Genomic DNA, 55,408 nt, shown 5'->3' with positions numbered 1-55,408 from the left:
TCACGGGCCGCACCATGCACTTGCGGGATCGAACGGATGCTCAGTGCATCCTGAGTACGAATGCCTTTACTGCTGGCAATCACTTCACTGCCATCAAGCAGGCCGCGCAGGTTGATGCCGACCTGCTGCATTCCCGGATGTGGCTTGAGGGCGATGATTTCAGCGTCGAACGCGTCGATCTGACCGCGCTGGGCTTCGAAGCTCATGGCGCCGATCACGTCGGCCCACTGGAGCAAGCGGGTTGCATCGGCGAGGGCGAGGCAGCTCAGGCCGGTCATGCACGGCGTACCGTTGACCAGGCACAGCCCGTCTTTCGCGCCCAACTGAACCGGCTTCAAGCCTTCTTCAGCCAACGCTTGCTGCGCAGAGACGATTTGCCCGCGATAACTGACCTGACCGACCCCCAGCAGACTGATGCCGATATGCGCCATGTGAGTCAGGTAACCGACCGAACCCTGGGACGGTACCTGTGGGGTAATCCCGCGATTGAGCAAGTCCAGCAGCGCTTCGACCACTTGCCGATGCAGACCGGATTTACCGTGGCTGTAGTTTATGATCGCCGCGCACATGATCGACCGTGTCTGCTCGTCGGTCAGCGGTGCACCGACGCCGCAAGCGTGACTCAGCAATGTATTGCGCGACAGCTGGCTCAGTTGTTCGTCTTGCAGCGAGACATTGCAGAGCGCACCCAAACCGGTATTGACGCCATAAGCGCGCTCGCCGCTGACGACGATACGCTGGACGATGGCCTGGGCATTGTCGATCCGCGCCCAGGTTTGAGCCGACAATTCAAGCACAGCACCTTGCCGGGCAACTGCGACCACATCCTGCCAACGCAGAGGTGCATCGGCGATAACGATTTTTTTAGCCTGTGGCATGTGAAGCCTCATACAATTGTTGTTGTCGGGTTACACCTGTGACCAAGGGGCTTGACCCCTCGCTGTGACTCTTGTGCACACATATTTACTTGTACATACAAGAATATGCAATCAAGCGGCCAACTTGCTGGATCGCTGTTCAATTAGCCTTGGGATTTGGCTGGAGCGCTTTTGGGACAAGGGTTTGGCGGGAGTCGATATTTTCGAGAGTTTTTTCGAAGGTGTGACGGCGGTTACTTGAACGTGGAATTACGTCACGCCGGGACGTTCGGTAACAATTGGGTGTGCTTGGGAAACGGCTGCCTATCCGCCCGGTATGGATCCAGGCTTGGCCCCAAGGCAACCCTTCAGTCGTCGAGATGCAGCGAAACGCATCCCCTTGACAGCCAAAGGACAGCCTTGGAGTACCACACATTTATTTCAGGTTTTTCAGTACCGTGGCCAGTACCTCACCGCTACGTACCTGTTCGGTGACACTCATCATGTCCGAATAGAATGCACGATCGTTGTCGGCGACGGGTACCCGGCTACGCACCAGATCATATACCGCCTTGGTGACGCTGGAGGCCTTGTGCACATCGTGGAAGTCCAGAGCCTGGCAACCCACCAGCAGCTCAATGGCCAGCACCGATTCCAGCTTTTCGGAAACCTTGTAGGCCTTGATGGCGGCGTTATAAGCCAGGCTCACCAGATCCTCCTGGTTAGCGCAGGTCGAGAAACTGTCGACAGAGGAGGGGAATGACAGCGCCTTCATTTCCGCATACAGGCCAGCCGCGGTGTATTGAAGGATCATGTACCCACTGTTAAGGCCCGGGTTGCGCACCAGGAACGCCGGCATTTCACTGAAGTGTGAATTGACCATACGGTCGATACGGCGCTCGGAAATCTTCGCCAGGTTGGCCAGCGCCACGCACAACGAATCCGCTGACATGCCGATGTAGCTGCCGTCGAAGTTGGCGCCCGAGATGGCAATGCCGTCACCGTCCTCAAGCGGGTAGATGATCGGGTTATCGCCCGAGGAGTGAATTTCGTTCTCGATATTTTCCCGGGCGTGATCGATGAATCTTTTCGAAGCACCATGCACCTGGGGAATGGCGCGCAGGCTGTAGGCGTCCTGAAGCCGGTAGTCGATGTTTTCGGCGATCAGTTGGCTGTCATGCAGCATCGCCTTTATATCCTTGGCGGTTTGCGCCTGCTCCTTGTGTGCCTTGATCGAGTGATAACGCGGGTCGAAGGCCCGAATCGTGCCCTTCAGCGCTTCAAGGGAGAGGGCCGCGGCGACGTCGGCCAGCGAGGCGGTCTGCATGGCGTTATAGAGGGCCAGAATGGCGATGGCGGTCACCGACATGGTGCCATTGAGCATGGCCAGGCCTTCTTTGCACTGCAGGTCCGTCGGTTGCAGGCCGACCTGTTCCAGCGCGGTGGCGCCATCCACCCATTCGCCGCCATTGACCCTGGCTTTACCTTCGCCCAGCAGGACCAAGGCCAGGTGCCCCTCGACGGCCAGATAGCCCACCGAACCCTCGCCAGGCGCAAACGGCACGACTTCGTTGTTGAGCAGAGCGGCAATCAGCTCCAGCAACTCCAGGCGCACCCCCGAAAAACCTTTGCCAAGGCTGATCAGAATCATCAACTGGATCGCACGAACCTGCTCACGCTTGAGCGGCTCGCCCACGGCGACGGCGTGGGAGCGCACGATATTGACCTGGAGCTCCTTGGCATTCTGCGGAGAAATCACATGCCGAACGTTATCGCCGAACCCGGTGGTCACCCCATAGACCAGGCGATTTTCATCGAGGAAACGCTCCACCAGGCCACGGGACTTTTTCACGCGGTTCTTGTAGGTCTCGGAAAACGACACCTTGGCCGAATAACGGGCTACCGCGACAAACTCTTCGATGGAGGGCTCTCTATCGCCGAGGACTACCTGAGTGATCTGTTGAGGATGAGCTTTCATTGCGAACTCCCGAGAAACGAAATGATTGAGGAGGGGCTGGACCGGCCAGGCCGTCGCTCGATTGAGCGTGGGAGAAGGCTAAAGCGGTTTTGATATGAAGAAAATATGGTAATTTCTGTCAGTTTTATTAAAATTTCTAAACTTAAAACGCTTTCGAGGCCTTCGCATCGCCATGAGTCGCTTACCGCCCTTACGAGCCCTCCAGATATTCGAAACCGTTGGTCACTGCGGCGGTATATCTCAAGCCGCAAAGCGTTTGAACATTTCTGTGGGCGCGGTGAGTCAGCAGATGAAGTTGCTTGATGAAGCGCTGGGCATGAGCTTGACGGTCAAGGAGGGACAGCGCTTGCGGCTGAACGCCATTGGCCAGCGTTTTCATGCGCGGTGTTCTATAGCATTTGAAGAGTTGAGAGCCGCCGTTTCCGAAGTAGAGCGTTCGAAAAACCCCAACAATTTGTATGTCAGTGGCCTGCCTTCTCTCATGACCAAGTGGCTGGCGCCTCTCACCTACGAATGGCAGCATGAGGATGGTGATCTCGACATCTATCTGGATAGCACGCTGGCGGATACGTCGGAGGAGGAAAACGCCGATTTTCGTATCGGTTATGGCGAGCCTGTCCACTATGCCGGGCATAGCGTTGTACTGTTCCGCGATTGTGTAGTGCCGGCATGTTCACCGACGCTTTTAGGTCATCCAGGCCATGTGGAGCATGCCGCTGACCTGCTTCAATACCCACTCATCCGTATCGATTCGCGGCCGAAATTCGATTCACCTCCCTCTTGGGCCGAATGGTTTGAGCTGGAAGGCGTCGCCGTCGAGCATACGATTGCCATACGTCGCAGTTTTTCTTCGTCGAGCATGGCTATTCAAGCCGCCATCGATCACCAAGGCATAGTACTGGCGCAGTTTTCGATGATTGCCCGTGACATCGATGAAGGGCGCTTGATCATTCCCTGGCAGCGAGCCATGCCGCTTCCCTCGCCGTATTACCTGAGTTGGCACCCTAATACGTTGCAGAAAGCGCAATGTCGGGCATTTCAACGCTGGCTGATTGGCCGAGGGCGAGCACAAGAGGACATTACGGATTCCTTGATCCGACGCGGTGTTATTCACGCCGGGGTGTCGTCGAGTTAACAGACCTTCCAGCCAGCGAGCTGCTCAAAGACGTAGACCGCGCGATAGATATTAGTTTTGGCAAAATGTTTAGCCATCAGCCCCCATTCGTGAACAGCGCGTTTATGACGCCTTGTGCTCGCTCGGGGGCCTGAAGGCTCTGCATCCAGGCGTCGTGCAATCATAACTTCCTGGTCCCATTTTTTTTCGATAATAGCCTTGAGCCATCACTCCTGCTCTATTATGCTCCCTCACGTTTTCAGGGGCCGCCACCGACAATCCGGTCTTCATGCGCAGCACCCTGATGCGACGTTTACGGTTACCCCCCTCCTGGCTATCAAGGATCGACCATGCTCCGTTTGCTTTCTGTCTCCCTGTTTGCGCTCTTCCTCACCGGCTGTGCTTCATCAGCCAAGATTGAGAATATGCAGGTCAATCCCGCGCAAGCACAGACCTATGACGTTGCGCTTCGCGACAACATGAAGGTCGACAGTGTCGGCGGCGGCAGCACAACCAACCCGCTGTGGACTTCGCAGATCGAAAGCGCGGACTTCCGTTCGGCGCTCGAACAATCGCTGAGCAACGCTGGCCTGCTGGGTCAGAACAGCAAGGCAAACTACACCCTGCGCGCCAATCTGGTAAGTCTCGACCAGCCGCTGTTCGGCCTGAACTTCACCGTCACTTCGATGGTTGAATACAGCCTGGTAGAGAATGCCACTGGCCGGGTGATCTGGACCGACAAGGTCAAGGCACCCTTTACCGCCGGCGTCGGCGACTCCTTCTTCGGCGTGAAACGCCTGCGACTGGCGAACGAAGGCTCGGCGCGGGAGAACATCAATGAACTGCTCAAGCGCCTGGCTGGGCTGAAGCTCGGCGCTGGTCAGGTGTCGCTGGCTCAGTAAGAAAGTGTTTGTCGCCTTTATTTTGGGTTCGAATCCCTATCTCTGCGCCATTACATAGAGAAAGCCCCCGTAGCTGAAAAGTTACGGGGGCTTTTTTGTTTCTGGGTTTGTGGCTTGGTGCTATGCGCGATGTTCTTCGTGCTCAGGGACGAGGCGAACCTCTACGCGTTGACCCAGTGCGCGGGCAGCGCTGGCCAGAGTGGCCAGAGTCATGCCAGCGTCATTTTGATCAAGCGCGCGATCCACAGCCGTACGACTGGTATGCATCCGCTCAGCGAGCGCTTTTTTGCTGACGCGTTGCAGCTTCATCGCTTCGGCAATCTGCCAGGAGATGACGCGTTTGAGCGCTGCTGCGGAGACTTCCTCGGCAAGACCTTGCTCGGCCAGGAAATCGTCAAAGTCAGATCCGATGTGTTTGTTCATGCGCTGTACCTCATAGTCTTGCTTTGCGCTGCTTGGCAGTGGCCATGTCAGACGCTGGTGTTTTTTGGCTCTTCTTGATGAAGCCGTGGAGCAGAACCATGTCGGAGCCCACTACGGTGAAGAGAACGCGGGCGATATTGGTTATGACTGAAATGTACCAAAATAGGTGCTCAGTACAACCGTATATTAGTGATGGTAAATAGGGAAAGCGCCGCTTATCTTGACATGAGAAAGCGGCGTTTGTGCGAGCAGGCTTAGGCCGTTGCGAGATTCGGCCGAATACGCGCCGAACGCACCGCAGTCACCAACGCCAGAATCGGTGCAATGGTAAACAGCGCAAACAGCCAGCGTGCGGCGTTTGCAGTGCCTTCAGCGTTGGACGGGTCGTTGAGCCCGGCCATGTTGGCGATCATCCCGGCCAGTGCTGCGCCGAGTGCGGTGGCAAAGAGTTGCACGGTGGTGATGGACGACGCGGCTGAGTCCTGGTCTTCGGCCGAGGCCACCTGCAAGACCCGGGTCAGCAGGTGTGGCCAACCGAGGCCGATACCGAATCCCACCAGGGTCAGGGCAATGCAGATCGGGGTGAGCAGTGCCCAGTCTCCGCCACTGTTGAACGGTGTGGCGACGGCCAGGATGATCAGCCCGACCAGCACGAACACCGGGCCGCTGATGATTGCACGGCGCACGCCACGCTCGCGCCAGCCGGAGCTCATCACTTCAGACAGCGTCCAGCCCGCTGCCATGAGCGCTGCCAGATAACCAGAAATCAGCGGCGTCTGCCCGTGCAGGGTTTGCAGGAAGTACGGCACGAAGATCTCGCTGGTCATGCCGATCACCAACAGACCCATGGTCGCGTACAGCGCGCAGAGTGGGGTATTGAGGCGCAAGGCGTCCTTGGGCAGCAGACGGGTTAGGGTGCTTGATTCGTGACGAATCAGGAAGAACACCAGCACCAGGCAGAGGCCGATGCCAAGCAGGTTCCAGGTTGGAAGCGATGAGGCGCTGCCGGCGCATACCGATAGCACTGCTGCGGCCAGCAGGACCAGTTGCAGCACGGGCAAGCGGCCAGCGGGTGGTTGAGCTTTATCACGCTTGGGTAGCACGCGGCTGGTCAGCAGGATGTACGCCAGCGTCACGGGTGCCAGCGCCCCAAAGGCTAATCGCCAGGCATCCATTTCAGCGAAGATGCCGCCGATGGCCGGGCCGATCAGCGTCGCGACACCCCACATGCCCGAGACCAGAGCCATGGCTCGAGGCCAGAGACGCTCTTCGAACACCAACTGAATCATCGAGTAGCACAGGGCGAACATCAAACCGCCGCCCAGGCCTTGAACCGAACGACCGACCAACATCACCGGCATACTTGGCGCCAGTGTGCAGATGAGGCTGCCGGCGAGGAAAAATAACGAGGCTATCGCATAGGAAACGCGTGGCCCTGTGCGTTGCAGGACTTTGGCCGTCAGGGCGGAGCCGAGGATCGACGCGACGACGAAGAGTGTGGTGTTCCAGGCATACAGGTCGAGCCCGCCGATTTCCTTGACCACCGATGGCAGGATAGTCGTGGCGATGTAAATATTGATCGCGTGCAGCGCAACGCCTCCTGACAGTGCAATGGATCGCGCGGCGTTTTTTCCGGAGAGTAAATCGCTCCAGCTGCTTCCTTGCGTAGACATACAACCTCCTGCTGTGACTCGCGACCCGATGGATTGCGAGCGTCAATTGCCTGTTTTCAAGGCCTGGGTTAGATTTACCAAGTAAATTCTTTAAATATTGAAGCGGTGAGGGTTGTTGTTTGTCAAGTAAACACTTGGAAAACCAGAGTGACGTGTCAATGTCGGCTGCCGACCGACTGCTTCACATGCTCAAGACCCGTGGTCCGCAGCTGGCGGCCGATGCCGGGCGCGCGCTGGGCACCACGGGGGAGGCGGCGCGCCAGCAGTTCGTCAAACTGGCCGCCAGCGGCCTGGTGCAAGCCCGCTCCGAGGCCCGTGGCGTGGGGCGCCCGTCGCAGGTCTGGCACCTGACGGCGGCCGGCCATGCGCGGTTTCCCGACACCCATTCAGAGCTGACCGTGCAGCTCTTGCAGACCGTGCGCGAGACTTTCGGGCCCGAGGCCATCGACCGTCTGATCGATGTTCGCGAACAGCAGAGTCGCACCTTATACCTGGAAGAACTGGCCGACGCCGCAACCCTTCGGGAGCGGGTCAAACGCCTCGCCGACCTGCGTGTCCGCGAAGGCTATATGGCCGAGTGGAGCGAGCAACCTGACGGAGCCTTTGTACTTGTCGAGAACCATTGTCCGATCTGCGCAGCAGCGGCCGTGTGTCAGGGTTTCTGCCGCGCGGAACTGAATGTGTTCGAGCAGGTTCTGCAAGCCCGGGTCGAGCGCGTGGAGCACATTCTGATGAATGCCCGTCGTTGTGCTTATCGCATTACCCCGGTCTGAAGAGCCCCCGAGACATTCAATCCGCCTTGGCCGCAGACTTGATCTACAGGCCGAACCCGCCGCTGCGGTCAATCAGTTGATGGTCTTGGCTGTCGACGAAACTCTCGTACAGGCCTTCGACGGCCCAGGTCCGACCTGAGTGATTCGTCATGGTGACCATTACCGGTAGCTCAGCGCATTGAAGATGCGACGCTGTTCATTGATGATCGCTTGTCGGCCGTGCATGACTCTACGGTTGTCGATCATCACCAGGTCCAGGTCCTGCCAGCCCACGGTGTGAGTATTGCGTTCGGTGACCTGGGTGATTTCCGCCAGCAGGTCGGCGGGAATCTCCTCGCCGTTCTCGAAGTCGATCACCGGTTTCTCGTAGTTGAAGGACGGCCCGAGAATGCTGTTGGCGAAAGCCGGGTGCTCGCAGAAACTGGAGGTCTGGCACGCCGGGACGCTGTAGGCATAGGCCACGCAGTCGGTGTCCGGATTGTATTCCATCCGGGTGTTGGGGTCCTGGCCGATGATCTCGCTCAGGTGCTCGAAACTGGCGTCTTCCAGCTGCTGGATTTGCGGTTTGTAGTAGCAGACGATCTTGCGCCACTTTTCGCCCGGCACCGTGCGGCGGTAGCGGATACGAGTGCTCTCGAAGCGCTGACGGGCCTCTTCGCTGAGCTCCTGGTAGACCTTCACCCCATCGCATAAAGTGGTTTGCGAACCCTTGGTGGGGGCGATTTCGCAGAAGAACCATGTCAGGTCCGGCCAGATCGGCGCGTTGCCGTTTTCACAGTGCAGGCCTACGGCATCGGTGCCGGCGTCCACCAATTGTGCGACGCCTTTGGCGATCACGCGGCCCGGGTCCAGACTCAGGCGTGAGCTGTGTTTTTTCACGAAGGCACCGAACTCGTCCAGGGACCGGATGCAGTTGCGGAAGATAATCACGCCGGCGCTCGAGAGCTCTTCGAAAACCGCCGCAGTGTTGGCGTTCAAGGCATGCTCGCGGTCGGTGATGACCCGGGCCTGATAAATGGATTGAGTCATGTCGCTAGTCCTTTAGTGAGTACATGTCTGACGATGAAGGTCGGTGGCTTGAACTCTACGGGCCGGGCCGTTGAGGGCATAGAGGCTTTGCAGCTGCGGAGCGTCTGGCGTCAATGGCCAGATGACCTGAGGTAGCTCGATTTCCGAGAAGCGCTGTTGCGCCCAGTCCTGGGTGTGCGGGGGGTTGAACGAAGGCCCGACGCTGAGCACGATCGCCAGTTGACCGTCTGCGGTCATGAACATCAGCGCATCGTTCACGCCGGTTTGCTCTTTGAACTCCAGCTCGATTTGCTCCGGAGAAACATTGCGACCGTTGGGCAGGCAGATGATGTTTTTCTCGCGGCCAGTGATGTAGAGGAAACCCTCGTCATCGAATTCGCCGATATCGCCCGTGCGCAGCCAGCCATCTTCAGTGAAGGAGCAGGCACTGGGATCGACCCAAGAGTAACCCTGGAACATTGAGGTGCTTTTGATTTCTACCCGTTGCTGATCCGTTACCCGGACCTGGACGTGAGGCAAGGGTTTGCCAACGCTGCCCAGCTTGCCGTCGGTGGGGGTGTTGACACTGACCACCGAACCGTTCTCGCTGAGCCCGTAACCCTGATGAACCTGAATACCCTGCGCGCTCAGGCGTTGCAGTTTTTCGCTGCTGATCGGAGCGCCACCGGCGGTGATGTACAACTCGTTGCGCAGCAACGACAGCAGCTGTGGGTCGGTGTTTTGCTCGGCAACTTCAAGGAACACGTCGAGCATCATCGGCGGTACGGTGACCGCGCTCGCCCGGGTTCTGAGCAGTTGCGCAAGAATCGCCGAGGTGCTGTAGCCAGTCTCGCCGATCAGCGGCGTGTGCTCGTCCAGGAAGTACACCGTGCCGCCGGACAGCAGCGGCAGGTAGACCGCCGTGATCTGTTCGATCAACAGGCTCAACGGCACCACCGACAGGTAGCGTTTCTGCAAGTCAGCCGGGACCACGCCGAGTAGCGACTGCAGCACGGCGCTCAGTCCACCGAGACTTTGCTTCACACCTTTGGGCTTGCTGGTGGTGCCGGAGGTGTGGATGACTTTGCAGATCCATTCAGCATCGGCGCTGTCGATGAAGCTTGGGCCTGCCGGTAGCAGAATCGGGGTCTGAAGTGCGCTGGGTACATGCACCAGACGGCTGGCGTTCAGGTCGATTTCCCAGCGCTTTTCCAGAGTCTCCAGGCCTTTGTCATCGACCAGGAAGCCCGAGCATTCGAAGGCCAGGTGTTCGGCCTGGTACTTACTGAAGCCCAAAGGCAGCGGCAAGGAAGTGAAGCCGAAGAGCAGGCAGGCGAAGTCGGCAATAACCCAGTCGCTGCTGTTGCGCATGACGATGCCGATGGTGCGCTTTTCGTCGGTGAACTGACGGTTCATGTGTTGCCCAAGCTGCCGGGCATACTCCAGCACCTGGGCGTAGGTCAGACGGCGCCCGCCCGTGCCGTCCGCCGAAGGAATATCGACGACGCAGACGGCATCCGGTGTGCGTTGTGCCTGGGCCAGCAAGTGTTCGACGAAATGAGTCATGCTGCTTGCTCGCTCTGCACGTCGAGTCGGAAAACGGTCTTGAGGACGGTCTCGTGATAGTGATGCTTCATCTCGCCCAGCTTGATGTAGCCGGTGATGGGCGTCTGCTCGTAGTAGGAGCCCCATTCGACTTCCGCTTGGGAGGTCATGCGTTGCGGGTCGGCATCGCAGATCTTGTTGACCTTGACGTTGCAGTAGCCCATCGATTTGATCAATTGGGGTGTGCAGGTGCACAGCACGTAGCGTGCGCCCATGCACCAGGTCACCATTGAGAGCATGTTGAACAGGGTCTGGCCGGCAACCGAATTGATCGACGCGGTATTGCCGATTTCGACGATGCAGTCGCGTTCGATCCGGGTGTTGGTGATTCTCGACAGCGTCTCCTCGGACGGTGAGTCCAGATAACATTCGGACAATAGAGGGCCTGACTTGGCGAAACTGAAACCGGCACACGACTGAATGGAGTCATTGTTATCGAATACGATTAAAAAGTACTCGGGGGATGGCTCGATGATGGCGTTAAAGGATTTCATGTACCGACTTTTTACAAAGTCAACGGCGGACTTCCAGAGCAGGGTGTCGCGTTTGGCTACTTGAGTACGCATGCAAGTTTTCCTTTCTTTTCTGCGTGGATCGATAGACGGGTTGTTTTGGTACAGAAGTACTAAAGTCTCTTGTTGTTACGGCAACAGGGGGCTTATCCATGCCCTATGTAATGGCGTGGCTTAATCAACTGATTGGCTTGATTTTTATAGTGTTTTTATTGAGTACTGACGATTTTTCAGGCTGCCACACGCGTCCGCAGAAAAAGCCACAAGGTAGGTGCGGGTTATTCTGGGCGGAAGATACGGGCGTAGTTGGGCGTGTCAGTGAGTAGCGAATCCTTCCGATGGATTAATTAGATAGCATCCTGCTTGGCGTGGGTTTTTATCATGAGCGGCTTGATTGTTTTAAATGAATTAATTAGTCGGTATTCATTCAGAATCTTCATGTGAGGCATGAGGCCGATCGAGGTATCGATGGCGTAGGGCGAGAGGACTTTTTGTGGTAAAACGCCGAGCCGCAGTAGCTGTGATTTTTACCCGATACGAACAGGGAGGTTCGAATGTTTTCCAGGATCAGTCTCGACCAATGGCAGGCTTTTGTTTCTACGGTTGAGTGTGGCGGTTTCCAGCAGGCCGGCGAGTATATGTTCAAGTCGCAGTCGGCCGTCAGCCATTCGGTCAACCGCATGGAAACCCTGCTGGGTCAGGAACTGTTCCTGATCGAGGGGCGCAAGGCCGTATTGACACCTCTGGGCCATGCCCTGTTGCCTCAGGCCAAGCACTTGCTGGGCTCGGCGAAAAAACTTGAGCGACTGGCCATTCAATACCAGCCGGGGTTGTTTACCGAACACTCGCTAGCGGTCGACATGTTGTTTCCCGCCGACGTGCTGGAGCAGGCGCTGTTGCGCTTTTCTTCGGTCTTGCAGGGGTACCGTATCCGGCTTTATGAAACGGCCTTGTCCGGCGCATGTGAATTGCTGGAGGACGGCAAGGTCGAGTTGGCCATCGCCAGTAGTCTGCCGGCGGGTTATGTGCAGGAATTCTTGTTCAACGTTTCGTTGCTGTGCGTCGTGGCGTCTGATCACTCACTGGCCCACTTCAATGGCGAGCTGAACCTGACTGACATGAAAGACCACCGGCAAATAGTGGTTTGCGATTCAGGTATGCGCAACTCGCAGAACAGCAGTTGGCCTGATACTTCCCAGTGTTGGACCGTGAGTAACCTGAGCACTGCACTGACGTTTGTCGAACGTGGTCTGGGCTTTGCCTGGCTGCCTGAGCACATGGTCAGCGAAAAGCTGGCGAGCGGTCAGTTGTGCCCGGTGCCACTGTGTCATCGACGCGAATGCAAAGTGCCGATGTATATGGGTTTCCTGGAAGAGTACAAGCTCAACCCGGAAGTCCGCTTGATGACCGACATCATTCGTGAGCTGTGCCAAGGCATCAAGAGCAACCAGTCCGAGCCCCTGGCCTTGGTGCTTTGAAATCGTAAACAGCGCTGAACAGGCGTGCCCACTGACACGGCGAGCTTGTCCGCCTTGCCGCTGGTCAGCAGCGTGGTACCGTCGCTGAGCCAATCAGTCATTTTTTCTAATTGTCCTCGGCGCTCGGCAGGCATTGGCCGGGCGCGATTACGGATCGATCTTGATTACGCGGGGTTTTTGGTGAGCTGAACGGAATGAATGCGGCATAGGCGCTGTATGAAAAGTAAGTACGGTTTCCTGAAAAGTGACCGGGTTCAGTCACTCTTTTTACGTGCCTCAATGCCTGCTGGCTTTCGTCGAGGCTGGGCGTTTTTTGGAAATATTTCCTGACCTTTGAGCGCCGTTAAATCTTGAATCATTCGTCTACTCTGCCTGCACAGACCAGGAGTCTGTGGTTATCAGCAGTCGCAAGGAGCGAACAATGTACTTTGAGATTTACAGGCAATCACGAGGCACCCCGCTTACCGGGAAGGGCCAATGGCGCTGGCGATTAAGGGCAGCCAATCATGAAACGGTTGCCAGCGGCGAGTCGTACGTCAACAAGGCGGATTGTTTGCACGTGATCGGGTTGATCAAAAGTGTCCATAACGAAACGTCGGTGAAGGAAATCTAGGCAGTACCTGCTGCTGCGTTGAAGCGAAGCTGCTCAGGCCGATCGAGCAGCTTCGCGTCACAGCTCTTAAGGCTGTACATACCCCGGCTTCTGGTGAATCCGGTCATCCAGCTGGTAGCGAAAGGGGGGCAAATGAATGGCCAAAACCGCCGCAGTTTCGCCCTTGCATCGGCTTCTGTGCTCCTGCTTAATACGACTCGGCTCATGGCGCTGGACATCAACCGGCGACCTCGGATTGTAGAAAAATCACTATAAAAAAGAGCAATCAATTGACTCATCAGCATGGAACGCATTTTGCCGGGCATGTGGCGCTATCGCTCGTCATTCCGGTTTTCAATGAAGCGGCCACCATCGATTTGTTCATCGCGCGGATTACTGATGTCTTCGAGGATGAGGCGCTGCTCGGTCTGGAGATGGTGTTCGTCAATGACGGCAGTACCGACACGACATTGGACCTGCTTCTGGAGCGCCAGAAGTCTGATCCGCGTATTCGTATCGTCGATCTGAGCCGCAATTTCGGCAAGGAAGCGGCGTTGACCGCAGGCTTGCAGACCGCCACCGGCCAGGTGGTGGTGCCCATCGATGTCGATCTGCAGGATCCGCCGCACGTCATCCTCGAAATGATTGCCCGTTGGCGTGAAGGTTATGAAGTTGTCCTGGGCCATCGTGTGAGTCGTAAAAACGACTCCTGGGCCAAGCAAACTTCGGCCAACTGGTTTTATCACCTGCACAACAAAATCTCTGACCAACCGCTGCCCAAAGATGTCGGTGATTTTCGGCTTATGGACCGCTGCGTGATCGATGCCTTGCAGACCTTGCCGGAATCCCGGCGCTTCATGAAAGGTTTGTTCGCCTGGGTCGGGTTTCGGACCACCCATGTCGATTACGAGCGGCCGGAGCGGGTGGCGGGGGAGTCCAAGTTCAACGGCTGGCGCTTGTGGAATTTCGCGCTGGAAGGCATTACCAGTTTCAGTACCGACCCACTCAAGATCTGGACCTACCTGGGGATGTTCGTTTCTGTGGTTTCGTTCTTGTTCGCCACGTTCATTGTGTTGCGCACGTTGTTTACCGGGGTCGACGTACCGGGCTACGCCTCGTTGATGGTTGCCGTCACTTTTCTGGGTGGCCTGCAACTGATCGGCATCGGGGTGCTGGGTGAATACCTGGGTCGAACCTACATCGAATCAAAACGCCGCCCGGTTTATCTGGTGCGTCGTGTCTATGACACCAGGGACTGAACCATGGATCTCAAGGAAACCGACATCCTCGGTTCAAGCATCGACCAGCACTGGTATTACTGTTCAAAAGCGGCGGCTACGATTCGTCTGCTGGGCAATGCCCCTGTAAAAAAAATTCTCGACGTAGGCGCGGGTTCGGGATTCTTTTCCCATCATCTGTTGTCCCGCACAGCCGCCACCGAAGCCTGGTGCGTGGACATCAGTTACGACGCGGACTCGGACGCCACAACCGCCGGTAAACCGCTGCACTACCGTCGTTCGATCGATTCGGTAGACGCCGATCTGGTGCTGCTGATGGACGTGCTGGAGCATGTCGATGACGACGTCGGGTTGCTCAAGGACTACGTCGATAAAGTCCCGTCCGGCAGCCGTTTCCTGATGACGGTGCCGGCGTTCCAGTTCCTCTGGAGCGGGCACGATGACTTTCTCGAGCACAAACGTCGTTACACCCTCGCGCAACTGGAAGCGGTGGCCAGGGACGCCGGTTTAACGGTCAAGCAAGGCGCTTACTACTTTGGCATGGTGTTCCCGATTGCAGCAGCCCTGCGGTTGCTGCCCAAAGGCGCACAACCTTCGCCGCCACGCTCGCAACTCAAGCAGCATCATCCACTGGTCAATACGCTGCTCAAGACCTTGTGCAGTATTGAACTTCCCTTCATGGGTATTAACCGTCTGGCAGGTCTGACGGTGTTTGTCCTGGCTCAGAAGCCGTGACGTCAGGCGAAAAATCAGCCCTGATCAAGCGTGGCCTGCGTTTTGCTGTGACTGGTCTGTTTGTCACGGTGCTTCACGCGGTCATTGCCGTGCTGTTCATCAACTATGTGCTGCCGATGCCGCCCTTGGCTAATGGCGCGGCATTCGCTGTGGCGACTGTAGTTTCTTACGTGATCAACACGACCTGGAGCTTTTCCAGCCGACTGCATGGCCGAACACTGATGCGCTTCATGGCGGTCTCGGGCGCCGGTTTATTGCTGGCGATGGTAGTGGCCTGGGCCGCACAAATGGCCGGGCTTCATTATTTGCTGGGGATCGGGGCAGTGGCACTGACCATTCCGGCCTTCACCTTTGTGCTGCATAACTTCTGGACGTATCGATGAAGGTTTCAGGCAAGCATTGGGCGGTCGCATTGCTGCCCCTGTTAATGGGCGTGGTGGCGTTTTTCATAGTGATCGGGCCTCGGGCTCTGGACCCGCAAAATATTGCCTGGCTGGAAAGTGGCGATCCGGCGACTCATTACTTGGGGTGGGTGTTCTTCCGACACTCCCCATGGACATTTCCGCTCGGACTTAACCCGTCCTACGGGTTGGAACTGGGCAGCGCGGTCATCTTCTCTGACTCTAATCCGCTGCTGGCGTTATTGTTCAAACCCTTCAGTCCATGGCTGCCCGAGACATTTCAATACTTCGGCATCTGGCTGTTGACGTGTTTTGTGCTGCAAGCCTGGTTTGCCTGGAAGTTACTTGGGCTGGTGACGCCAAGTGTTGTGCTCAGGCTGCTGGGCGCAGGCTTGTTTCTGTTTTCGCCGCCGATGTTCTTGCGCATGGGCGGACATTTGTCCCTTGCCGGCCATTTTCTGATCCTCGCCGCCCTCTATCTGGCACTGCATCCCCGCGTGCAGAAGCGCCGACTGGCCTGGGGCTCGCTATTGGCCGCGACGGCGCTGGTGCACGCTTACTTGCTGGCGATGGTGGCCTTGATCTGGATCGCCGACCTTGCCGGTAGAACCATTAAAAACCAGTTGACGCGGCGCACAGCACTCATCGAGTTGCTCGTGCTGTTTTTGCTAGTGAGCCTGTGCTGCTGGCAGGCGGGTTATTTCAGTATCGGTGATGGTATTGCTTCCGGTGGCTTTGGCCTTTACCGGATGAACCTGTTGTCAGTGATTGATTCCAGCGGCTGGTCTTTGATACTGCCGGACCTGCCGGAGGCCAGCGGCGACTATGAAGGTTTCAACTACCTCGGGTTGGGAACGCTGCTGCTGGCGATCTGCGCCGCCGTCGTGCTGTTGCGACATACAACTGACTTCGGCAGTTCGGTGCGCCGTCTGCCGATTCTATTGTGGGCGCTGATTGGTCTAACGCTGTTTGCGCTCTCGAACGAGATTGGCGTCGGCCTGCTCAATATTCACTACCCGTTACCGGGGATAATCGTCAAATTGGCGAATATCTTCCGGGCGTCGGGACGGATGTTCTGGCCGGTTTTCTACGTCATTGTGTTTGCGGTCATTTTCCTCGTGGTGCGTGGCAACCGACCGCGCACGGCGGTGTGCCTGCTGGCGTTGGCATTGTTTGTTCAGGTGGTGGATACCCGCAACGGTTGGGCGGGGTTGCGACAGAGCAGGATGATGGTGCCGGCCGCCGAGTGGCCAACAATGTTGCATGACCCGTTCTGGGCCAGCGCCGCCTCCCACTACGCGAACATTCGTTCTTTGCAGCCGCAGAATCAGCCGGATACCTGGCTCCCTTTAGCCAGCTACGCTGCGACCCATGGTCTGAAAACGGACACCGCTTATCTCGGGCGGATGAGTTCGACTGCGCTTGAACATGCTCAGCAAAAGGCGAAACGGATGCTTGAGACAGGGCAGTACGACCCTGACTCGCTGTACATCCTCAATCAGAATGCCATGCTCGAGGCGGTGAAAAGCATCCACAGCGAGACCGATCTGCTGGCGCGGATTGACGGTCTGGTGGTGCTTGCGCCGGGCTGGAAGCAATGCGAACAATGCCTTCCGGTCGCGGACGAAGGGCGTTCGATGCAGTTGGTGCCCTTGATCAAGCTCGGGCAGCAACAACTGTTCAATTACAAAACCCAGCATTTGGCCCAAGGCTGGTCGACTCCGGAAACCTGGGGCACCTGGTCTGAAGGAGGGGAGGCCGAGATCCTGCTCCGGGTTCCGCCTCAGGCTCGATCCATCGTGATCGAGGCGCTGGCCTTCGTGCTGCCGATGCATCTCAGTCAGGACGTGGTTTTTACGATCAACGGCGTACAAGCCTTTTCGACACATCTGACCCGGCTTCAGGGTAATCGCATCGAAATCCCCCTCACTGCGGCCATCCACGAAGCCATCGCCCGGGACACGCTGATGCGTATTCATGTGCAGTTACCCGACGCGATCAGCCCTAAACAATTGGGGCTTGGGGAAGATCGGCGCGTGATGGGCCTGGGGGTGAAGTCGCTGACCGTACAGTAAGCCGCCGCGGCCTCTCGTTCACGTGCAGCGCTCATGCAGATAGACGCCAGCCCCCAGGCCTTTCTACACTGCTCCCAGTCTTTGGGACTGGGGGCAGCAGATGAATCGCAATGAACTGCGCAAGGCCGACATCAATTTGATGGTGGTGTTCGAGACGCTGATGCTTGAGCGCAACGTGACGCGGGTGGCGGAGAAGCTGTTCCTCGGGCAACCGACCATCAGTTCGGCACTCAACCGTTTGCGCGTGATGTTCAACGACCCGTTGTTTATCCGGGTCGGCCACCGCATGGAGCCGACGGCACGGGCCGAGGAGCTCATTCAGCATCTCTCGCCGGCGCTGGATGCGTTGTCCTCCGCGTTGAGCCTGACCCGCGACTTTGATCCTGCCATCAGCACCATGACCTTTCGCATCGGTTTGTCCGATGACGTCGAGTTCGGTTTGCTGCCGCCACTGTTGCGCGCCTTGCGTCAGGAAGCACCGCAAGTGGTGTTCGTGGTTCAGCATGTCGATTACTGGCGAATTCCGGACTTGCTGGCGTCCGGGGATATCACCGTCGGTATCAGCCAGACCCGCGGTCTGCCGGCCAATGCCAAGCGCAAACTGCTGCGGCACATTCAGCCCTGCATACTGCGCGCCGATGTCTCTGATACACCACTGACCCTCGACGAATACTGTTCGCGACCCCATGTGCTGGTCTCGCACACGGCCAATGTCAGCGGTTTTGCCGATGAGTGGCTGGCCGAGATCGGTCGCAAGCGTCAGGTGGTGCTCTCGGTGCCGCAATACAGTGCCTTGCCGGCTTTGCTCGCGGGGACCGACCTGGTTGCCAGCCTGCCGGACTACGCGGCAGCGGCGATGGCCGCCTCGGGTCAGTTGTTCATGGAACCGTTCCCGTTCAAAACGCCGACCCTGGACCTGTCCATGGTCTGGCTGAGTCATGTGGATACCGATCCCGCCGAACGCTGGCTGCGGGCGCGGCTCGAGGCCTTCATGAGCGAGCGCGGTTTATCCGAAACTCAGGGCCTCAAACCGCTCTGACGGCCAGTGCCGACGCCTTGCTTGCGGGTTGTTGGACTGCTTTGCTCCACGCGTATTCCCGATGACTGACCGGAGATCCATCCCATGAGCAGTTCCCGTTCTTTGTTGCGTGGGCGCGGCAGCCAAGACAGTGGCAAGGTCGGCATGGTCGAGCTGTTTTTCGATCTGGTGTTCGTGTTCGCCGTCACCCAGCTTTCCCACTCCTTGCTCGCGCACCTGACAATCGCCGGCGCGGTGCAGGTCGCGTTGATGATGGTGGCGGTGTGGTGGGTGTGGATCTTCACCTCCTGGGTGACCAACTGGCTCGACCCGGAAAAGTTGCCGATCCGCCTTGGTCTGTTTGGATTGATGGTTGCTGGCCTGTTGCTGTCGTCGTCGATTCCCAAGGCCTTCACCGACCGTGGATTGATGTTCGCCGCAGCCTTTGTCTTCATGCAGGTCGGCCGCACGCTGTTCGCGATCTGGGCGGTGCGCGGCGAGCCCCTGAACATGACCCGCAACTTCCAGCGGATTCTGGCGTGGATGGCGCTGTCCGGGGTGTTCTGGATCAGCGGTGCGCTGCTTGAAGGCGATCAGCGGCTGACCTGCTGGGCACTGGCGTTGCTGATCGAGCTGATCTCGCCGTCGTTGTACTTCTGGGTGCCGGGGCTCGGCCGTTCAACGCTGGCCGACTGGAACGTCGAGGGCAATCACATGGCCGAGCGTTGTGGTTTGTTCGTGATCATTGCTTTGGGCGAGTCGCTGCTGGTGACCGGCGCAACCTTCGCCGATCTGCTGCTGAACGGGCAGGCGCTGACCGGGTTTCTGATTGCCGTGCTGGGCAGCGTGGCCATGTGGTGGGTGTATTTTGACAGCGGCGCCGAGCGCGCTCACCGCCGTATTGCGCACTCCAGCGACCCCGGGCGCCAGGCGCGGATTGCCTACACCTACCTGCATGTCTTGATCGTTGCCGGGATCATCGTCAGTGCGGTGGCCGATGAACTGGTGCTGGTGCACCCGGAACATGCGAGCGATGCCGGAATTATCGTGATCGTCGCCGGGCCCTGGTTGTTCTTGCTGGGGTGCGCGTTGTTCAAGTGGGTAATGGCCGATCGGATTTTGCCGCCGTTGTCTCATCTGGTGGGTCTGGCGTTGCTGCTCGCGCTGTTGCCGGCTGCGCTGAATCAGCTGTTTTCAGCGTTGCTGCTGGGCGGGCTGACGACCGCAGTGATGATTCTGGTGGCGGCTTGGGAAACGCTGGCACTGCGCGAGTCGCTCCCGGCGCAGGAGCATTGATCGACGCGGTATTTTTGTGAGCAAGAGCAGGATTGTTCTGTGGTATAGGTACGACCCTTCATTCAATCCTTAGGAAGCATCGCAATGCCTCACCTGCACATGGAATACACCGCCAACCTGCCGGACCTCAATGCCGACGTGGCGCTGTTGCGCTTGAACAATGCATTGGTGGCGTCCGGGCAGTTTTCCGCGGAGTTCGATATCAAGAGCCGTGCGGTGCAGGTCGGCGCATTCCGGGTCGGTACCGTGTTGGGTGAGCGTGGTTTTGTGCATGTGAAGCTGGCCTTGCTGAGCGGGCGCTCGCCAGCGATCAAGAAGCAATTGTCCGAAAGCCTGCTGGCGGTGTTGCAGGATCTCTGCGAATGGCCCACCAGTGTCGATGTGCAGCTGTGCGTCGAGATTCTGGATATTGATCGCGATTCCTACACCAAGACTGCCATCAGCCACTGACACACTGTGCGCTGACCCTCAGAGAAAACCCTGTTCCGTACAGGCCTTGACCACTTGCTCGCGGAGCCAGGTGTTGGCGCTGTCCAGCTCGCTGGTTTGACTCCACTGCATGTCGAGGGTGAATCCCGGTACGCCGTTGGGTGCTTCGCAATGGCTGAAGACCGAGTCTTTGGCCAGCAGGTGCTGGATACGCCGGGGCATGGTCAGAATGAAGTCAGTGCCGGTGATCAACTTGAGCGCAGCGCTATAGCTGTTGGCGCGCGCGACGATCTGGCGTTTCTGCGCCTGTTGGGCGAGCCAGCCGTCAACCATGTTGCTGGTGGAGGTCCATGGCGTGGGGAACACGTGTCGGCGTTCGACGTAGGCTTTCAGGCTGATGCGCGGTTCCAGTGGCGTCGCCCGTTTATCGAAAACGCACACCAGATCGTCCTCAAGCAACACCTGGGATCTGAAGTCACTGTGGCTGCGATGAAAGTTCGGGCCGAAGCAAATCACCAGATCGAGGCTGCCATCGCGCAGCTCGTCGGCGGGAATGTCGGTTTCGAGTTTGTGCACATTGACGATCACCGGCAGGTCGGCGAAATCGAAATTCTTCAATAGCCGCGGCAGGATCAGCTGTTCGAAGTATTCCGGTGCACAGATGTTGAAGGTCACGGCTTGCTGCGTCGGGTCGAACGCTTGAACCCCGGCATGGCACAGATTGATGCTTTCGAGAATCTTCAGCACATGTGCGTACATGGTGCTGGCTTTGTAGGTCGGACGCATACCCGTGCGGGTATTGATAAACAACTCGTCCTCGAAACTGGTGCGCAGCTTCTTCAGGCAGTAACTCACCGTGGACTGGCTGACAAACAGCGTTTCGGACACACCGGTGACGCTGCTTTGCTCATACACGGCGATGAACACCATGAGGTCCTGCATGTCGAGCTTTCTAAGCAAGTTACTGTTCAGCATCCGTACTGTCTCACTCGGGGCTCGTTGCACAAGTTGTGCGCAAACGTGTGCGAGTGATGCTAACGGAACGATCGTCCTAGGAGAATGCCCCGTAGGATTATTCACGGACAAGTGTGGGACAGAAACTGTAATGAACACGACGTCTGCCCCACAGGAGCCCAGGGTGACTGAATACCTTCAACCGTGTGTGGCAATGTTTACGCCGTGACAGGAAGCCCACGGCGGCTGGAGATCACCAGCGCGGACATCCCGATGGCCACCAGCAAGGCACCCACGACTTCCAGCATCTGCGGTTGCTGCGCCAGCCAGAACCAATGGAACAAGGTGATGAACAGCGTGCTGAGGTAGATGTAGGAAATTACCGTGGACGGCGCGATCACCCCGATTGCCCGATGCAGCAACCAGAAGGTTGCCAGGGTCGCGAACAGGGCCAGGTAGACCAGCCAGAACAGGTCGTGGGCAGACAGCAGCGCGCCGGTTCGCCAGCCGCCACTGAGCAGGCAGAACGCGAACAGAAACAGCGAGCCGAACAGCATGTTCCAGAATGTCATCACCACTGGACCGCGGTCTTTGAGGCTATGCGCTTTGAAGCGCTGACTCAACGGTGAGTAAAGCGCCATCGCCAGGCAGCCAGCCCCATACACCGCCACCGCGTAGAGTGAAGGGAATTCACCGGGTCCCGCGCCCTTGAGAATCAGCAACAGTGCGCCGGCCGCCGCAATCAGCATCGGCAGCAGGCGGTTCTTCGAGCTATTGCCAGGCGTCAGGAAGGCTTCGAAGAACAGCGTCATTAACGGCACCAGAGTAAACAGGGTTCCGGTGTTGACCGCCGAGGTGTAGCGCAGCGCTTCAAACAATGAGCCGAAATACACGGCCAGCAGCAACCCAAGCCAGGCATGGCTGACAAGGCCTTTGGCGGTGATCGCTGTGCTGCGGTTGAGCAGCAGCATCGGCAAAAACGCCAGCGCCGAAAACAGCAGGCGCAGACCGGTCAGCAGGATCGGGTCGATGGATTGGTTGACTTGGGCGGCGGCAAAAAACGACGCGGCAATCAACACAGCCCAAAGCAACATGCCCGCATTGGCGGAGGCGAAACGAGTGGGTTTCATCAATGTGTCCCCGATCAATCAATGTGTTTGGCGTAATGCCGTGGGTCAAAGCCCACACGGTGTGGATTAAGCGATGCGGGGCGGGAATCGGCAAATCAGAAAGTGAAGTGCAGTATTTAAAAATTAAATACTGCACGAGCTGCACGAAAAATCGCAGCCCCCTCAGGCGCTGCGATTGTTGTTTCTATCAGAACGGTTTGGTCGGCAGGTATTTGCCATCCAGGGTGATCACTGCACGGGAACCGCCATCCGGATCTTCGACTTTCTTGATGTCCAGTTTGAAGTTGATGGCGCTGATGATGCCGTCGCCGAACTGCTCATGGACCAACGCCTTCAAGGTCGAACCGTACACTTGCAGCATTTCATAGAAGCGGTAGACCGTCGGATCAGTCGGGATGCCACCCTGAATGCTGCCGCGCAGGGGCACGCTTTGCAGCAGACGGCTGGCGTCCTGGTCCAGGTCGAGTTTGGCGCAGACCACTTCGGCCGCTTCAGCCGGCAGCGGGTGCTGGCCGAGCAGGGCGGCGGTGACGAACGCCAGGCTCAGGCCGGTGCCGTCGGTGAGGTCCTGCCACGAGAGGTTTTTACGTGCCTTGGCGTCGATGATGGTGTCGGCGAGGGCCAGGCGTGGGGCTTGAGCGAATTGAGATTGCAGCATGGTGATTTCCTCTTTCGTTACCTAAGAAATGTGGGTCAGGCGGCGTGTGGCTGTTTGCGGGTCAGCGCGCAGGTCGTCGGGTGTTCGGCGAGCGAAACGAAGCGCTGGGTAGTCTCGTCCAGAGCGGCGATCGAACCGCTTTCGATGTCGTAGACCCAGCCGTGCAGGTTCAGGCGCCCCTGTTCCAGGGCCAGTGCAACGGAAGGGTGGGTCTTGAGGTTGGCCAATTGGGCGACTACGTTTTCCCGGACCAGCGAGTCCAGGCGCGCTTGCGCCGAGGCATGAATGCGGGCGGCGTTGACCACCTTGGCCGACTCGGCATGACGCAACCAGTTGGCGACGGCCGGCAGGTGATCAAGGCATTTGCAGGTCGAGATGGCGGTCATTGCGCCGCAGTCGGAGTGTCCGCAGATCACGATGTCGCTGACGCCCAGCACGGCGACTGCATATTCAACCGTGGCCGACACACCGCCGGGCTCCGGGCCGTAGGACGGCACGATATTGCCGGCGTTGCGGATGACGAACATGTCACCGGGTTCCTGCTGGGTCAGCAGTTCCGGGACTACACGGCTATCGGAACAGGTGACAAACAATGTGCCAGGGCTTTGGGTGGTGGCGAGTTGCTTGAACAGTTCGCTGCGTTCCGGGAACGCATCGCGTTGAAACTTCAGGAAGCCGTCGATGATGTGTTGCATGGCGTGTTCTCCTTGCGTCGTTGATGGGGCAAGGATGAAAGTTTTCAGCTATAGCGTCCAAGACCGGCTTATTATGGTTTCCATAAGTCATGCCTATAGTTGGAACGCCATGCTGTTACGCCATATTCGCTACCTGCTCGCGGTCGCCGAACATTGCAACTTCACTCGGGCAGCCGAGGCGCTGCATGTCTCGCAGCCAACGCTGTCGCAGCAGATCAAGCAACTGGAGGACTCGCTTGGTGCGCCGCTGTTCGATCGCTCCGGGCGCACGGTGCGTTTGACCGATGCCGGCGAGGCGTATGTACGTTATGCGCGGCTGGCCTTGCAGGACCTGGAGGCGGCCAAGCGGGCGATGCACGATGTACAGGATCTGACACGCGGTTCGTTACGGCTGGCCATGACGCCAACCTTCACCGCGTACCTGATCGGTCCGTTGCTGGCGCGTTTCAACAGTCTGTATCCGGGGATCAACCTGAGCGTCGAGGAAATGACCCAGGACCATATCGAGGCCGCGCTGGCCGAGGACCGGCTGGACATCGGCATCGCGTTCACCGGCAGTCACCTGGCGGACATCGACAGCCAGGCGTTGTTTGCCGAAACCTTGAGCCTGGTGGTGAGCGAGGTGCATCCAGGCTTTTCCCGACAGCAATCACTCAACGCACAGGCGCTGGGTCAGCAATCGCTGGTGTTACTCAGCGGCAATTTCGCGACCCGTCAACATATCGACCTGTACTGCCGACAGCAGGGCATAGCGCCGCGCATCGCCATCGAAGCCAACTCCATCAGCGCGATTGTCGAGATCGTTCGGCGTGGATCGTTGGCGACGATTCTCCCCGAGGCCATCGCCCGCGAGCTGCCAGGGTTGCGACCGTTGGCGCTGCATCCGGCGTTGCCACAACGTACGGTGGCGCTGCTCAGTCGCAAAGGGGCTTATCGCAGCGCGGCGAGTGAGGCATTCAGAGCGCTGGTCAGTACTCAGTGACCGGGAACGGCCAACCACTGCGCGAGCACCGCATCGTAGGCACCTGTGGCTTTGCTCAGGTGCAGCCACTGATCCACATAGCTCTTCCAGGCCACATCGTCGCGAGGGAGCAAGTAGGCTTTCTCGCTGTACTGCAAGTACTGCTCAGGATTGACCGCGCACAAACCGGGTTTTTGTTTCTGCTGATACCGCGCTTCGGAAGCGTCGGTGATCATCACGTCGGCCTTGTTTTCCAGCAGTTGCTCGAAAATCGTTACGTTGTCCGGGAACAGGGTCAGCGTGGCGTTGGGCAGGTGAGTGCGGGCAAATATTTCGTTGGTGCCTCCTGCGGGCTCGATCAGCCGCACCGAGGACTGGTTGATCTGTTCGACGGTTTGATAGCGGTGTTTATCTTCACAACGCACCAGTGGGATTTTTCCGTCGACGCCCAGCGTATCGCTGAAAAAGGCTTTTTTCTGCCGCTCCAGTGATACCGAGATGCCGCCCATACCAATGTCGCAGCGGTTGGCCAGAAAATCCGTCATCAGGTTCTTCCAGGTGGTGGGGACCCATTGCACGTCGACGTTCAGACTTTTCGCCAGGGATTGGGCCATGGCGATATCGATCCCTTCGTACCCTCCCTCTGCACGCAGGTAGGTGTAAGGCTTGTAATCGCCGGTGGTACAGACCTTAAGGTGACCCCGTTCAATTACCTGGTCCAGGTGCGAGGGCGCATTTTGGGCATAGGCCTGGACGCTGAGCGTGAGCAAGGAGCAGAGCAGTAAACGAGCTTTCATTGGGTCGTCCTTGAGTGTGGCCAGAGGATGAAGGGAGGTCGCGTCAGTATTTGTAGTCAGGTGCGATGGCGCAAGAGCGCAACCATTACACGGTGTATGTTTAGCCAATCAGCAACCAAGGTTCTTCAAGTCTGGATTTAACGACTTATCGCTGCGTGTGACGCTGCTCAGCCTCTGTGTTCTGCGGTTTACTTTATGGACGGTTGCTCAGTCGACACTCACCCCGAGGCTTCGCCTGGCGCTCATGCGTCATGTCGTCAGCATCGCCGTCGATTCACACCCGCTACCGCGCTGAACCTGTCTGCACTTCCTTCTGAACTGGCCTTTTGGGCGCTATGGCACTGTCGCCATGCGCGCCCACCGGATGCCTACATTTCCCGTTGAGTTTTCAGACAAATCCTCGCCAGCGGCGATGGATACAATTGGCAGCGCCTGCGCGTTTGCCTGACGCGGAAATACGAGAGTTCCCATGAGTTTTGCCACGACCCTCTTTGCCCCGAAGCAAGAAGCCCTGACCTTTCTTGAGCTCAACCCGGATATCGAGATGTTCGAGTTGTTCATCCTCGACAACAACGGCGTGCCACGGGGCAAATTGCTCCATCGCGATGAACTGCTGGCGGTCTATGAAAGTGGCCGGCCACTGCCGAGCACCATCCTCGGGCTGACGATCAATGGCGAGGACGTGGAAAACTCCGGGTTGGTCTGGGAGGTCGGCGACATCGATTGCCGCGCCTATCCGGTAAGCGGCAGTTTGCAGCGCATGCCGTGGCGGCAGATTCCGATGGCGGCGGTGCAAGTCAGCATGCACCCGGAGGAGGGCATGCCGGCGACCGTGGCCGATCCGCGGCATTTGCTGGCCAAGGTCATCGACGGGCTGAAGGCTGACGGTTATTACCCGGTGATGGCGGCGGAGCTGGAGTTTTACCTGCTCGACCAGCAACGCGACAGTAATGGTCGACCACAACCGGCGAGGGATGTCGACGGAGGCCGGCCACGAGCGACCCAGGTCTACGGTTTACGTGAGCTGGAACAGATCGAACCGTTTCTCGCCGACCTCTATGCGGCCTGCAAACTCCAGGGTATTCCGGCACGCACGGCGATTTCCGAGTATGCCCCGGGTCAGGTGGAAATCACCCTTGAACACCGCAGCGACGCCTTGCAAGCAATGGACGAAGCGGTGCGTTACAAGCGTCTGGTCAAAGGCGTGGCGCACAAGCACGGGATGGTCGCGTGTTTTATGGCCAAGCCCTTTGATGACCTGGCGGGCACCGGTATGCACATGCACGTCAGCCTGGCGGACAGGGACGGCAACAATCTGTTTGCCAGCGAAGCGCCGGACGGCACACCACTGCTCAAACACGCGGTTGGCGGCATGCTCAGCACCTTGCTCGATTCCTTGCTGATGTTCTGCCCGAATGCCAACTCCTATCGGCGTTTCCAGACCAACAGCTACGCGCCGCTGGCCGCGACCTGGGGCGTGGACAACCGCACCGTTAGCCTGCGAGTGCCGGGTGGACCGGCGTTTTCCCGGCACATCGAGCACCGCATCTGTGGCGCTGACGCCAACCCTTACCTGGCGGCCGCAGCGATTCTGGCCGGTATCCATCGCGGTATTCGCGAACAGCGCGATCCCGGCGCACCGGTCGAAGGCAATGGTTACGCCCAGGCCAGCGAGTTGCTGCCGACCGACTGGCTGACCACCTTGCGCGCGCTTGAAGGCTCGGCCTGGGTGCGGGATGCATTCGGCGGGAAATTCCTCGGGGTTTACCTGGCGGTGAAACGTGCCGAGTACCGTCAGTTCATGGGCGAGGTCGGGGAGCAGGACTGGCGCTGGTACTTGCATCAGGCGTGATGCTGAACGCGGCAGACTAGAGCCTGTGTCGTGATTAAACCTTTTTTTCACGCGCCGCTTGATAACCTGTCGCCCGTAAGTCGTTCCCTTTATCAAGAGTCGCCAGTTATGTCTGCGCAACCACCCTCCTCAGTCGAGCACGAATTTGCCCGACGCTACGATCAGGAGCACGCTCGAGTCTGCCTCCAGCCGCATCCCCGTGGGCTGGTGCAGCGGTTTTTGCAGTGGCGTGGCAAACGGCTGGTGCGGCGCGCACTCAAGGTCGCCGGCGAACCGGGGCTGATTCTCGATGTGGCCTGCGGGGCAGGGGGCAACTGGCCGGTACTGGCCGAGCACGGTAACCGGGTGATTCTCGCCACCGATCCGTCCCAGGAAATGCTCAACCACGCCCAGACTCACCATCCGGCCGAGCTGCTCAAGCGCGTTAAAACCTTTCAGAGTTCGGCATTCACCATTGGTTTGCCGGAAAACGCCGTGGACTGCATTTTTTGCATGCGGTTGTTTCAGCACATCGAACACAGTGAACACCGCTTGGCGATGCTGCGTGAGTTCCATCGCGTCAGTCGTGACACGCTGATCGTGTCAGCACAGCTCGACGGATATTTCATGCTGCGTGCGCGGTTTGGCGATGACCCGGAGCCGCGTCAGCTGGCCACCCGGGCCGAACTTGAGGCAGAGTTCCGGCAAGCGGGTTTCAAGATTCTCAAATACCTGGACACTCTGCCCGGCAGCGACTTGCCGCGGGTCTACGTGCTGCATAAAGCCGACTAGCTTCTATTATTGGTGTGCAGCGGGTGTTTTCGCTCAAGCTCTTGCTCAGTCAGTGCGCGGAAATCGCCGGGGGCGATATATACTGCGCGCCATTCTTCAAGGGAGAGCCGTGTGGCCATCGATATTCACTGGATTCGCGACAACGATAGCCTCGGTCAGTTTTGCGCCCAATGGCAGCAGTTGCCGTTCGTCGCCCTCGACACCGAATTCATGCGGGTCGACACCTTTTACCCGATCGCCGGCCTGTTGCAGATTGGCGATGGCGAGCGCGCTTTCCTGATTGATCCTTTGACGATCGACAACTGGCAGCCGCTGGCCCAATTGCTGGAAAACCCGGCAGTGGTCAAAGTGGTGCACGCCTGTAGCGAAGACCTCGAAGTCCTGTTGCGTTTGACCGGCAGCCTGCCAGCGCCGTTGTTCGATACACAGCTTGGAGCTGCTTATTTGAACCTCGGTTTCTCCATGGGGTACTCGCGTCTGGTGTCGGAGGTGCTCGGCATCGACCTGCCCAAGGGCGAAACCCGTTCCGACTGGTTGCAACGTCCGCTCTCGGACACCCAGATCAGCTACGCCGCCGAAGATGCGTTGCATCTGGCGGAGGTTTTCGTGCGTCTGCGGCCGAAACTGTCAGACGACAAGTACGCCTGGGTCCTGGAGGATGGCGCCGAACTGGTGGCCAACCTGCGCCGCGACGTCGATCCTTACGAGGTTTACCGTGAGGCCAAGCTGGCCTGGAAACTCTCCCGTGCCCAACTCGCCGTGCTGCGTGAACTCTGTGCCTGGCGCGAGCGCGAAGCGCGTGCCCGCGATCTGCCGCGCAACCGTATCGTGCGCGAGCATTCGTTGTGGCCGCTGGCACGCACCCAGCCGGACAATCTCGGGGCATTGGCGAAAATCGAAGACATGCACCCGCGCACCGTGCGTCAGGACGGTGAGTTTCTGCTGGGTTTGATCAAGCAGGCGGGCAGTGTTTCGCCGGACCAATGGCCGCCAGCGGTGCCGGAGCCATTGCCGGTGGAGGCCACGGCACTGGTCAAGCGTCTGCGGGCGCTGGGTCAGGCCGAAGCTGAACGCTTGAACATTGCCCCGGAACTGATGCTGCGCAAGAAAACCCTCGAAGCCTTGCTCAAAAGCGGCTTCCCCGAGGGTCCTTACCAATTGCCTGATTCGCTGCGTGGCTGGCGCCGCGAATTGATGGGCCAGGCCTTGCTCGACAGCCTGGCCACTGCCGGAGAACAGCCTTGAAACGTATTTGCTCTATCTACCGAAGCCTGAAGAAAAACGAGATGTACCTCTACGTGCTCAAAAGCGATGCACTGGAGCGCGTCCCGGAAAACCTGCTGTTGGCGTTCGGCAAACCGCATCATGCCTTCGACCTGGTGTTGACCCCTGAGCGCAAGCTCTCGCGCGAAGACATCACGCTGGTGCTGGAAAACCTCGACAAGCAGGGCTATCACCTGCAAATGCCGCCGGCCGAAGACGAGTACATCGAGCACTTGCCTGAAGAGTTGCTGCGACGCAATGATCCGATTTGACGGATATCTGTAGGGGCTCTGTCCAGAGTCCCTTGAAATAATGGAATTGATAATTTTGGCGAGGGCCGCGAGCGAGGGAGAAACACTCTTTCGGCGGTCTTGTGCACTGTTTTTGAAGGTTTGAACCATGCGCGTTCTGATTGCCGAACACGACCACGCTGTGTATGCCCAACTGTTGCGTCAGGCCGCGCCTGAACTGCAAGTACTGACCAGCGGCGACTCTGCTGAACTGGCCAGCCTGGCCGCCGACTGTCCGGTCTGGCTCGGTCAGCCGGACCTGTTGGCGACGCTGCTGCGTCAAGGTCACGAGCCTCAGTGGCTGCAATCGACCTGGGCCGGTATTACGCCGTTGCTCGCCGACGGCTTGCCACGTCACTACCGGCTGACCCGTGCAGTGGGGATTTTTGGTCAGGTGATGGCTGAATACGTGCTGACCTACATGCTGGGCCATGAGCGCGAAGTGCTGGCGCGGCTGGTCAGCCAGGTCGAGCGCAAGTGGGACAATCGCCTGGGCCAGAGCCTGGCGGGGCGCAAGGTGCTGATTGTCGGTGCCGGTGATATTGGCCAGAGCGTGGCGCAATTCCTGGTGCCTTTCGGCGTCAAGCTGTACGGGATCGCCAGCCAACCGCGTGAGCAGGCGCCGTTCATTGAAGTCGCGGGGCTGGAAGACTTGGGTCGTCTGGTCGGTGAAGTCGATTACGTGGTCAACCTGTTGCCGAACACGCCGAACACTCACGATCTGTACAACGCTGCGCTGTTCAAACAGTTCAAGTCGACCGGCTTGTTCATCAACGTCGGGCGCGGTGTCGCCGTGGTCGATGCGGATCTGGTGGAGGCGTTGAAGGAAGGGCATCTGGCGGGCGCGGTGATCGACGTCTGCCGTCAGGAGCCGTTGCCGCAGCGTCATCCGTTCTGGACCGCCTGGGGCTTGCTGCTGACCGGCCACAGCTCGGCACCCACCTCACCGTCGATGATGGTGCAGTTGTTTCTCGAGAATCTGCGGGCGTATCAGGCGGGCGAAGCGTTGCGCGGAGAAGTGGATTTCACACGCGGGTATTGATACCACACAGAACAACTGTGGGAGCGAGCTTGCTCGCGATGGGGCCATCACCTTCAACATCATTGGTGACTGTAAGGCCGCTATCGCGAGCAAGCTCGCTCCCACATTGGTTTTTCGCTGTGGCTTACAGAGTGAAATCACCCTCAGCCGCCAACTCGCTCAGCGGAACACGCGGGCTTGGGGTTTCCCGGGCTTGCAGGTATTCAGCGAGGGTCGCCTTGTCGCCCAGCTTGCCGATCGCGACGGCCGCGTGCAGCGCGTAGCCTTCAGGAATGTTCAGCTCCTTGCGGGTCAGCTCTTGATCAAAACCGGCCATGCCGTGGGTGTGCCAGCCGCTGATAGTGGCTTGCAGCGCCAGATGGCCCCAGGCGGAACCGGTGTCGAAGGTGTGCCACAGGGCCGGGGTTTCTTCGGTGGCGCCAGGCGCGGTGAAGGTGGTTTTCGAGATCACGATCACCAGGGCCGAGGCGTGTTGCGCCCAGCTACGGTTGAACTCGTTCAGCAGACCCAGGTAGCGCTCCCAGTTCGGCGTGTCGCGGCGCGCGTAGAGAAAACGCCATGGCTGCGAGTTGTAGGCCGACGGCGCCCAGCGAGCGGCTTCGAAGAAGCTCAGCAGGGTCTCTTCAGGGATACTTTCACCGGTGAAGGCACGCGGCGACCAGCGGTCAGTGAACTGTGGGTGAATGGCATATTCGGCAACGCGGGGATTAGCGCTCATGGACGAGTTCCTGACTACATTTGGACTCGCAAAGCTACTTTGCGGCGTGAAAGCTGACAAGTCCTGTTGTACCGACAGTCGCCAGCGCTTGGCCCGCGGGGTCTTGGGCACTAGACTGGCGGCCTTTTCACCACCTGATGCTGATGCTTGAACCATGGCCGCCAAAGTCGAACCTTTCTGGATACGCAAAACCCTCGAACAACTCGATCAAGAGGAGTGGGAGTCGTTGTGCGACGGATGTGGCCTGTGCTGCCTGCAAAAGCTTGAGGATGAAGAAGACAGCAGCGTCTACTACACGCGTATCGCCTGCAAACTGCTGGACCTGAAAACCTGTCAGTGCACCGACTATCCAAACCGTCGCGATTCAGTGCCCGATTGCATCCAGCTCACGCCGGGCAAGGCCGATCAGTTCAAGTGGCTGCCGCCGACCTGCGGTTACCGGTTGGTCAGTGAGGGCAAGGACTTGCCACTCTGGCATCATCTGGTTTGCGGCGATCGCGACGCCGTGCACCACGAGCGGATTTCCCAGTCCGGGCGCATGCTCGCCGAAGGCAGCGTGGCTGAGGATGATTGGGAAGATCATCTGATTTTTCGGGCGGGTTAAGCACCTGTCGTAGTACGGGCAAGTCACGAAGGAGTGTGTATGGCTGTGGGGTTGAGGCTGCCGTTGGCATTGTCGCTTTTACTGCTGAGTTCACCGTTGTGGGCGGCAAAGAAAGTCGATCTGGATTACCACGTGCGATTGTTGCCGCAAAGCGATCAGGCTGAAGTGCGCTTGACTCTGGCGCAAGGCTCGGCGGTGCGCAGCCTGGATTTTGATCTGGGCGACGGTAGCCAATACAGCGACTTCAAGGCCGACGGTCAGTGGCAGCTCACACCGGGTAACCTGGTGCGTGGCGTCTGGCGCCCGGCCGCCGACAAGGCCAGCCTGACCTACCGCGTACACATCAGCCATTCCCTGAAAAACGCCAGTTTCGATACCCGCATGACGCCGAATTGGGCGCTGATGCGTGGCGACGATCTGGTGCCGGCGGCGCGCCTCGATCAGCAGGACGGCATCGAACTGGTATCGCGCCTGGAATTCGAATTGCCGGAGGGCTGGAAAAGCGTCGAGACCGCTTGGCCGCGGATCGGCAAGAATCGCTTCCGCATCGACAATGCTTCTCGGCGGCTCGACCGGCCTACAGGCTGGATGCTCGCCGGCAACCTGGGAAGCCGACGCACGCGCCTGGGGGAAACCGAAGTCACGGTCGCCTCGCCGCAAGGGCAGGGCATGCGCCGGATGGACGTGTTGACGCTGCTGACCTTTGTCTGGCCGCAAGTGCAGGCGCTGTACCCTCATCATCCCGGCAAGCTGCTGATCGTGGGGGCCGCTGATCCGATGTGGCGCGGCAGTCTGGCCGGGCACGAGTCGATTTATCTGCACAGTCGTTTGCCGTTGGTCAGCGAAAGCGGCAGCAGCCCGTTGATTCGCGAATTGGCCCAGGTGTTCGGGCGGATCAAGGACAGTGATCGCAGTGACTGGATCAGCGAAGGCTTTGCCGAGTACTACGCCATTGAGCTGCTGCGCCGTGCCGGCGGCATGAGCGATGATCGTTATCAGACGCTGGAAGACAAAATGGCAAAAGCCAGCCATAACGTCAGCACTCTGCGCGGCGATCAGCTCAGCGCGGCACAGGTCGCCAAAGCGGTGTTGCTGCTACAGGAACTGGATCGCGAAATTCGTCTGAAAACCCGCAACAAGCGCTCGCTGGACGACATGTTACGCGGCGCCATGCAACTGGACCGGGTCAGCACCAAAGCGTTTGTGACGCTGGCCGAGAGCATTATCGGCGAGCCGTCGAAAGTGCTGGATACCGGGTTACTTCGTTAACACCGCTATCGCGAGCAAGCTCGCTCCCACACTGTACCTTTGTCGTACACATAATCTGTGTCCATCCAGGATCAAATGTGGGAGCGAGCTTGCTCGCGATGAGGCCTTAAGCCTCAACGCATTACTCGGATCAAACCCCGGTCTTGGGCGACTTCAGCGAATCATTGCCCGTTACCGTCGCGGTACGGGTTGCCGCTTCTGCATTGGCTTTCAGGGTTTTCAGTTCTTCGCCGGTCCGTTCGATTTTCGAACGGACGTTGGCCATGTCCTGCCGACTCTTTTCAAAGAAGCTTTTTGCCGAACTATGACCGGTGATCCCCCGAGCCAGGGCTACACCACCAAGCGCCACCTCAATCAGGCCGAATACGCCACCGCGGCGCAGTCCTTTGCCGACCATCACCACACCACCGGCCAGCGAGCCAATACGTTCCCAGCCCTGGACGTTCTGCGTTGGTTGCGTCTGGAACGGCGTGGAGTCGATACGTTCTACGCGTTTGATGTCGCTCATGATCAGTCTCCTCAGGGGCAATGGATATAAAGCTGACTGCTCAGGCGGCCGTCTCGTTGCATCCCGCATTCAGCGTATCAGCGAAATTTTGGACCGGAACGGGTGTTGTTGCCCTTGGCCATGCGGTCGTAAAGCACCACGTTGACGGTGGCGGCCAGATTCATGCAGCCGGTGGTCGGGATGTAGACCACGTCTTCGCACCATTCACGAATCTCTTTATCGAGCGAGCCGTCTTCCGGGCCGAAGATATACAGCGCACGGTCCGGGTGGGTGTATTCGGGGAGCGAACGGGCGCCATCGACCAACTCGACCGCCACCGGGACGCAGCCCAGCGGAAGGATTTTCTTCAGGTCGTCGATGCCGATCAGCGGGATATCGTGATGGATTTTCTTGGTGTCGGTGACAAAGTCACGAGCGCGTTCATAACGCTTGCCGGTGTAGAACACCGACGCCACACCGTAACAGCCGGCGGCGCGCATCACCGAACCGACGTTCTCCGGTGATTTGGGGTTATACAAACCAATGCAGCTGTACCGTTTGTTTGCCACGAGCGGGGTGCCCTTCGAGAAAAACCGCGATTATACGGGGATTGGTCGATGGCGGTCAGTTTGTAGATTGGTGGCGTCTGGGCGATTGCTATCGCGAGCAAGCTCGCTCCCACATTGGTCTTGGGTGATCACAAATAGTGTGTCCACAGAAGATCCCCTGTGGGAGCGAGCTTGCTCGCGATGAGGCCGGGTCAGGCGCTGAAGATATTCAATCTTCTTTCTTCATCAACCCGGCCAACGCGGCAAACGGATTATGCGTCGCCTTGGCAATTTTCGGGGTGCTCAGCGAGCCGTCGCCGAAGTACTGCTGGTCGGTGTAGCGCGAGTGTTCGTTATCGTGGCAGTACAGGCACAGCAGCTCCCAGTTGGAGCCGTCCTGCGGGTTATTGTCGTGGTTGTGGTCGCGGTGGTGCACGGTCAACTCGCTCAGGCGCTTGCCAGAGAACTCACGGGCACAACGTCCGCAGACGTGCGGATACATCTTCAGGGCCTTGTCGCGGTAACCCATTTCACGGTCGCGCTGGGCGTCAGCGAGGATGCGGTCCAGTTTGGCCGTGTTGGAGGGAGGCGTTGACGAACTCATGGGTTCACCTTTGTAAAAAAGACTAATGACGGTTATGAGGCAAGTTTAGCTCAGCTCTTGAGCTTCTCGGCAATCCAGATCGTGTGCCGGGTGCCTTTGTTGCCGTGGGCGAAGACTTGCACTTCTTCGGCTTTGAAACCGGCCTTGCGCAGTTTGTCGGAGAACTGCCGGTCAGCACTGGCCGACCACACCGCGAGCACGCCTTTGGGGCGCAGGGCCTTGGCGCAGGCACTCAGGCCGCCGGCCGAGTACAGCCAGCTGTTGGCTTTCTGGGTCAGGCCTTCGGGGCCGTTGTCGACGTCGAGCATGATTGCGTCGAAACCCAGCGGTTCGGCCTGCAGTACCTTGGCCACGTCTTCCATGCGAATCACTGTGCGCGGGTCGAGCAACGGGCGTCCGGCTTTTTCACCCAGCGGCCCGCGGTTCCATTCGACCACCCCCGGCACCAGTTCGGCGACCACCACTTGCGCGGTCTTGCCCAGATGCTTGAGCGCCGAGGCGAGAGTGAACCCCATGCCCAGGCCACCGATCAAGACTCGTGAATTCGGCCGGCCGGCGACCTTGCGGCAGGGGATCTCGGCCAGGGCGTCTTCGGAACCGTGCATGCGGGTGTTCATCAGTTGTCCGCCATCTCCACCCTGGATCTTGATGACGAAGTCTTCGCCGTACTCGAACAGGCACAGGGCACCGCCGTTTTCGGGAATCGGGGTGGTGTCGAGTAGAACGAAACGTTTCATGGGGCTCTCTTTAAGGAGGGAAATTGGCATCAGGGAGGAGAAACCGGCATTGAGAAGGGTAATCTTGCGCGGTTGGGAGTAGCCTTAAGGCAACAAGCAAGGGCAACGGAGCCATTGATGAAGCGCACCATTCTAACGGTCATTGTGTTGGCCGCGCTCTCGATAAGTGCAGCGCAAGCGCAAGAGTTGCAAGCGGTCCCCTCCACACCTTCAGCAGCATCCGGCTCACCCGGCACGGCAACCCCCACGCCGTACCCGCAGATTACCCCGATCAGTGTGCCCAAAGCCGGCAGCGGCAGCGGCGGTGCAATGCTCTTGCCACCCGTCGAAATACCCAATCCGCCCAAGGATCAGACCTTGCCGGGGCTTGAGCAGACCCAGCAAAAAACCAAATCCCCCGGCGGTTAAATCTGTTGCGAGAGCAATTGGCCGTCGGCCATGCGCAGGCGTTTGGACAGCGACACGGCAATGGCGCGGATGATCTTCGCGGCGATTTTCGGTGCGTCGTTGAGCATTTTTTCCAGCGAGTCTTTGCCCAGGTTGAGCAGTTGGCAATCGCTCGCCGCCACGCAACTGGCCGAGCGCCGTTCGCCGTCGAGCACGGCCATTTCGCCGAATGCCCGGCCGCTGCGCAATGTGGCGATTGTCACCCGCTTGCCGTCGCTGTTGGTTTTCTGCACCGCCACCTGGCCTGAATGAATGATGCACATGAAGCTGCCGGCATCGCCCTCATGGAAGATTTCCGCGCCCTGGGCAATGGTGCTGATGCTGAAGTAGCCGGCAGCGGCTGTGAAATCGGCCAGTTGCAGCTGATCGAACAGGCCACAGTCCATCAGCCAGTCGCGAATTTCGGTATTCAATGAGGTCGGTTCAGGCATGTCGTCACGGTCTTTTTTTGTGTCTGTTGCTGGTTCGGGCTTTGTGGGTAATTGCCAATCCCTTGTGGGAGCGAGCAAGCTCGCTCCCACAGTTAAGACCCGTACGCCTTACGGAGTTCCTCAGGCGATGCCCAATACCTTGAAAACAAATGCGTATTCGAGGGCTACGTCACGTAATCCCTGATAACGCCCGCTCATCCCGCCATGGCCGGCACCCAGTTCGGTCTTGAGCAACAGCAGATTGTTGTCGGACTTGGTCGCTCGCAACCTGGCCACCCACTTGGCCGCTTCCCAGTACTGCACGCGGCTGTCGTTGTAGCCGGCGATCACCAGGGTCGCCGGGTAGGCGTGAGCGCTGACGTTTTCGTACGGCGCGTAAGCCTTGATCCGATCATAAACTGCTGGCTCCTCAGGATTGCCCCACTCGTCGTATTCAGTGACGGTCAGCGGCAGGTCCGGGTCGAGCATGGTGTTGAGCACGTCGACGAACGGCACCTCGGCTATCGCCGCCGCGAACAGTTCTGGCCGTTGGTTGAGCACCGCACCGATCAGCAATCCGCCGGCGCTGCCGCCGCTGATGGCCAGTTGTTTTGAGGTGGTGAAGCCGTTGGCGATCAGGTGTTCGGCGCAGGCGATGAAGTCGCTGAAGGTGTTCTGCTTGTGTTCCTGTTTGCCGGCGCGATACCAGGCTTCGCCCAACTCACCGCCGCCGCGCACGTGGGCGATGGCGAAGGCAACGCCGCGATCGAGCAGACTCAGGCGCGCATGGGAGAACCACGGGTCGAGGCTTTCGCCGTAGGCGCCATAGCCGTAGAGGTAAAGCGGGGTCGGTTGGCCAAGCATTTCGCGTTTGACCACCAGGCTGATCGGCACCTGTGTGCCATCGGGCGCGGTCGCCCACAGACGCTGACTGACGTAGGCATCGGCGTCGAAAGGGCCAAGTACCTGGGTTTCCTTGAGGACTTTCTGTTCGCCGCTGGCGAGGTCGAGCTGACGAATCTGCGCCGGGCGATTCAACGCCTCGTAGCGCAGGCGGATCTTGTCGCTCGCAAATTCCAGGCTGTTCTGCACATGCAGGCTGTAGGCCGCGTCCGGCAGTTGCACGCGGTAGGCGGGCAGGCCTTGCGAGTGAACTTCGATGATCGGTAAACCACCTTCACGCAGGCTCAGGGTCATGGCCGAGGCATTCAGGCTCATGCCATCGAGCATCACCGTGTCGCTGTGGGGGATCAGGTTTTGCCAGTCGCTTTCGCTCGGTGCGACCCCGGTGTCGGCGGCCTGATACAGCGCGAAGTTGATGCCGTCGCGGTTGCTGCGAATCAGCCAGCTCCATTGGTCGTCGAGCTTGCCGTGGTCGACGTCGTACTCGTGATCTTCAACCCGTGGCGCCAGACAGGTGAATGCCTGTTGTGGCTGCGATGCATCGAGCACCCAGACTTCGCTGGTGGTCTTGCTGCCCAGCGACAGCAGTAATTGGCGTTCGGAGCTTGAGCGGTAGCAATGCAGGAAAAACCGCCCGTCCGGTTCATGGAACACCTCTTCGGCGGCGGTGCCGTCGAGACGATAACGGAACAGCTTGTGCGGGCGATGGGTGTCGTCCAGCTCGCCGAAGAACAGTGTCAGGCTGTCGTTGGCCCAGGTCATGCTGCCGTCGCAATTCTCGAACGCCAGTTCGCTGACCTTGCCGTTGGACAGCTCCTTGACGAACAGCGTGTAAATCTCTTCACCGCTGGTATCCAGGCTGTAGGCCAGGCGCTGGTGGTCCGGGCTGATGCTGAAGGCGCCCAGCGAGAAAAAACCGCCATTGGCCAGCACGTTGGGGTCGAGCAGCAGTTGCTCCTGACTTTCATCGACCAGCAGGCTGTCGTCGGCCGGGCGCGGGCAGCGGTAATGCCGGGCATATTCGTCACCGGCGGTGGTGCGGGTGTAATAAAGGTACGGGCCCCACGGGGAGGGCAGCGACAGGTCGGTTTCGAGAATCCGGCTTTTTATTTCGTTGAACAGGGTTTCACGCAGCTCGGCCTGGTCGGCCAGTTGTGCTTCCTGGTAGCTGTTTTCAGCCTTGAGGTAGTCGAGCACCTGCGCGCTGTCGCGCTCCTGCAGCCAGGCGTACGGGTCATCACCCTCGGCCTTGTGGGCAATCGGGGCGCTGCAAACGTGGGCGGATAGGGGCATGAAGGGCTCTCGGGCATTATGCAAAAAGGGCTTCACAGACAGCGGTGCAGCCTGATCGGTGAAAAGCCGTTATCATAAGCGCCTCTTTGCCTGCCTTGCCATGGACACCATGACCGAGAACGACTATCTGATCGCTTGGGGCCTTTACGCCTTTGCCGCTTTGGGCTGCCTGTTGGTGTGGATGCGCCTGACCCGCTGGATGTGGCGCTGGTTGCGCGAACCACTGCGTCTGCTGGTGGCCGTGCTGTTGTTCAGCCCGACCATCATCGACCCGGTGAAGGAAAAATTCGCCCCGGCCATCGCCATTACTGCCCTGGACCTTATGTTCAAGGTGGGTAACAACGCCTGGCGCGCGATCTCCGACCTGTTCATGTACGGCATGATCGTCTTCGGCATTTACCTGATCTTCGCGCTGATCCGCTTTCCTGTCGAACGTGCGTCCAACGCTCGCAAGGAACGGGAGGCCGCGGCGAAAGCAGCTGCCAAGGCTGCTGATCCGGATGATGATCAACCCTTTGGCGGTGCTGGCGATGATCGTTACGGTCGTCCACCGGTTCCGAGCAACCCCCAGCGTTCATCACGCGTCGAACCCCGTCTTTGACGTTGCCCCGGCATTGAAGCGAGAGTCCAGGCATGTGTGAGTTATTGGGCATGAGCGCCAATGTCCCGACCGATATCGTGTTCAGCTTCACAGGGCTGATGCAGCGTGGCGGTCGAACCGGTCCGCACCGGGATGGTTGGGGTATCGCGTTCTATGAAGGCCGTGGCCTGCGCTTGTTTCAGGACCCGGCGGCGAGTTGCGATTCCGAAGTTGCGCTGCTGGTGCAGCGCTATCCGATCAAGAGCGAAGTGGTGATCGGGCATATCCGCCAGGCCAACGTCGGCAAGGTCTGCCTGTCCAACACCCATCCGTTCGTGCGCGAGTTGTGGGGACGCAACTGGTGTTTCGCGCATAACGGCCAACTCGCCGACTTCCAGCCGACCGCCAGTTTTTACCGGCCGGTTGGCGACACCGACAGTGAAGCGGCGTTTTGCGACGTGCTCAATCGTGTGCGTGAAGCCTTCCCGGAGCCGGTTGAAGTTGAGCAGTTGCTACCGAGTCTGGTGGCGGCGTGCGCCGAATACCGTAGCAAAGGTGTGTTCAACTGCCTGTTGAGCGATGGTGACTGGCTGTTTTGTTATTGCTCGACCAAATTGGCGCAGATCACCCGTCGCGCACCGTTTGGTCCGGCACGCTTGAAGGATGTGGACGTGATCGTCGACTTCCAGGCCGAAACCACGCCTAACGATGTGGTGACGGTCATTGCCACCGAACCCCTGACCGAAAACGAAACCTGGACCCGTTACGAACCGGGCCAATGGAGCCTGTGGCGACGCGGTGAATGCGTCAGCCAGGGCAAGACCGAATAAGGAACACCTTTCTATGTTGCTCAGTTATTTGCGGCTGGTGTTGTTTGCGATCGGCCTGTTGGTGGGGGTGCAAGTACCGGGTTTCATCAACGATTACGCCAAGCGGGTCGAGGCGCATCTGATCGAAGCGCAGACTGGTCTGCGGGGCTTTCAGGGTACTGCCGAGCAGTTCTTCAAGGGCGACCTGCAAGCTCTGGTCGCGCATTACCGTGCCAGTGACGATCCGGTGTTTCGCAGTGATGCTGACAGCCTGAGCACCTTGCTCACTCGCCAATTGGCGCTGGACAAGCAATTCCAGGCCATGCAAGGCCCGTGGTACATCCGCGTCTTGCAGGTGGTGTTGGCGGCTGACCCGGATATTCGCAAGGAAACCTGGAATGGCTACAGCTACCAGCTATTGCTGACGCCTGAAGCCATGGGCTGGGGGCTGAGCGGGGCGATGTTGCTGTCGTTCGGTCTGGAATGCCTGTTCCGTCTGATCGACTGGGTGGTGTTGGGCGGCAAGCGCCTGCGCCAGAGCCGACCGATCGAAGAGCGCGATTTGCGCGGCTTGTAACACTCTCGAAAGTGCAGGAGCCGGCAAGCCGGCTCCAGCTTTATTTACCAATCGATCGAGTAGCTGAGGCTCAACGTACGGCCTTCGGCGTTGGCGTACGGCGCTTTGGCGTTGGCCTGGGCGAACAGGTTGACGTACGTGCGGTCGGTCAGGTTGTACACTCCGCCTTCGAGACGCCCGACCGGCAATCGCACGGAGCCGAGCAGGTCCACCAGCGTATAGCCCTTGATGTCGCGCCCGTTGTTGTCCTTGGCTGCGGCGTCGTAACTGGCCAGGCGCATGCCTTGCAAACGCAGGGTGTAGTCATCTTCGGTGTAGCCGACGAACAGCGTGGTTTTGGCCGGTGAGATACGTGTCGCCGGCAGGTCGATCCATTTGCCGTTCTGCTCGGTCTCGCCCTTGGCCCACGCATAAGTGCCCCCCACTGACCAGTGATCGGTCGCGCGGTAGGTCAGGCTGTTTTCGATGCCACGCACCCGTTCCTTCTGGTTGATCAGGCGCAAGACGCGATCATTGGCATCGTAGAACTGGGTCACGTCCGAGGTGTTTTCATACACGGTGACGTCGGCCTGCCACTGGTCCCAGTTACCGCGCCAGCCCAGCTCGTAGCTGTCGACCTTGATGGCCTGGGCGTTGAGGCTCTGGATATCGAAGGTACTGTTCACGTCACGCAAGAAGCGCTGGATATCCGGTAGCGAAAAACCCTGGCTGTAATTGGCGAAGATGTCCTGGTTCTCGCTCAGGTGATAGACCGCGCCCAGGTTATACAGTGTGGCATCGTATTTGAGGGTGTCGCCGGGCAGGGTAGCGCGGACGCCGGTCTGGACGATCTGACCGTAGGCGATGCTGTCGGCGACCTCACTTTCGATCCATTCACGGCGCACACCGCCACGCAAGGTCCAGTCGCCAACGTCCCAGGACATTTGCCCGAACAACGCCTTGGTGGTGGTTTCGAGATCCGGGCCCATCTCGTAGGTGGTGCCGGTCTTGGTGTAAGTCAGCCCTTTGAGGGTGTACTGGTCGCCACGCTGGCGGGAGCGCTCGTGATCGTAGTCGGCGCCCCAGACCAGATTGCCCGTAGCGCTGCCGATGGCCGGCAACGGCGTGTCGATGGCCGCGCGCAACCCGTAGACATCCTGCACGCTGTTGTTGTCGGCAATCCCGGCCTTGCCCCGCGACAGGTCCGGGAAGAACAGCGCGTCGGCTCGGCGCCAGTAGCTTTCCAGCTGCAGGCCCTGACCGTAGAAGTCCTTGTCGGTGTAGTTGAGGTTGACTGCCTGGTTATGGGTGTAGGGCTGGTCATCGAGTTTCAGCCCTTTGACCGCTACGGCTTGCTGCAGGTTTTTCGGGTCTTTGGTGAAGTCAGTGTCCTGCTGATCCTTGTAGTCCTGCAGCGACAGGCTGAGTTTTTTATCGGCATCCAGTTCGTAACCGAAACGACCTTGCAGGTCATAGGTTTCGGTGTCCATGTTGCTGCCCTGAGAGGTGTCCTGAGGGATGCGCTTGCCGTTGCCATCGAACTGATCGTTACGCTGGGTCAGGTCGGCGGACACGTACCAGTCCAGCGCGTCCTTGCGCCCGGTCGCACTCTGGAAAGCTTCGTAGGCGAAACCTTTGCTATTGAGGTTGTTGCCGCTGGTCAGGCCCAGTTTGCTGCTGTAGGCAATGTCCTGGCCCTGATTGCGTTTGGTGATGATGTTGATGATGCCGCCCGAAGCGCCGGCACCGTAGATGCTGCTGGCGCCGGAAATCACTTCGATGCGCTCGATGCTGGCCGGCGCGATGCTGTTGAGCTGGCGGAAGTTGTCGCGCGTAGCGTTCTGCGATACACCGTCGATCAACACCAGCATGTTGCGCCCGCGCAGGGTCTGGCCGAAGTTGCTCATCCCGCCGCTGGACGGCGCAAGGCCGGGAACCAATTGCCCAAGAATGTCGGAGACCCGACGACCCGCGCCGCTCTGCTCGCGTACCTGCTGTTCGTCGATGACCTGGACCGAGCCTGGAATCGAGGCAATGCTCGCTTCGCTGCGAGTCGCGGAAACAACGGTGGCTTGCATGTTCAAGGTGCCGGGTTGCTGCTCGGTCTCCTCGGCCCAGGTTTGGGCGCTGAAGGAGCCAAGCAGCGGAATTAACAGAGAAAGTCTGGTTCGGGTCATGACGTGGTCTTTTTTTAGTTTTGATAAGTGTGGGTAGATAAGGGTGTGGGGCCGGGTGTGGAGGTGAATGACCGCACCCAGCGAATCCCGATGGCGGCCAGCGCGTAAGTCAGCGCCACCAGCCAGAAGCTGTGGGCCAGCCCGACCAGCCCCATGCCGATCCCGCCGAGCACGGCACCCAGCAAGGCGCCAGCCTTGGCCGCGCTGTTGCCGAGGCCGAGGGCAAAACCTTGTTGGCTTGAAGAAACGGTGTTGGCGATCAGCGCATAGGCGACGGGCAGCAGGGCGCCTTGCCAGATGCCCCAGACCAGCCGGCTGACGAGAAACCCCAGCCATTCGTTGGCCAGTGCCGTGGCCGCCAGCGTCAGGGCGCACAGCCAGGCGACGCCTTCAATGACACGCAAGGTGTAGGCCGGTTGCCAGCGGTCGAACAGGCGTCCCCACAGCGGAGCGGAAATGGCCAGGGTCGCGGCGCTTGCCGCATAAGTGGCGCCGATCAGCCAGCTCGGTGCGTGCAGAATCTCGGCGACGTACAGCGCGTAGAACGGCTGCGGCATCATCTTCGCGGCCTGAATCAACACGATCACCAACAGGATTCCACCGAGCCAGCCTTTGGGCAGGGCCACCGGCGCAAGCGGTTTTTTCTTCGCTGCCTGCGCCTTGTCGGCCGGCAGGAAAAAACTCCCCAGTGCACACAGCAGGCAAATCGCCGTCGCGCCATAACAGAGCAGGGCGAATCCCGAGATGTCCATCAACCAGCCGCCCAGCACCGGGCCGATCAACGAGCCGACGGCGGTCGCCGATTGCAGACGGGCCAGGGTGTGACCGCGCCGGGAACTGTCGCAGCAGGCGAGGGCATAAGCTTGCGCGGCGGCGAGAAACCCGGCCAATGCGCCTTGCATCACGCGAATGCCCACCAGCAGCCACGGGTCGATGGTGATGGCTGCCAACCCTTGGCACAACGCCAATGCCAGCAACGCCCGAACGATCATTGGCTTGTGTCCGGTTCGATCACCCAACCGGCCCCACACGGGAGTCAGGAGCATGGCGGCGAGCATCGGACCGGCATAGACCAGCGCCGATAACAGCGCGGTGTAGCCGGCGCCCTCTGGCCCGAGCAGATGCCGGATCTGCAAGGGCCAGAACGGGCCGCTCATTTCCATGGCCCCCATGGAGACAAACTGGATGACGATCAGCAGTCGCAATGCACGACTGTCAGCGAGCATGGGCACTGGATCGCAGTGGATTGCTCAGGCGTCCGACGATGTCGGCGTGGCTGTCGTGCAAGCGCATGCGCATGAACGATTTGGCTGGCCAATCCTGTTCCAGCAAGGCCTCGCGCTCGCTTTCCCAGCGTGTCGGTTCGACACGTTCGCGCAAGGCGTCGAAGCACTGTGCAACGTGCGCTGCCAAACGCTCCCACAGGATGTTTTCCGATACGTTCCAGTGACGGGCACAGAGCAACGTCAGCTCGCCGAGGTGGCACATGAACGTGGTGTGCAGGAGTTTGTCGCGGACAAAACCGGACTCGTCATACAGGGTCATTTTCGGATCGTGCAACTGGATATCCAGGCCCTTGGCGTGCAGGGTTTTGCGATCGATGCGAATGTCGCCGAAGTCACGCAGTAACAGTCGATTCAACTGCCCGTCAGCGCCCATCACCATGAAGCTGTTTTGCTGGTGCGCTTCGAACGCCACGCCATACATCAGGTAAATGCCCAGCAGGCTCGGTACGGCAATCGACAGGTAGTCATCGAAGAACGCCAGCATGGCCTCGCTGTCGTCATGGCCCTGGGCCAGGCGTACCCAATCGCGCAGCAACGGTTGTTCGAATTCGTTGACGGCGAACAGGCTGCCGACCGGGACTGCCAGTTCGCCTTCTTGCAGCAGGGTCAGCGGGTTGTCGCGGTAGAGCACGGCGGCATGCCGGGAACGTTCGTCGTCGGCCGGTTGTGGCGCGTAGTGCACACCGATGCGCTCTGGCACGATGTTCAGCAGACGCTGAATCTGTGGCTCCAGATCGAGAATATCCAGCAACAACTGACTGATGCGCGGCCCCATCCGGGCCGAGCGCGGCGACACCGTGCGCTGCACGCTGGTCAGGCGCAAGGCCACCGGCAGTTTGACCATCGGCGCAACGCGACTGGCCTCCGGTACGACTGTGCGAAAGGACATGGTCGGGTGGCCAGTGAAGGCAACGATGTCAGTGACGATCAGCAGGTTGTCGGCGATCTCGTTGGCGAACGATTTTGGCAGCTCTTCATCGGCTTGCCATGGGTGCGCCGGGAGCGGGAGGTAGTCCGTTACTTCCAGGCCCAACTGCTGCAAATGGCGCTGCAATTGTTCGGCGGCCTGCGGGAAGTGACCTTGCCACCAGTCCCAGTAATCGGCGGTGCCGGCCAGCATCTCGACGTGGGCGTACTGGCGGTGCAGGGCGCACAACACGATCGGAAAACTCGCTTCGAACTCCGGCGAGAAAGCAATGACCTGAGTGGCGCTCAAGCCCAGTTTGGTCTTGTAGTTGGGGTGCCATGGATGGCCGAGCGTGCCCCACTGTTCGAGCAACGACGTCGGGTTATGGTGACCGGGGCTGGCTTTGAGCCAGGCGAGCAGGTTGTCGTCGTGTTCGGTGCCGATCTGCTCTCTCAGGCGTTCGGTCCATCCATGGTGGAACGCCAGGCACAGGGTGTCGTTGCTGTAGCTGTCATCCAGCTCGCGGGCCAGGCGTTCCAGTACCAGCGGGGAGGCGGGCGGGTTGAGCTGAGTGCCGAGACAGGCGAGCAGTTCGCTGGGTAACTGGATCTTGTGAGGCAGTGCGTCGGGGGTGTGCAGGACGATGCTCCCGCGTACATCCCAACTGTTCATTCTGCCGCCGGACAGGTGATCGAAGCACAGGTGTGCACCATTGCCCAGCGGCAGCCAGCAGCGGCGGTTGTCGTCGTATTCGCAGGCGTCGGGGTTGATCAGACCTTCGCGAAACAGCGCCTGGATCAGGCGTTGGAAGCAGCGCTGGGCGGCGGGCTCCAGCGCATTGCTCAAGTGATCGAGGGTGATGCGGTGGGACTGGAAAGCCTGGGTGCCAAGGGCTTCGCTCCAGTGTGAGAGCAGTTGCTGCTGTTTTTGCGTGTAGGCGCGCATCAAGTCCGACTCCTTCTGGACGGTTGTTTAGCTGAATGCGCGCTGAGAATACCGTTTTAAAACAATAATGCAAATGATAGCAATTCCTACTTGCAGCGTGGGAAAGGTCCTTTTCAGAGGTCGGCCTAGTCTTTGCTCAAGACGATGTACTGCTCGCCAACCTTCTGCGCATAGCGCTCCACGACTTGCTGACACAACGCCACGATCTCCTCGACCCACTCCGCGCCGACCCGCCATGACACCACCACTTGCAGGTTGGGCGGGCGCTGATCGATGGTCAGCAAGGTCAACTCGCCCTGGGTCAGTTCTTCGCTGACCAGCACCGGCGGCAAGGCACCAATGCCGAAACCGTCACGCAGCAATCGGATGATCGCTGACACCGAGTTCACGCAACTGAGCTTTGGCGCGAGCACGCCATTGGCCTGCATCAGGCTGAGCACGTCCTGATGCGGATGGGAGTTTTTCGAGTAGGTGATGATTCGTTCACGGGCCAGATCGGCGACGCTTGTGTAGTCGCGGTTGTAGATCGAATTGCTGGCGACGATCCAGCCCATCGGGTGGCTGGCCAGTTCCAGGCTGCGCACGCTTTCCTGGCGCAGCAGGTCGGTTTGCAGAATCAGGTCGAGAAAACCCTTTTGCAGCTGATCGCAGAGATTCAGCGAGGTATCGGCGACCAACTCGATTTCTACCAGCGGAAAGTGATCGGTCATCTGCGCCACCAGCGGGCTGAGCCAGGTGTGAATGACGGTGTCCATCACGCCGATGCGAACCCGCCCGACTTTGCTTGAACGCGTCTCCAGCGACTGCTTGAGCGCCTGCATGGTATCGATCATTTGCTCGGCGTAATCGAGCACCTTCACGCCTTCGGGCGTCAGCTTCACACCGCGCGAATCACGCAGAAAAAGCTTCACCCCAAGTTCGCTTTCAAGCACCGCGATGCGGCTGGAGATCGATGCCTGGGTGGTGAAGAGCTTGTCGGCGGTCAGGCGAAAACTTTTCAGCCGGGCGACCCAAACGAAGGTTTCGAGAAATTTGAGGTTCATGCGATCAACTTTTTCTTATGCCTTGGCAGGGGTTTTATTAGTTGGACGGGTGGGGCGCCGTCATCGAAAAATGCGCCAAACCCACGATAGGCGTCGTCGGTGTTCTGAACAATACCAATAAAATTCAGGTGGAGATTTGCCATGAGTGCGCCCGACACGCTCGATGTCGCCGAGCCCCAGAGCCGTCCCGGTCCCTTTGACTGGTATCGCAACATCAATCAGCAGGAACGCCGGACCTTCTGGAGCTGCAAGATCGGCTATGGCCTGGACGGCATGGATACTCAGATGTTGAGTTTCGTGGTGCCGACGCTCATCGCCATGTGGGGCATCACCACCGGCCAGGCCGGGTTGATCCACACCAGCACGCTGATCGCTTCGGCCATTGGCGGTTGGGTCGCCGGGATTCTGTCCGATCGCATCGGTCGCGTGCGCACCTTGCAACTGACGGTGCTGTGGTTTGCCGGCTTCACCTTCCTCTGCGGTTTCGCGCAAAACTACGAACAACTGTTGATTGCCCGAACCCTGATGGGCTTCGGTTTCGGTGGCGAATGGACAGCTGGCGCGGTCCTGATCGGCGAAGTGATCCGCGCCAAGGATCGCGGCAAAGCGGTGGGCATGGTGCAATCCGGCTGGGCCTTGGGTTGGGGCCTGACGGCGATCCTCTACGCGGTGCTGTTCTCGATCCTGCCGCCGGAAGACGCCTGGCGAGCGCTGTTCATCCTCGGCATCGTGCCGGCGATTTTTGTGATCTTCGTGCGCCGGTTGGTCAAGGACCCGGAAATCTACCGCCAGGCCAAGGCCCGGCAGGAACCGAGCAACCCGTCGAAGTTCTACGAGATCTTCGCCCCCGGCATGCTCAGCACCACGTTTCGCGCATCCTTGCTGACCACCGGTGCCCTGGGTGGTTACTACGCGATCACCTCCTGGCTGCCGACTTTCCTGAAAAACGAACGCGGACTGAGCGTACTCGGCACCGGTGGATATCTGGCGATGGTGATTGTCGGGTCCTACGTCGGCTATGTGATCAGCGCCTACTTGACCGACATCCTGGGTCGCAAGAAGAACTTCATTCTGTTCGCCGTGGGCTCGTTCACCATTGTGCTGCTCTACACCCAACTGCCGGTCAGCAATGGCGTGATGCTCTGGCTGGGCTTTCCGCTGGGTTTCTTTGCCTCGGGGATTTTCAGCGGCATGGGCGCATTTTTGACCGAGCTGTTTCCGACGCGGATTCGCGGTTCCGGTCAGGGCTTTTGCTACAACGTCGGTCGGGCGCTGGCGGCGCTGTTTCCGCTGCTGATCGGTTTGCTCAGCCAGAAAGTGCCGCTGAGCGTCGGGATCGGCGCGTTTGCGGCAGTATCCTACGGTGTAGTGATCTTGGCGGCGTTGAGCCTGCCGGAAACCCGTGGCAAGCAACTCGATGCGCAGTAACTGATAATCTGCGGGACAGATAGAAATGTCCCGCAGCCAAAACGACAACAGCTTATAGGAGCGCCCACCGTGAGCCGCCTGCTATTGAACTGCGATATCGGCGAAAGCTTTGGTCACTGGACCATGGGGCTGGATGCCGAAGTGATGCCGTACATCGATTGCGCCAATATTGCTTGCGGGTTCCACGCCGGTGACCCGAGCATCATGCGCAAGACTGTCAGCCTGGCGCTGAGCCATGGCGTGCAGATTGGCGCTCATCCGGCTTATCAGGATCTGCCGGGATTCGGTCGGCGTTCCATGGCCTACTCCGCACAGGAACTTCAGGATCTTTTGCACTACCAGATTGGCGCACTGGACGGTATTTGCCGGGCGCAGGGCGCTCGCGTGAGTTATGTCAAACCCCACGGTGCGATGTACAACGACATGATGGCCAACCCCGCGCAATTGCGGGCAGTGATTCAGGCCGTCGCGGCGTATGACCGGCAACTGCCGTTGATGCTGATGGCGACTCGTGACAACAGCGCGGCTCAACTGATGGGCGATGAGTACGGTGTGACGCTGTGGTTCGAAGCGTTCGCCGATCGTGCCTATGACAGCGCCGGGCATCTGGTTTCGCGGCAGTTGCCGGGTGCGGTGCATCACGATCCCGAGAAAATCATTCAACAGGCGCTGACCATCGCTCGCGGTGACAGCCTGGTTGCCAGCGACGGCAGCACCTTGCATTTGCAGGCCAATACCCTGTGCGTACATGGCGACAACGACAGTTCGGTGGCGGCCGTGCAGCGGATCCGTGAGGCTTTGAATCAGCAGAGTGCGCCATGAAGCCAAGGGTTGAAGTGGTGGCAATCGATTGCCTGATGGTGCGGCTGTTCGATGAAATCGCCGAAGCCAACATGCCGTGGATGCTCGCCGCCAGCGAGCGGCTGCGTGCAGGGTTCGCCGGACATTTGATCGATCTGGTGCCGTCCTATACAACCCTGATGGTGCATTACGATCTGCTCGCCTTGAGCCCGGTTCAGGCACGGGAACTGATCGCCGAAGCCTTGAGCGATCTGACCCCCAACGCCCAGGCCAGCGGTCAATGCCATGTATTGCCGGTCTGGTATGACCTCAGTGTCGGGCCTGAACTGAGTCTGCTTTCACAGCGCAGCGGGCTGGCGGTGGAGGAGGTGATTCGCCGCCACAGTGAGCGTGAGTATCAGGTCTTCGCGTTGGGGTTTGCGCCGGGGTTTGCCTTTATGGGGCTGGTCGAAGAAGTACTGGCCGCGCCCCGTTTGAATACGCCACGCAAGCGCGTGGCCGCCGGTAGCGTGGGGATTGCCGAACGGCAGACAGCGGCTTATCCGCTGGTGTCGCCCGGTGGCTGGAACCTGATCGGTCGCACCCCGGCCAAACTGTTCGACCGCGAACGTGAGGGCTACAGCCTGATGCAACCGGGCGATACGGTGCGTTTTGCGGCGGTCAGTCATGCCGAATTCGTCAATCTGGGCGGCGACGATACGCCGCTGGAGGTGCAGGCATGAGCCGTTTGACGATCGAAGCCAGCACGCCGCTGTGCTTGCTGCAGGATGCCGGCCGGTTCGGTGTGCGGCATCTGGGCGTGACCCAGGGCGGTGCGGCGGATTGGCTATCAATGTCTTGGGCCAACTGGCTGCTGGGCAACTCGCTGGAGTCGGCGGTGATTGAAGTCACCCTCGGCGGTTTGACCCTGGAGGCGCGGGACGATTGCTGTCTGGCGCTGGCGGGGGCGGACCTGGGTACATTGCTGGACGGTCAGCCGTTGGCACCGTGGCGCAGTTTTCAGCTGAAGAAAGGCCAGCGTTTGCAATTCACCCAACCCTTGCTCGGTGCCCGTGCCTATCTGGCGGCGCCCGGTGGTTTCAACGCGCCGCAAGTGTTGGGCAGTTGTGCAACGGTGGTGCGTGAAGAACTCGGTGGTCTGGACGGTTTTGGCCGAGCCCTGGCACGAGGTGTCGAGTTGAGTTACTCCGGGCTGGCGCAGACATTGCGGGAGGTGCCGCACGAGCAGCGACCGGACTTCAAACTGACTCAGCCGCTGGATCTGGTGCTCGGTGCGCAACACGGCGAGTTCAGCGGGCAAAGCCTGTTCGATGCCTTCAATCGGGTCTGGACCCTCGATAGCCGTGCCGACCGGATGGGCATTCGTTTGCTGGGGACGGCGTTGCAGTATCAAGGCACGCCGATGATCTCCGAAGGCATCCCGCTGGGCGCGGTTCAGGTGCCACCGGATGGGCAACCGATCGTGCTGCTCAATGATCGGCAGACTATCGGCGGTTATCCACGGTTAGGCGCGTTGACGCCGTTGGCGCTGGCACGGCTGGCGCAGTGTTTGCCGGGGCAGCAGATCCGGTTGACGCCGGTGGTGCAAGAGACGGCGCATTGGCAGCAGGTCGAGTATTTGCGCAGGTTCATCAACCGCTAAAAGCATCGCGAGCAAGCTCGCTCCCACAGTGGATCGGTGTTGCTCACACGTTTTGTGATCGACACTTACCCCTGTGGGAGCGAGCTTGCTCGCGATAGGGCCCTGACAGGCGGCGAAGATTATTTGGACAAAAACCGCATCCCTTCTTCCAGCCCGCGCAAGGTCAACGGGAACATCCGGTCCTCGATCAGATCGCGCACGATGTTGGTCGAAGACGTGTAACCCCAGGTGTCTTTCGGGTATGGGTTGATCCAGATGAGTTTCTTGTACTTCTCCATGAAGCGCTGCATCCAGACGTAACCGGCTTCTTCGTTCCAGTGCTCGACGCTGCCGCCGGCCTGGGTGATTTCGTAAGGCGCCATGGCGGCGTCGCCGACGAAGATCACTTTGTAGTCGGCGCCGTACTTGTGCAGCAGGTCCATGGTGGCCGTGCGTTCCGAGCCACGGCGCATGTTGTTCTTCCACACCGATTCATAAATGAAGTTGTGGAAGTAGAAGTACTCCAGGTGTTTGAACTCGGTCTTGCAGGCCGAGAACAGCTCTTCGCAGATCTTCACATGGGCGTCCATCGAACCGCCGATGTCGAACAGCAGCAACAGCTTGATGGTGTTGCGTCGTTCCGGGCGCATCTGAATGTTCAGCAGTCCGGCGTCACGCGCGGTGTGGTCGATGGTGCCGTCGATGTCCAGTTCATCCGCTGCACCCTGGCGGGCGAATTTGCGCAGCCGGCGCAGGGCCACCTTGATGTTGCGCGTGCCCAATTCGACCTGATCGTCGAGGTTCTTGTACTCGCGCTGGTCCCAGACCTTGACCGCTTTGCCCTGACGTTTGCCGGCATCGCCGACCCGGATGCCTTCCGGGTTGAAACCCCCGGAGCCAAAGGGGCTGGTGCCACCGGTGCCGATCCACTTGTTGCCGCCGGCATGGCGTTCTTTCTGTTCTTCCAGACGTTTCTTGAACTCTTCGATCAGCTTGTCGAGGCCGCCGAGCGACTGGATTTGTGCTCGTTCCTCATCGGTCAGCGAGCGCTCGAATTCCTTGCGCAACCAGTCTTCGGGAATCAGCGCCTGAAGGTGATCGTCGAGTTTTTCCAGGCCATTGAAGTAGGCTCCGAACGCCCGGTCGAACTTGTCGAAATGCCGTTCATCCTTCACCAGAATCGCCCGCGACAAGTAATAAAACTCGTCCATGTCGGCGAAGATCACGCGTTGTTTCAGCGCGTTGATCAGGTCCAGCAGCTCACGCACCGAGACCGGCACCTTGGCTGCACGCATTTCATTGAACAGGTTGAGCAGCATGGCTATCGCCCTTTAATAATCTTTGGGTCTGTTCGAAAGCTCGCCGAGCGGCGATCAGGCAAGGCAAAAACAGGCGAGGAGGCGGAGTTTAGTTTACTAAATGAGCATTCCGAGCCTGTTTTTAACGCAGCCTGATCGACGCGCAGGCAGTTTTCGTACAGAGCCTAGCGGGTGCCGCGACGGCTCATGAACGCCAGACGCTCAAGCAACTGCACGTCCTGCTCGTTCTTCACCAGGGCGCCGGCCAGCGGCGGGATGGCCTTGGTCGGATCGCGTTCGCGCAGCACCGCTTCGCCGATGTTGTCGGCCATCAGCAATTTGAGCCAGTCGACCAGTTCGGAAGTCGAAGGCTTTTTCTTCAGGCCTGGGACTTTGCGCACGTCGAAGAACACGTCCAGCGCTTCGCTGACCAGGTCTTTCTTGATGTCCGGGTAGTGCACGTCGACGATCTTTTGCAGGGTGACGCGATCCGGGAAAGCGATGTAGTGGAAGAAGCAACGGCGCAGGAAGGCGTCCGGCAGCTCTTTCTCATTATTGGAGGTAATGATGATGATCGGGCGCTGCTTGGCCTTGATGGTCTCGTCGATCTCGTAAACGTAGAACTCCATCTTGTCGAGTTCTTGCAGCAGGTCGTTCGGGAACTCGATGTCGGCCTTGTCGATTTCGTCGATCAGCAGAATCACCCGCTCTTCGGACTCGAAGGCTTCCCACAGCTTGCCCTTTTTCAGGTAGTTGCGGATGTCATGGACCTTGTCCACACCCAACTGCGAGTCACGCAGGCGGCTGACCGCATCGTACTCATAGAGGCCCTGGTGAGCCTTGGTGGTGGACTTGATGTGCCAGGTGATCAGGCGCGCACCGAAGGATTCGGCCAGTTGTTCGGCCAGCATGGTCTTGCCGGTGCCCGGCTCGCCCTTGACCAGCAAGGGGCGCTCCAGGGTAATGGCGGCATTGACCGCCAGCTTCAGGTCATCGGTGGCGACGTATGCGCTGGTGCCTTCGAACTTCATCGGTAATTCCTCGAACGGTAACGCCGACCTGGCCAGGCAGGGCGGGCGAAATAAAAGTATGCCTGACTATAACGCGGCGCTCGGTCGACTGTGAACGCAGACGGCTTATTCAGTCTCTGAATGGAGCGTCACATGGTGACCCGGTCAGCTCGGGAAATGGATACAAAGTGTGTGCCGCCGCTCGTCGCGACTGGACGCCCAAAGGTGCGAGGCATACCCTTGAAGGCTTCTCCAACGCTGTATAAGGACCCAGCCATGAGCCGCATTTTTGCTGACAACGCGCATTCCATCGGCAACACGCCGCTGGTGCAGATCAACCGTATTGCGCCTCGCGGTGTGACCATTCTGGCGAAGATTGAAGGGCGCAATCCGGGCTACTCAGTCAAATGCCGGATCGGCGCGAGCATGATCTGGGACGCTGAAAGCAGCGGTAAACTCAAGCCGGGCATGACCATTATCGAACCGACCTCGGGCAACACCGGCATCGGTCTGGCGTTTGTCGCTGCTGCTCGTGGCTATAAGTTGGTGCTGACGATGCCGGCGTCCATGAGCATCGAGCGGCGCAAGGTGCTCAAGGCCCTGGGGGCCGAACTGGTACTGACCGAGCCAGCCAAGGGCATGAAAGGTGCTATCGATAAGGCTGCCGAGATTCAGGCCAGTGATCCGGCCCAATATTTCATGCCGCAGCAGTTCGAAAACCCGGCTAACCCGGCGATCCACGAAAAAACCACCGGTCCGGAAATCTGGAACGACACCGACGGCGCGATCGACGTGCTGGTCTCGGGTGTCGGTACCGGCGGGACCATCACCGGCGTTTCGCGGTATATCAAGAACACCAAGGGCAAGCCGATTCTGTCGGTGGCGGTGGAACCGGTGGTCTCGCCAGTGATCACCCAGGCCATGGCCGGTGAGGAAATCAAGCCAAGCCCGCACAAGATTCAGGGCATCGGCGCCGGTTTTGTGCCGAAAAACCTCGATCTGTCGATGGTTGACCGGGTTGAGCTGGTCAGCGATGAAGAATCCAAGGCCATGGCCCTGCGTCTGATGCAGGAGGAGGGGATTCTCTCCGGGATTTCCTGCGGTGCAGCCATGGCGGTTGCCGTGCGTCTGGCCGAAACTCCGGAAATGCAGGGCAAGACTATCGTGGTGATCCTCCCGGATTCCGGCGAGCGTTACCTGTCGAGCATGTTGTTCAGCGATTTGTTCACCGAACAAGAGTTGCAGCAGTAACGCTTAAAAGATCGCAGGCTTCGCCAGCTCCTACGCCGAATGATGTGCCCTGCGTAGGAGCTGGCGCAGCCTGCGATCCTTTGACCTTGATCAGTCAAGGTTCAGGTGCCTTATGTTAATAAGTGCTTTATTGCGCAACCTTTAACACTGATTGTTCAGTTATGTGGGTTTTTCCCAAGGCCGGTAGTGTTTATCATGGCCGGCTGCCATGTCGGGTAAATGACAATGCGCAGAGAGACCTTTTTTCAAGGAGTTGCCCCATGACCTTTTCCTTTGCCGCAAAGGCGTCGCTGTTGCTGTTGTTCATTGGCAGCACGCTCTACGTGCATCTGCGCGGCAAGGCGCGTTTGCCGGTCTTGCGTCAGTTCGTCAACCACTCGGCGCTGTTTGCTCCTTACAACGCCTTGATGTACCTGTTCTCGGGAGTGCCGTCCAAACCGTATCTGGACCGCAGCAAGTTTCCGGAACTGGATGTGCTCAAGGAAAACTGGGAAGTCATTCGTGACGAGGCGATGCACCTGTTCGACGAAGGCTACATCCGCGCCGCCGAGAAGAATAACGACGCCGGTTTCGGTTCGTTCTTCAAGAAGGGCTGGAAGCGTTTTTACCTCAAGTGGTACGACAAACCACTGCCGTCGGCCGAACTGTTGTGCCCGAAAACCGTCGAGCTGGTCAGCCGCATCCCCAATGTAAAAGGCGCGATGTTTGCCCTGTTGCCGGGGGGTAGCCACCTTAACCCGCACCGCGACCCGTTTGCCGGTTCCCTGCGTTATCACTTGGGCTTGTCGACACCGAACTCTGACGACTGCCGCATTTTTGTCGACGGTCAGGTCTATGCCTGGCGTGACGGCGAAGACGTGATGTTCGATGAAACCTACGTGCATTGGGTCAAGAACGAAACCGAAACGACCCGGGTGATTCTGTTCTGTGACATCGAACGTCCGCTGAGCAACCGCTTGATGACCCGCATCAACCGTTGCGTCAGTGGTCTGCTGGGCCGTGCCACGGCGCCGCAAAACCTCGATGACGAGCGCGTCGGCGGGATCAACAAGGCCTACGCCTGGAGCAAGACCTCCAGCGACAAATTCAGCGCTGCGTTCAAACAGTGGAAGCGCCGTAATCCGAAGCTGTATCGCGCCTTGCGTCCGGTATTGGC

Annotated in this window: 55 protein-coding genes and 1 pseudogene (2 of these 56 only partly in view); 30 read left to right on the top strand and 26 right to left on the bottom strand. The window is 59.1% G+C overall.

Features of this window, described 5'->3' with window-relative positions; all coding sequences use genetic code 11:
* Nucleotides 1–878, bottom strand: the 5' portion of a protein-coding gene (gene hutH, locus BK659_RS24980; RefSeq protein ID WP_123428050.1) for a histidine ammonia-lyase. 661 nt of this gene lie to the left of the window's left edge; the window shows 878 of its 1,539 coding nt (coding positions 1–878); its start codon is at nucleotides 876–878; the stop codon falls past the left edge of the window.
* 415 nt (nucleotides 879–1,293) lie between these two features.
* Nucleotides 1,294–2,835, bottom strand: coding sequence for an HAL/PAL/TAL family ammonia-lyase (locus BK659_RS24975; RefSeq protein ID WP_123428048.1), 1,542 nt, complete (start codon nucleotides 2,833–2,835; stop codon nucleotides 1,294–1,296).
* Between the two features lie 172 nt (nucleotides 2,836–3,007).
* Here BK659_RS24975 and BK659_RS24970 point away from each other — a divergent pair, with 172 nt between their 5' ends.
* Both BK659_RS24970 and BK659_RS24965 read left to right on the top strand, forming a co-directional pair.
* Nucleotides 3,008–3,970 (top strand): LysR substrate-binding domain-containing protein, encoded by a 963-nt coding sequence (locus tag BK659_RS24970; RefSeq protein WP_123428046.1) that lies wholly within the window; start codon nucleotides 3,008–3,010, stop codon nucleotides 3,968–3,970.
* 404 nt (nucleotides 3,971–4,374) lie between these two features.
* Nucleotides 4,375–4,851, top strand: coding sequence for a hypothetical protein (locus BK659_RS24965; protein WP_259740311.1), 477 nt, complete (start codon nucleotides 4,375–4,377; stop codon nucleotides 4,849–4,851).
* A 120-nt stretch (nucleotides 4,852–4,971) separates the two neighbouring features.
* Here the strand turns inward: BK659_RS24965 and BK659_RS24960 are convergent, their stop codons facing one another.
* The 3 genes and pseudogenes from BK659_RS24960 to BK659_RS24950 form a co-directional block, all read right to left on the bottom strand.
* The gene (locus BK659_RS24960; protein WP_123428043.1) at nucleotides 4,972–5,274 is read right to left on the bottom strand and encodes an XRE family transcriptional regulator; all 303 of its coding nucleotides are present in this window, start codon (nucleotides 5,272–5,274) and stop codon (nucleotides 4,972–4,974) included.
* A gap of 10 nt (nucleotides 5,275–5,284) precedes the next feature.
* Nucleotides 5,285–5,410: pseudogene (locus BK659_RS24955) on the bottom strand (type II toxin-antitoxin system RelE/ParE family toxin); the annotation flags it as partial.
* 118 nt (nucleotides 5,411–5,528) lie between these two features.
* A complete protein-coding gene (locus tag BK659_RS24950) occupies nucleotides 5,529–6,947 on the bottom strand; it encodes an MFS transporter (RefSeq protein ID WP_123428041.1) in 1,419 nt (472 codons plus the stop codon).
* Nucleotides 6,948–7,105: 158 nt separating this feature from the next.
* On the opposite strand from BK659_RS24950, the gene BK659_RS24945 reads away from it, so the two are divergent.
* Nucleotides 7,106–7,720, top strand: a complete 615-nt coding sequence (locus BK659_RS24945) for a helix-turn-helix transcriptional regulator (protein ID WP_123428039.1) — start codon at nucleotides 7,106–7,108, stop codon at nucleotides 7,718–7,720.
* 159 nt (nucleotides 7,721–7,879) lie between these two features.
* Here BK659_RS24945 and BK659_RS24940 read toward each other — a convergent pair whose 3' ends face one another.
* Genes BK659_RS24940 through BK659_RS24930 form a run of 3 tightly spaced genes read right to left on the bottom strand, consistent with a single transcriptional unit; the run spans nucleotide 7,880 to nucleotide 10,899 of the window.
* Nucleotides 7,880–8,749 carry a TauD/TfdA family dioxygenase gene (locus BK659_RS24940; protein WP_123428037.1) on the bottom strand — a complete coding sequence of 290 codons (870 nt, stop codon included), beginning with the start codon at nucleotides 8,747–8,749 and terminating at the stop codon, nucleotides 7,880–7,882.
* A 12-nt stretch (nucleotides 8,750–8,761) separates the two neighbouring features.
* Nucleotides 8,762–10,294, bottom strand: a complete 1,533-nt coding sequence (locus BK659_RS24935; RefSeq protein WP_185015469.1) for an AMP-binding protein — start codon at nucleotides 10,292–10,294, stop codon at nucleotides 8,762–8,764.
* Nucleotides 10,291–10,899: a thermostable hemolysin gene (locus tag BK659_RS24930; protein WP_123428033.1), complete on the bottom strand. Its 609-nt coding sequence runs from the start codon at nucleotides 10,897–10,899 to the stop codon at nucleotides 10,291–10,293. The genes BK659_RS24935 and BK659_RS24930 overlap by 4 nt, the downstream gene beginning before the upstream one ends.
* A gap of 500 nt (nucleotides 10,900–11,399) precedes the next feature.
* Between BK659_RS24930 and BK659_RS24925 the strand changes: the two genes are divergently transcribed.
* The 9 genes from BK659_RS24925 (at nucleotide 11,400) to BK659_RS24885 (ending at nucleotide 20,128) form a co-directional block, all read left to right on the top strand.
* The gene (locus BK659_RS24925; RefSeq protein ID WP_123428031.1) at nucleotides 11,400–12,323 is read left to right on the top strand and encodes a LysR family transcriptional regulator; all 924 of its coding nucleotides are present in this window, start codon (nucleotides 11,400–11,402) and stop codon (nucleotides 12,321–12,323) included.
* Between the two features lie 421 nt (nucleotides 12,324–12,744).
* Entirely contained in the window at nucleotides 12,745–12,936 is a 192-nt protein-coding gene (locus BK659_RS24920) for a YegP family protein (RefSeq protein WP_054596133.1), read from the top strand.
* Nucleotides 12,937–13,205: 269 nt separating this feature from the next.
* Nucleotides 13,206–14,174, top strand: coding sequence for a glycosyltransferase family 2 protein (locus tag BK659_RS24915; protein WP_123428029.1), 969 nt, complete (start codon nucleotides 13,206–13,208; stop codon nucleotides 14,172–14,174).
* A 3-nt stretch (nucleotides 14,175–14,177) separates the two neighbouring features.
* On the top strand, nucleotides 14,178–14,888 hold the full coding sequence (locus BK659_RS24910; RefSeq protein ID WP_123428027.1) for a class I SAM-dependent methyltransferase: 711 nt from the start codon (nucleotides 14,178–14,180) through the stop codon (nucleotides 14,886–14,888).
* A complete protein-coding gene (locus BK659_RS24905; protein ID WP_123428026.1) occupies nucleotides 14,885–15,271 on the top strand; it encodes a GtrA family protein in 387 nt (128 codons plus the stop codon). Before BK659_RS24910 ends, BK659_RS24905 begins: the two co-directional genes overlap by 4 nt.
* Nucleotides 15,268–17,364 carry a DUF6311 domain-containing protein gene (locus tag BK659_RS24900; RefSeq protein WP_123428024.1) on the top strand — a complete coding sequence of 699 codons (2,097 nt, stop codon included), beginning with the start codon at nucleotides 15,268–15,270 and terminating at the stop codon, nucleotides 17,362–17,364. Before BK659_RS24905 ends, BK659_RS24900 begins: the two co-directional genes overlap by 4 nt.
* Before the next feature lie 100 nt (nucleotides 17,365–17,464).
* Complete coding sequence (locus BK659_RS24895; RefSeq protein WP_123428022.1) at nucleotides 17,465–18,403, top strand: LysR substrate-binding domain-containing protein; 939 nt, start codon at nucleotides 17,465–17,467, stop codon at nucleotides 18,401–18,403.
* 84 nt (nucleotides 18,404–18,487) lie between these two features.
* Nucleotides 18,488–19,678 (top strand): low temperature requirement protein A, encoded by a 1,191-nt coding sequence (locus BK659_RS24890; protein ID WP_123428020.1) that lies wholly within the window; start codon nucleotides 18,488–18,490, stop codon nucleotides 19,676–19,678.
* Between the two features lie 84 nt (nucleotides 19,679–19,762).
* A complete protein-coding gene (locus BK659_RS24885; RefSeq protein WP_123428018.1) occupies nucleotides 19,763–20,128 on the top strand; it encodes a 5-carboxymethyl-2-hydroxymuconate Delta-isomerase in 366 nt (121 codons plus the stop codon).
* A gap of 18 nt (nucleotides 20,129–20,146) precedes the next feature.
* Here BK659_RS24885 and BK659_RS24880 read toward each other — a convergent pair whose 3' ends face one another.
* The 4 genes from BK659_RS24880 to BK659_RS24865 form a co-directional block, all read right to left on the bottom strand.
* On the bottom strand, nucleotides 20,147–21,082 hold the full coding sequence (locus BK659_RS24880; RefSeq protein ID WP_123428016.1) for a LysR family transcriptional regulator: 936 nt from the start codon (nucleotides 21,080–21,082) through the stop codon (nucleotides 20,147–20,149).
* Between the two features lie 197 nt (nucleotides 21,083–21,279).
* Nucleotides 21,280–22,191 (bottom strand): DMT family transporter, encoded by a 912-nt coding sequence (locus BK659_RS24875; protein WP_123428015.1) that lies wholly within the window; start codon nucleotides 22,189–22,191, stop codon nucleotides 21,280–21,282.
* Between the two features lie 187 nt (nucleotides 22,192–22,378).
* Nucleotides 22,379–22,849, bottom strand: coding sequence for a cyanase (gene cynS / locus BK659_RS24870; RefSeq protein ID WP_123428013.1), 471 nt, complete (start codon nucleotides 22,847–22,849; stop codon nucleotides 22,379–22,381).
* A 35-nt stretch (nucleotides 22,850–22,884) separates the two neighbouring features.
* Nucleotides 22,885–23,544, bottom strand: coding sequence for a carbonic anhydrase (locus BK659_RS24865; RefSeq protein WP_123428010.1), 660 nt, complete (start codon nucleotides 23,542–23,544; stop codon nucleotides 22,885–22,887).
* Between the two features lie 109 nt (nucleotides 23,545–23,653).
* Between BK659_RS24865 and cynR the strand changes: the two genes are divergently transcribed.
* Nucleotides 23,654–24,526 carry a transcriptional regulator CynR gene (cynR, locus tag BK659_RS24860; RefSeq protein WP_123428008.1) on the top strand — a complete coding sequence of 291 codons (873 nt, stop codon included), beginning with the start codon at nucleotides 23,654–23,656 and terminating at the stop codon, nucleotides 24,524–24,526.
* Here the strand turns inward: cynR and BK659_RS24855 are convergent.
* Nucleotides 24,520–25,302, bottom strand: coding sequence for a transporter substrate-binding domain-containing protein (locus BK659_RS24855; protein WP_123428005.1), 783 nt, complete (start codon nucleotides 25,300–25,302; stop codon nucleotides 24,520–24,522). The genes cynR and BK659_RS24855 overlap by 7 nt on opposite strands.
* A 469-nt stretch (nucleotides 25,303–25,771) precedes the next feature.
* On the opposite strand from BK659_RS24855, the gene BK659_RS24845 reads away from it, so the two are divergent.
* The 5 genes from BK659_RS24845 (at nucleotide 25,772) to BK659_RS24825 (ending at nucleotide 30,520) form a co-directional block, all read left to right on the top strand.
* Nucleotides 25,772–27,154 (top strand): glutamine synthetase family protein, encoded by a 1,383-nt coding sequence (locus BK659_RS24845; RefSeq protein ID WP_123428001.1) that lies wholly within the window; start codon nucleotides 25,772–25,774, stop codon nucleotides 27,152–27,154.
* Between the two features lie 108 nt (nucleotides 27,155–27,262).
* Entirely contained in the window at nucleotides 27,263–27,925 is a 663-nt protein-coding gene (locus BK659_RS24840; protein WP_123427999.1) for a class I SAM-dependent methyltransferase, read from the top strand.
* A gap of 111 nt (nucleotides 27,926–28,036) precedes the next feature.
* On the top strand, nucleotides 28,037–29,170 hold the full coding sequence (gene rnd, locus BK659_RS24835; protein WP_123427997.1) for a ribonuclease D: 1,134 nt from the start codon (nucleotides 28,037–28,039) through the stop codon (nucleotides 29,168–29,170).
* The gene (locus BK659_RS24830; RefSeq protein ID WP_123427995.1) at nucleotides 29,167–29,460 is read left to right on the top strand and encodes a YcgL domain-containing protein; all 294 of its coding nucleotides are present in this window, start codon (nucleotides 29,167–29,169) and stop codon (nucleotides 29,458–29,460) included. The genes rnd and BK659_RS24830 overlap by 4 nt, the downstream gene beginning before the upstream one ends.
* A gap of 127 nt (nucleotides 29,461–29,587) precedes the next feature.
* Nucleotides 29,588–30,520, top strand: a complete 933-nt coding sequence (locus tag BK659_RS24825; RefSeq protein ID WP_123427993.1) for a D-2-hydroxyacid dehydrogenase — start codon at nucleotides 29,588–29,590, stop codon at nucleotides 30,518–30,520.
* Between the two features lie 124 nt (nucleotides 30,521–30,644).
* Here BK659_RS24825 and BK659_RS24815 read toward each other — a convergent pair whose 3' ends face one another.
* Complete coding sequence (locus BK659_RS24815) at nucleotides 30,645–31,238, bottom strand: nitroreductase family protein (RefSeq protein WP_123427991.1); 594 nt, start codon at nucleotides 31,236–31,238, stop codon at nucleotides 30,645–30,647.
* 154 nt (nucleotides 31,239–31,392) lie between these two features.
* Here BK659_RS24815 and BK659_RS24810 point away from each other — a divergent pair, with 154 nt between their 5' ends.
* Together BK659_RS24810 and BK659_RS24805 are read left to right on the top strand one after the other, a co-directional pair.
* Entirely contained in the window at nucleotides 31,393–31,842 is a 450-nt protein-coding gene (locus BK659_RS24810) for a YcgN family cysteine cluster protein (protein WP_123427989.1), read from the top strand.
* Between the two features lie 39 nt (nucleotides 31,843–31,881).
* Nucleotides 31,882–33,111 carry a hypothetical protein gene (locus tag BK659_RS24805; protein WP_123427987.1) on the top strand — a complete coding sequence of 410 codons (1,230 nt, stop codon included), beginning with the start codon at nucleotides 31,882–31,884 and terminating at the stop codon, nucleotides 33,109–33,111.
* Nucleotides 33,112–33,241: 130 nt separating this feature from the next.
* Here BK659_RS24805 and BK659_RS24800 read toward each other — a convergent pair whose 3' ends face one another.
* From BK659_RS24800 to BK659_RS24785, 4 genes are all read right to left on the bottom strand, one after another.
* The gene (locus BK659_RS24800; protein WP_123427985.1) at nucleotides 33,242–33,619 is read right to left on the bottom strand and encodes a YgaP family membrane protein; all 378 of its coding nucleotides are present in this window, start codon (nucleotides 33,617–33,619) and stop codon (nucleotides 33,242–33,244) included.
* Nucleotides 33,620–33,696: 77 nt separating this feature from the next.
* Nucleotides 33,697–34,167, bottom strand: coding sequence for an RNA methyltransferase (locus BK659_RS24795; protein ID WP_019692493.1), 471 nt, complete (start codon nucleotides 34,165–34,167; stop codon nucleotides 33,697–33,699).
* Nucleotides 34,168–34,375: 208 nt separating this feature from the next.
* Entirely contained in the window at nucleotides 34,376–34,750 is a 375-nt protein-coding gene (locus BK659_RS24790) for a YajD family HNH nuclease (RefSeq protein WP_123427983.1), read from the bottom strand.
* Between the two features lie 50 nt (nucleotides 34,751–34,800).
* Nucleotides 34,801–35,487, bottom strand: a complete 687-nt coding sequence (locus tag BK659_RS24785) for a spermidine synthase (RefSeq protein ID WP_123427981.1) — start codon at nucleotides 35,485–35,487, stop codon at nucleotides 34,801–34,803.
* Nucleotides 35,488–35,604: 117 nt separating this feature from the next.
* Between BK659_RS24785 and BK659_RS24780 the strand changes: the two genes are divergently transcribed.
* A complete protein-coding gene (locus tag BK659_RS24780; RefSeq protein WP_123427980.1) occupies nucleotides 35,605–35,895 on the top strand; it encodes a hypothetical protein in 291 nt (96 codons plus the stop codon).
* On the opposite strand, the gene BK659_RS24775 is transcribed toward BK659_RS24780, so the two are convergent.
* Together BK659_RS24775 and BK659_RS24770 are read right to left on the bottom strand one after the other, a co-directional pair.
* Nucleotides 35,892–36,365, bottom strand: a complete 474-nt coding sequence (locus tag BK659_RS24775; RefSeq protein ID WP_123427978.1) for a cyclic nucleotide-binding domain-containing protein — start codon at nucleotides 36,363–36,365, stop codon at nucleotides 35,892–35,894. The genes BK659_RS24780 and BK659_RS24775 overlap by 4 nt on opposite strands.
* A 120-nt stretch (nucleotides 36,366–36,485) precedes the next feature.
* Nucleotides 36,486–38,540 carry a S9 family peptidase gene (locus BK659_RS24770; protein ID WP_123427975.1) on the bottom strand — a complete coding sequence of 685 codons (2,055 nt, stop codon included), beginning with the start codon at nucleotides 38,538–38,540 and terminating at the stop codon, nucleotides 36,486–36,488.
* A 100-nt stretch (nucleotides 38,541–38,640) separates the two neighbouring features.
* Between BK659_RS24770 and BK659_RS24765 the strand changes: the two genes are divergently transcribed.
* From BK659_RS24765 to BK659_RS24755, 3 genes are read left to right on the top strand one after another with little or no spacing between them, the layout of a single operon-like run.
* Nucleotides 38,641–39,141 carry an MFS transporter gene (locus BK659_RS24765; protein ID WP_123427973.1) on the top strand — a complete coding sequence of 167 codons (501 nt, stop codon included), beginning with the start codon at nucleotides 38,641–38,643 and terminating at the stop codon, nucleotides 39,139–39,141.
* Between the two features lie 32 nt (nucleotides 39,142–39,173).
* Nucleotides 39,174–39,950: a class II glutamine amidotransferase gene (locus BK659_RS24760; protein WP_123427971.1), complete on the top strand. Its 777-nt coding sequence runs from the start codon at nucleotides 39,174–39,176 to the stop codon at nucleotides 39,948–39,950.
* Nucleotides 39,951–39,963: 13 nt separating this feature from the next.
* Nucleotides 39,964–40,506, top strand: a complete 543-nt coding sequence (locus tag BK659_RS24755) for a DUF2937 family protein (protein ID WP_019692484.1) — start codon at nucleotides 39,964–39,966, stop codon at nucleotides 40,504–40,506.
* Nucleotides 40,507–40,550: 44 nt separating this feature from the next.
* On the opposite strand, the gene BK659_RS24750 is transcribed toward BK659_RS24755, so the two are convergent.
* The 4 genes from BK659_RS24750 to BK659_RS24735 form a co-directional block, all read right to left on the bottom strand.
* Complete coding sequence (locus BK659_RS24750; RefSeq protein WP_123427970.1) at nucleotides 40,551–42,662, bottom strand: TonB-dependent receptor; 2,112 nt, start codon at nucleotides 42,660–42,662, stop codon at nucleotides 40,551–40,553.
* Between the two features lie 14 nt (nucleotides 42,663–42,676).
* Nucleotides 42,677–43,888, bottom strand: a complete 1,212-nt coding sequence (locus BK659_RS24745) for an MFS transporter (protein ID WP_123427968.1) — start codon at nucleotides 43,886–43,888, stop codon at nucleotides 42,677–42,679.
* A complete protein-coding gene (locus BK659_RS24740) occupies nucleotides 43,878–45,800 on the bottom strand; it encodes an IucA/IucC family protein (RefSeq protein WP_123427966.1) in 1,923 nt (640 codons plus the stop codon). The genes BK659_RS24745 and BK659_RS24740 overlap by 11 nt, the downstream gene beginning before the upstream one ends.
* Before the next feature lie 125 nt (nucleotides 45,801–45,925).
* Nucleotides 45,926–46,843: a LysR family transcriptional regulator gene (locus tag BK659_RS24735; RefSeq protein WP_123427964.1), complete on the bottom strand. Its 918-nt coding sequence runs from the start codon at nucleotides 46,841–46,843 to the stop codon at nucleotides 45,926–45,928.
* A 141-nt stretch (nucleotides 46,844–46,984) separates the two neighbouring features.
* Between BK659_RS24735 and BK659_RS24730 the strand changes: the two genes are divergently transcribed.
* The 4 genes from BK659_RS24730 (at nucleotide 46,985) to BK659_RS24715 (ending at nucleotide 50,714) form a co-directional block, all read left to right on the top strand.
* Nucleotides 46,985–48,271, top strand: a complete 1,287-nt coding sequence (locus BK659_RS24730; protein WP_123427962.1) for an MFS transporter — start codon at nucleotides 46,985–46,987, stop codon at nucleotides 48,269–48,271.
* Between the two features lie 69 nt (nucleotides 48,272–48,340).
* Nucleotides 48,341–49,093, top strand: coding sequence for a 5-oxoprolinase subunit PxpA (locus BK659_RS24725; protein WP_123427960.1), 753 nt, complete (start codon nucleotides 48,341–48,343; stop codon nucleotides 49,091–49,093).
* Nucleotides 49,090–49,794: a 5-oxoprolinase subunit PxpB gene (pxpB, locus tag BK659_RS24720; protein ID WP_123427958.1), complete on the top strand. Its 705-nt coding sequence runs from the start codon at nucleotides 49,090–49,092 to the stop codon at nucleotides 49,792–49,794. The genes BK659_RS24725 and pxpB overlap by 4 nt, the downstream gene beginning before the upstream one ends.
* A complete protein-coding gene (locus BK659_RS24715; RefSeq protein WP_123427956.1) occupies nucleotides 49,791–50,714 on the top strand; it encodes a 5-oxoprolinase subunit C family protein in 924 nt (307 codons plus the stop codon). The genes pxpB and BK659_RS24715 overlap by 4 nt, the downstream gene beginning before the upstream one ends.
* 119 nt (nucleotides 50,715–50,833) lie before the next feature.
* Here BK659_RS24715 and BK659_RS24710 read toward each other — a convergent pair whose 3' ends face one another.
* Both BK659_RS24710 and BK659_RS24700 read right to left on the bottom strand, forming a co-directional pair.
* Entirely contained in the window at nucleotides 50,834–52,012 is a 1,179-nt protein-coding gene (locus BK659_RS24710; RefSeq protein WP_123427954.1) for a vWA domain-containing protein, read from the bottom strand.
* A gap of 164 nt (nucleotides 52,013–52,176) precedes the next feature.
* Nucleotides 52,177–53,022: an AAA family ATPase gene (locus BK659_RS24700; RefSeq protein ID WP_123427952.1), complete on the bottom strand. Its 846-nt coding sequence runs from the start codon at nucleotides 53,020–53,022 to the stop codon at nucleotides 52,177–52,179.
* Between the two features lie 255 nt (nucleotides 53,023–53,277).
* Here BK659_RS24700 and cysK point away from each other — a divergent pair, with 255 nt between their 5' ends.
* Complete coding sequence (cysK, locus tag BK659_RS24695) at nucleotides 53,278–54,252, top strand: cysteine synthase A (protein WP_123427950.1); 975 nt, start codon at nucleotides 53,278–53,280, stop codon at nucleotides 54,250–54,252.
* Nucleotides 54,253–54,512: 260 nt separating this feature from the next.
* Nucleotides 54,513–55,408 carry the 5' portion of an aspartyl/asparaginyl beta-hydroxylase domain-containing protein gene (locus tag BK659_RS24690; protein WP_123427949.1) on the top strand. It continues 43 nt past the right edge of the window, so the window shows 896 of its 939 coding nt (coding positions 1–896); the start codon lies at nucleotides 54,513–54,515; its stop codon lies off the right edge, out of view.

Origin of the sequence: Pseudomonas brassicacearum (genome assembly GCF_003732225.1) — a bacterium.
Lineage (GTDB): Bacteria > Pseudomonadota > Gammaproteobacteria > Pseudomonadales > Pseudomonadaceae > Aquipseudomonas > Aquipseudomonas brassicacearum_E.
The sequence above is the reverse complement of the archived record's forward strand: the minus strand, read 5'-3'. Positions and strand labels throughout refer to the sequence as shown.

Excerpts from the sequence above, each read along its gene's own strand:
- BK659_RS24975 (WP_123428048.1), bottom strand. The coding sequence starts at position 2,835 with ATGAAAGCTCATCCTCAACAGATCACTCAGGTAGTCCTCGGCGATAGA.
- BK659_RS24970 (WP_123428046.1), top strand. The coding sequence starts at position 3,008 with ATGAGTCGCTTACCGCCCTTACGAGCCCTCCAGATATTCGAAACCGTT.
- BK659_RS24965 (WP_259740311.1), top strand. The coding sequence starts at position 4,375 with ATGCAGGTCAATCCCGCGCAAGCACAGACCTATGACGTTGCGCTTCGC.
- BK659_RS24960 (WP_123428043.1), bottom strand. The coding sequence starts at position 5,274 with ATGAACAAACACATCGGATCTGACTTTGACGATTTCCTGGCCGAGCAA.
- BK659_RS24950 (WP_123428041.1), bottom strand. The coding sequence starts at position 6,947 with ATGTCTACGCAAGGAAGCAGCTGGAGCGATTTACTCTCCGGAAAAAAC.
- BK659_RS24945 (WP_123428039.1), top strand. The coding sequence starts at position 7,106 with ATGTCGGCTGCCGACCGACTGCTTCACATGCTCAAGACCCGTGGTCCG.
- BK659_RS24940 (WP_123428037.1), bottom strand. The coding sequence starts at position 8,749 with ATGACTCAATCCATTTATCAGGCCCGGGTCATCACCGACCGCGAGCAT.
- BK659_RS24935 (WP_185015469.1), bottom strand. The coding sequence starts at position 10,294 with ATGACTCATTTCGTCGAACACTTGCTGGCCCAGGCACAACGCACACCG.
- BK659_RS24930 (WP_123428033.1), bottom strand. The coding sequence starts at position 10,899 with ATGCGTACTCAAGTAGCCAAACGCGACACCCTGCTCTGGAAGTCCGCC.
- BK659_RS24925 (WP_123428031.1), top strand. The coding sequence starts at position 11,400 with ATGTTTTCCAGGATCAGTCTCGACCAATGGCAGGCTTTTGTTTCTACG.
- BK659_RS24920 (WP_054596133.1), top strand. The coding sequence starts at position 12,745 with ATGTACTTTGAGATTTACAGGCAATCACGAGGCACCCCGCTTACCGGG.
- BK659_RS24910 (WP_123428027.1), top strand. The coding sequence starts at position 14,178 with ATGGATCTCAAGGAAACCGACATCCTCGGTTCAAGCATCGACCAGCAC.
- BK659_RS24900 (WP_123428024.1), top strand. The coding sequence starts at position 15,268 with ATGAAGGTTTCAGGCAAGCATTGGGCGGTCGCATTGCTGCCCCTGTTA.
- BK659_RS24895 (WP_123428022.1), top strand. The coding sequence starts at position 17,465 with ATGAATCGCAATGAACTGCGCAAGGCCGACATCAATTTGATGGTGGTG.
- BK659_RS24890 (WP_123428020.1), top strand. The coding sequence starts at position 18,488 with ATGAGCAGTTCCCGTTCTTTGTTGCGTGGGCGCGGCAGCCAAGACAGT.
- BK659_RS24885 (WP_123428018.1), top strand. The coding sequence starts at position 19,763 with ATGCCTCACCTGCACATGGAATACACCGCCAACCTGCCGGACCTCAAT.
- BK659_RS24880 (WP_123428016.1), bottom strand. The coding sequence starts at position 21,082 with ATGCTGAACAGTAACTTGCTTAGAAAGCTCGACATGCAGGACCTCATG.
- BK659_RS24875 (WP_123428015.1), bottom strand. The coding sequence starts at position 22,191 with ATGAAACCCACTCGTTTCGCCTCCGCCAATGCGGGCATGTTGCTTTGG.
- cynS (WP_123428013.1), bottom strand. The coding sequence starts at position 22,849 with ATGCTGCAATCTCAATTCGCTCAAGCCCCACGCCTGGCCCTCGCCGAC.
- BK659_RS24865 (WP_123428010.1), bottom strand. The coding sequence starts at position 23,544 with ATGCAACACATCATCGACGGCTTCCTGAAGTTTCAACGCGATGCGTTC.
- cynR (WP_123428008.1), top strand. The coding sequence starts at position 23,654 with ATGCTGTTACGCCATATTCGCTACCTGCTCGCGGTCGCCGAACATTGC.
- BK659_RS24855 (WP_123428005.1), bottom strand. The coding sequence starts at position 25,302 with ATGAAAGCTCGTTTACTGCTCTGCTCCTTGCTCACGCTCAGCGTCCAG.
- BK659_RS24845 (WP_123428001.1), top strand. The coding sequence starts at position 25,772 with ATGAGTTTTGCCACGACCCTCTTTGCCCCGAAGCAAGAAGCCCTGACC.
- BK659_RS24840 (WP_123427999.1), top strand. The coding sequence starts at position 27,263 with ATGTCTGCGCAACCACCCTCCTCAGTCGAGCACGAATTTGCCCGACGC.
- BK659_RS24825 (WP_123427993.1), top strand. The coding sequence starts at position 29,588 with ATGCGCGTTCTGATTGCCGAACACGACCACGCTGTGTATGCCCAACTG.
- BK659_RS24815 (WP_123427991.1), bottom strand. The coding sequence starts at position 31,238 with ATGAGCGCTAATCCCCGCGTTGCCGAATATGCCATTCACCCACAGTTC.
- BK659_RS24810 (WP_123427989.1), top strand. The coding sequence starts at position 31,393 with ATGGCCGCCAAAGTCGAACCTTTCTGGATACGCAAAACCCTCGAACAA.
- BK659_RS24805 (WP_123427987.1), top strand. The coding sequence starts at position 31,882 with ATGGCTGTGGGGTTGAGGCTGCCGTTGGCATTGTCGCTTTTACTGCTG.
- BK659_RS24800 (WP_123427985.1), bottom strand. The coding sequence starts at position 33,619 with ATGAGCGACATCAAACGCGTAGAACGTATCGACTCCACGCCGTTCCAG.
- BK659_RS24790 (WP_123427983.1), bottom strand. The coding sequence starts at position 34,750 with ATGAGTTCGTCAACGCCTCCCTCCAACACGGCCAAACTGGACCGCATC.
- BK659_RS24785 (WP_123427981.1), bottom strand. The coding sequence starts at position 35,487 with ATGAAACGTTTCGTTCTACTCGACACCACCCCGATTCCCGAAAACGGC.
- BK659_RS24780 (WP_123427980.1), top strand. The coding sequence starts at position 35,605 with ATGAAGCGCACCATTCTAACGGTCATTGTGTTGGCCGCGCTCTCGATA.
- BK659_RS24775 (WP_123427978.1), bottom strand. The coding sequence starts at position 36,365 with ATGCCTGAACCGACCTCATTGAATACCGAAATTCGCGACTGGCTGATG.
- BK659_RS24770 (WP_123427975.1), bottom strand. The coding sequence starts at position 38,540 with ATGCCCCTATCCGCCCACGTTTGCAGCGCCCCGATTGCCCACAAGGCC.
- BK659_RS24765 (WP_123427973.1), top strand. The coding sequence starts at position 38,641 with ATGGACACCATGACCGAGAACGACTATCTGATCGCTTGGGGCCTTTAC.
- BK659_RS24760 (WP_123427971.1), top strand. The coding sequence starts at position 39,174 with ATGTGTGAGTTATTGGGCATGAGCGCCAATGTCCCGACCGATATCGTG.
- BK659_RS24755 (WP_019692484.1), top strand. The coding sequence starts at position 39,964 with ATGTTGCTCAGTTATTTGCGGCTGGTGTTGTTTGCGATCGGCCTGTTG.
- BK659_RS24750 (WP_123427970.1), bottom strand. The coding sequence starts at position 42,662 with ATGACCCGAACCAGACTTTCTCTGTTAATTCCGCTGCTTGGCTCCTTC.
- BK659_RS24745 (WP_123427968.1), bottom strand. The coding sequence starts at position 43,888 with ATGCTCGCTGACAGTCGTGCATTGCGACTGCTGATCGTCATCCAGTTT.
- BK659_RS24740 (WP_123427966.1), bottom strand. The coding sequence starts at position 45,800 with ATGCGCGCCTACACGCAAAAACAGCAGCAACTGCTCTCACACTGGAGC.
- BK659_RS24735 (WP_123427964.1), bottom strand. The coding sequence starts at position 46,843 with ATGAACCTCAAATTTCTCGAAACCTTCGTTTGGGTCGCCCGGCTGAAA.
- BK659_RS24730 (WP_123427962.1), top strand. The coding sequence starts at position 46,985 with ATGAGTGCGCCCGACACGCTCGATGTCGCCGAGCCCCAGAGCCGTCCC.
- pxpB (WP_123427958.1), top strand. The coding sequence starts at position 49,090 with ATGAAGCCAAGGGTTGAAGTGGTGGCAATCGATTGCCTGATGGTGCGG.
- BK659_RS24715 (WP_123427956.1), top strand. The coding sequence starts at position 49,791 with ATGAGCCGTTTGACGATCGAAGCCAGCACGCCGCTGTGCTTGCTGCAG.
- BK659_RS24710 (WP_123427954.1), bottom strand. The coding sequence starts at position 52,012 with ATGCTGCTCAACCTGTTCAATGAAATGCGTGCAGCCAAGGTGCCGGTC.
- BK659_RS24700 (WP_123427952.1), bottom strand. The coding sequence starts at position 53,022 with ATGAAGTTCGAAGGCACCAGCGCATACGTCGCCACCGATGACCTGAAG.
- cysK (WP_123427950.1), top strand. The coding sequence starts at position 53,278 with ATGAGCCGCATTTTTGCTGACAACGCGCATTCCATCGGCAACACGCCG.